The following is a 49,022-nucleotide window of genomic DNA, read 5'->3' as shown; positions in this document are numbered from 1 at the left end:
CCGCACCACACCTGATTTGGCTCGGTCACGGCGAACTGCCTTTCAAGGTAGTTAGGGATAGCAACATGTTCATGACCACCACGTTTATACCGGTGAGTCGGCTGCTGACAGCTGACCAGCCCCAGCTCTTTCATGAGCCTGCCAGCAAGCCAGCGTCCCATCTGGTAGCCTCTCCGGGTTGCCATTGTGGCGATGCTTCTTGCTCCGGCCGAACCGTGGCTGATGCCATGTAGCTCAAGTACCTGACTGCGTAATACAGCCCGTCTGCCGTCTGGTTTTTCAGGACGGTTTTTCCAGTATCTGTAGCTGCTGCGATGAACCCCGAACACATGGCAGAGTGTGACCACAGGATAATGCGCTCTGAGTTTCCCGATTATCGAGAACTGTTCAGGGAGTCTGACATCAAGAGCGCGGTTGTAGATTCAATCTGTCAATGCAACACCCCTTTCAATTATCTCTTTCGGTGTTTTGAACTTCAGTGTCTTTCTCGGTCTGTTGTTTAGCTGAGCAGCAACCAGATCTAGTTCATGTTGAGTATATTGGGCAAGACATGTCTTTTTAGGAAAGTACTGCCGAATTAGCCCATTTGTGTTCTCATTTGTTCCCCGCTGCCAAGGACTCTGAGGATCGCAGAAGTAAACTTTAACGCCGGTGCTGACAGTAAATTCTAGATGTCTGGCCAGTTCCATTCCTCTGTCCCATGTCAGTGATTTTCTGAGTTCTGACGGTAAACTCAGGAATTTGTCGGTAAGAGCCTGATTTACTGAGACAGAATCTTTGCCCCTGAGTCTAAGGATGATCGTATAACGTGATTTTCGGTCTACAAGTGTGGCTATATGAGAGTTTTTTGTACCTGAGACTAAATCGCCCTCCCAATGCCCCAGAGAGCGTCTGTTATCGATATTTCGGGAACGTTCGTGAATTGGTGTTCCGTTCACTATGTTAATCGTACCTCTTTCGCCTTTGCGGGTATGACGCCTGCCATGGCGAAGGCTATGCGACCGTCGCAGATGCTGTATATTCAGGTGGTGTAGCGCTTCACGGCTACGAAAGTACAGCGTTTTATAAATTGTCTCAGGTGATATTCGCAGCGTTTTTTGACGTGGTTTTGTTCGCCTTAACCATCCTGATATTTGCTCTGGAGACCATTTCATCTCCAGCTTTTCCAGAACAAGCTTTCGCAATGGTAAATTTTGATCCAGTAAGCACGGTTTTGGCCTTTTCGCCATTCTGTTGGCTCGGTTATTAGCATCAACAGCTTTGTAATAGCGTCTGCCCCGATTACGCTGAACTTCACGTGAGATCGTCGAAGGACTGCGATTCAGCGCAGTAGCTATCGCACGAATGCTCATTTTGGGTGACAAACCAGCTCGTATCTCCTCGCGCTCAGACAGTGTCAGGTGAGCTACAGCCCGCTTACGCTCATGGGGTTTTATGCCGCCAGTATCCCTTAACATAGTGAAGATCGTTCCGGGTTTTGAACCCAGGATATTCGCTATTTCACTGAAGCCTGTTCCGTTCTTCCATAGTTCAAAAACAGAGGCTTTTTCCTCTGCTGTAAATGTTCGTCTCATTCAAAAAACCTCCGCAACCCCATGTTTTCACATAACTGTTGCGTTGACCAATTGAATCTACAGTAGCCTTTTTTAATATTTCATTCTCCATTTCAATGCGTTGTAGCTTTTTCCTCAGCTCACGTATTTCGATTTGTTCTGGTGTTATCGGAGAGGCTTTTGGTGTTTTGCCCTGACGCTCATCACGCAGTTGTTTGACCCATCTTGTCATTGTGGAAAGGCCAACATCCATAGCTTTGGCGGCATCTGCCACCGTGTAGTTCTGGTCAACAACCAGTTGAGCGGATTCGCGTTTAAACTCTGCGCTGAAATTTCTTTTTTTCATTGGAGCACCTGTGTTGTTCTGAGGTGAGCATATCACCTCTGTTCAGGTGGACAAATTCAGTGTGCCACTTCACTGCCCCAGTTGATGCGATTCAATTGTGTTCCAAACGACTCGCCGCTCGTACGGCTGAGGTCAGTATGACAAAGCACGTCGTAGCTGAACCGGTCGCGAGCAAATATGTTGGTCTTAAGGTTGCGGTTATAGTTCAGCCAGTTGTCCGCAAGTTTCTTGGGGCATAACACCAGAACTGACTTGTTGCGCAGTTCGTAATACTTTACGACGGCAAGTGCGGTGAAGGTTTTGCCCAAGCCCACGCTGTCGGCCAGGATGCAACCGCTGTAGTTTTCAAGTTTGTTGATGATCCCAGTGGCAGCATCTTTCTGGTAATTGAAGAGTTTGTTCCAGATGAGCGTGTCTTGATAGCCCGTGCGGTCATTGGGCAGGACATCCTCGTTGAGGTCGTCCAGAAACTCATTGAAGATGTTATAGAGCATCAGGAAGTAGATACTTTCAGGCGAGTTTTCCTGGTAGACGGATGCAATGTGGTCGCAGATCTGCGCCGTTACATCCTCCAGCTTCTCAGGATCTTGCCAGATCTGGTTAAACAGATTGAGGTAGGTCGCCGTAAACGTCGACTCGTCCATTTTGTTGACGAGGTTTGAAACAGCATTGCCTTGCTGGTAGCCAAGATCGACGGCCGTAAATCCGTGCAGTGGCATGTAGGCAGTCTCTGCGGCGGCGGCCTGAACACAAGCAAACTGCTGCATCGGAGCCTTGCTGCGATTGGACTTGAATGTTGTCTTACGCCGCATCCAGTCCGCACACTCTTTTGCAATTGCGCGCTGGGTCAGTTTGTTGCGCAGCTGAATTTCGAACTCACTACCGTACAGACTACGTTCGCGGTCAGCCTTCGGTATGTGGAATTCTTTGCGTTCCTTACGAATCTTGTCGGTTACTTCATTAGCGGTGAACGTCGGCGAGGTAAAGATGAATTGCAGCTCGTCGATTTTTTCCAGCTCTGCTTTTAGCGCTTCAAACGCGTACATCGAAAAACAGGAGGCGGCGATCTTCAGGCGAGCACCGGGTTTGAGCGTCTGCTTGAGGTCGTCTCCGAGCAGACGATTGATATTGTCGATCAGTTCCATCAAGAGTCAGCCTTTGTAGAGGTGCTATAGCCTGGTGCCAGTAAGGCGTTTTTCACGCCGTAGATCGCGAGATGATCTTTGAGCCATAAACGGTACTCCGGTCCATTTAGGCAATGATTGGGTGAGCAGTCAACACGCCAGCGCTGCAACATATAGCCTGCCACCGCTGCACGAACGTACATCCTAATCGAGCCACCGGTCATCCCGTAGTCCATCTCGATGATTTCGGGGCGTTCAACACGCGGGTGCGGCACGAAATCCAACTCAACGATGCGCGTCCACTGGATATCATTATCCGGTCGTTCGTTGGCCTGCGGAACCTCTTCAAGCAATGTTGGCGCTTCGATGCGGGTGACGACGAAATCCCGAAACTCTCCACTCTTGCGATCAAAGGCCCGGGCGTGCCAGCGCAGGCCGGTATCTACCAAAGCAAAGGGCACAATGATCCGTTCGGACTTTCCGCTGCTCATCGAGTGGTAGCGGATGGCGACGGGGCGCTTGGAGTGGATGGCTCGACAAATCACGGCCAACACATCCATCTTGGGTATGCTCAGGGCTGTGGGGGATTCACAGGGTAGCAACGCCTGCATTGGGCCATTCACGCCATCGCCAAAGCCCAGAGCCAGCGCCGACAGAACACGCTGCGATGCGTGCTCGAACAACGGAGAGAACGCCTGCCCGATACGATAGATCTTGTCGCTACCATCAAAGGTGATGTTATTCGGAGCGATTTCCCGGTACAAAGCCAAATCGCGAGTCGCTCCTGCTGGAGCAACGCCAAAGCGCTCAATCAGATCTGGGCGACCGATCTCACCGAAGAAGTAAAGCCGAAAATCGATGTAGGCCAGCCGTTCGCGCTGGACCTGACTCAAGTCGTCAAGCCGCTTACAAGGGGGACTAGGCATGAATCATCACTATAGGGAAAAATGAAAATTTAATACGGTAATCAATAAAGTGCCATGATTATAATCAAATTGATGATAATCAACATTAATACTTATGTAAAAGCAAGAGATGACGTTTCAAACGTAGACAGTCATCGTATTAGCTGATGTTTCTATAACGTTAGATTAATGCCTAACAACTATAAAACCTTAATGCCCAATGCCCAATGCCCAATGCCCAATGCCCTATCGCCCCTCGGACAATTTGCCCTTATCCACTGGTCTGGCTTGAGGATGAGGGGGGCAGAATAACCTAACGACTTAGGGGCCGGGATCACAGGCGGCAGCTGTTTAACGCTTACCTTAATTCAAATTATTTTCAGATAGATATCATTCTTCTGAACATACCTGACTAACGGTGGAATCTCACGATCCTGCCGTTTTTGTATTATTTTTCAGAGGAGTAGTAATGAACAATTCTGAAGGATTGAAGCCGTTTCAGCAATCGCTCGCTGGTCTGCCACAGTGGGTGTCTGAACGTATATTGCAGCAGATAAATCAGTTAACCCGCTACGAGCCAGTGATCGGCATTATGGGTAAAACCGGTGTTGGGAAGAGCAGTCTGTGCAATGCCCTGTTTGCCGGAGATATATCACCGGTCAGCGATGTGGCTGCATGTACCCGTGAGCCACTGCGCTTTCGCCTGCAAGTCGGCGAGCGCTATATGACGCTGGTGGACCTGCCCGGCGTGGGCGAAAGTGGTGCTCGCGATACCGAGTATGCTGCGATGTACCGCGAACAACTCCCCCGGCTCGACCTGGTTCTGTGGCTGATTAAGGCCGATGACCGGGCGCTGGCGGTGGATGAACATTTTTATCATCAGGTGATTGGAGAGGTATACCGGCATAAGGTGCTGTTTGTTATCAGCCAGTCGGATAAGGCCGAACCCACCAGCGGTGGGGGACCGTTGTCCACGGCGCAGAAGCAGAATATCAGCCGTAAAATCTGTCTGCTGCATGAGCTGTTCCAGCCCGTACATCCGGTGTGTGCCGTGTCGGTCCGTCTTCAGTGGGGACTGCGGGTGATGGCCGAGCGAATGATTAAGTGCCTGCCACGTGAGGCCACCAGCCCGGTGGTGTCGCAACTCCAGTCTTCCTTTCGCACGACGGTAGTCCGGGAACAGGCTCGTAGCGATTTTGGTGAAACCGTCGGGGCCGTACTCGATAGCATCAGTGCCTTTCCCCTGATACCCGCCCCGGTACGGGCTGTCATTCAGGCCGTGCGCACCACGGTGGTGTCAGTGGCCCGCGCCGTCTGGGATTTCTTCTTCTGAGTATTTAACCCATCCCTGTTACTTCCCTGCCCCTGTCGCAGATGCGACGGGGATCCCTTTTATTTGTTTTCCCGTTATGAGGAGTCTGCTTATGGCCCGTCTGGCTTCGCGCTTTGGCGCAGCAAATCTTATCCGTCGCGACCGCCCGTTAACCCGCGAAGAGCTGTTTCGCGTGGTGCCCAGTGTATTCAGTGAGGACAAACACGCATCCCGTAGTGAGCGTTATACCTATATACCCACCATATCCCTGCTGGACAGCCTGCAGCGCGAAGGCTTCCAGCCGTTCTTTGCCTGTCAGACCCGGGTACGCGACCCGGGTCGACGCGAGCACACAAAACACATGCTACGCCTTCGTCGGGAGGGGCAGATTACCGGTAAACAGGTACCAGAAATTATCCTGCTCAACTCCCATGATGGCACCAGTTCGTACCAGATGTTGCCGGGTTTATTTCGTGCGGTTTGTCAGAACGGGCTCGTCTGCGGTGAGTCATTTGGCGAGGTGCGTGTGCCGCACAAAGGCGATGTAGTGAGTCAGGTGATTGAGGGGGCCTATGAAGTGCTGGGCATTTTTGACCGTGTGGAGGAGAAGCGGGATGCGATGCAGTCGTTGCTGTTGCCACCACCTGCGCAGCAGGCACTGGCAAAAGCCGCGCTGACGTACCGCTTTGGTGAGGACCACCAGCCGGTGACTGAGTCGCAGATCCTCTCCCCGCGCCGCTGGCAAGATGAGAGTAGCGACCTGTGGACCACGTACCAGCGTATTCAGGAGAACCTGATTAAGGGTGGGCTCAGTGGCCGTAATGCCAAAGGAGGACGGTCACATACCCGTGCCGTTCGCGGTATCGACGGGGACGTGAAACTTAACCGGGCACTGTGGGTGATGGCGGAAGCGATGCTCACGCAACTGCAGTGACCGTTTAATGTTGCCGCTTTGTTAATATCGGACACCACCTGTCCGCATCGCACCGTGCTGGCGGTCCTCACTCACTGAGGAATGGCCTGTAACCCCCGCTGCCTCTGGCTTTTGCAGAAATGAAAAATAGTTTCTGTGATGTCCATACCCTGTCCGACCCCCTCTTTAAAGTAATCACATCATTTTCAGTCAGTTAACTTTCACGGAGAACGTCTCATGACACAGGCAGAACGCCGCCATGACCGGCTGGCTGTCAGGCTGTCACTGATAATCAGCCGTCTGGTGGCAGGGGAAACACTGAGTGTGCGTAAGCTGGCCGCTGAGTTTGGTGTGTCGGTGCGCACGCTGCGGCGTGATTTTCGTGAGCGGCTGATGTATCTGGACCTGGAGTATCAGTCCGGATATTGCCGCTTACGCACTGCGGGCAGTGAGACGCAGATGGTGCCCGACGTGCTTATCTTTGCCCACCGCAGCGGGATGGCCGGTCTTTTCCCTAGCTTTGACCGTCGTCTGGTAAACGCACTGCTGATGTGCGATGAGTCTCCCTGCGTAATCGCACCCGCCAGTCCGGCTCCTTCGCCATCAGGCGCATTGTCTTTCTGGCGACTGATTCAGGCCATTACCGGGCGCAGGCGGGTGACGCTGATTGCCGAGGGGCAGCGCTGTGAGCGGCTGGCTCCCTGCCGGTTACTTATCCACCAGCAGGCCTGGTATCTGGTGGCAGAGCACGACGGACATATCGCCTTATTCACACTTGATGAAATCCATCTGATTCAGCCTTTGCAGGAGACTTTTCGCCGGAATGACAGTCTGTGCCGCCTGACTGAAGACCCGGTCTTCATTCAGGCCTTACCCCATTTTCGCTTTATCCAGCATTCACTGCTTACGTTTGTTCCGGCTGACAGCCCACCGGAATAGCGCAGGCGTTGTTATCAACCCGGCAACAGGGAGGAGCCCAGTGCCTGTTATTGCCATTATCGCCATTGTTATCATCGTCATCATTCTGAACAAAACTGGAGTGTCCGACAGCCTCACGGCCCTGACACTTGCAACCGTTGCCGCACTACTGACGGGAGGTGGCGCAGCCGGTGCTGCCAGTGTCGCGCTGACGCCGTTCGTCGGCGTGCCGGTGGGTATTTTCGTGGGGATTTATGTCTTTACCAAAGTGGTTCGTCTGATTTCAGGAAAAAATAATGAAACGTAAAACACTACCTCTACTGGCGCTGGTTGCCTCCACTCTGTTTCTGAGCGCTTGCGATGACAGGAGTGATGACCTGAAAGCTATCAGTAAATTTAAGGACCTCACGCCTCCGCGCTTCAGCGATGTGGTGAGCCGTCAGGATGATGTCAGGGAAGAGTGGTCGCAGATTGCTCTTTCTGGTCCCACTATGCAGGTCTTACGTACCCGTCAGTCGCCCGATGGCTGCGAGGGTGGCTGTTACTACTACCTCGTGGATATGGAGGAGAAAACCGTGCAGCCGCTGATGAATGCGCTGTGTATTGCCGACAACATCAGCCTGGAATACCACGAGAAAACGGACCCGCGCACCCGGGAGCGTTTCCTTGAATATTCCCATGACGGCAAACTGATGGGACGGCTGCTGATACCCTCAAATCCTGATAACCGGGAATAAATACAAAGACAAAGGAGACAGAAATGAAAATAAATTCTTTAAGTCGGCTCATGCTCGCTGGCGTGCTGCTTGTCAGCTTCAATGCCTCTGCGGTTTCGGGACTCTGGCAACAGGGGTACGGTCAGGGCAATGCGGAATACAGTGTGACGGATAGCAGCGGAAAGATGTTTACCATCAACTGCACGGAAAATCCGGACCAGAACGGTATTTACCAGCAATCGGTTTTTCTGACCCTCGCAGGGGATAAAACGATCAGCTCGCATGATGACAGTACCGACATCACAGTGGTGATGGGCCCCATAAGCAATACGCCATTCCCTCAACCCTTGGCTGGCGTAACGGGGATAATGCCTGGTTTAGTTTCATCATGGATATCCGTAAGGCCAGGCAGTTCGACGTCTACGTCAATGACCGCAAAGCGGGGACCTTCAGCGTTGACCTGACGAACGCTACGAAGGCACTGCCAACATTAGCAGACTGCACTAACGAGTGACAGTTGTGCTTTCCATCCATAACAACATACCTGACTGCCAGGAGCAGTCAGGGTTTATTTTTTTCATTTTTTATTTCCACCGATTAGTCCAGGCACTTCCGAATAATGAGCGCAGTGGCCAGTTTTAGTTGACTATATAGCAATGATAAAATAATCACGTGTTATGTTGAGATTGTTTATTTAGCGGTTGAGAGAAACTATGGATAAAATTTGTGATAAGTGTGCACACATGATGAGTGCATGTACTTGTGGAACTTGTGAGAACTGTGACGAGAAAGAGTCGGACTGTACCTGCAAAAAATGTAGCCAGTGCAATAACCTTGAGGACTTCTGCTCTTGCAGAATTTGTGAAGAATGTAGTGAAAAAGAAGCAGAGTGCTGCTGTTGAAATGTTAACAATACTGGCTGCAGGAGCTACCTGCCTGCAGCTTCGATTGCCGACGTACCCCGATCCCAGTTGGTTAGCGTATTTCGATTCTTGCAATAATCGCTGGACTCATAGCACGAAGCCGACATACTTACTGGATTGAAGGTCCGCTGTGAGCGAAAAGCGGACGCCCGCATAGCGTAAACAGGCGTCTGATATTTTGATATGGATTGATGACTTAACCCCTTCCCCGCTTCGTCAATGACTTTCTCGTCATTATCTTTGGTAAATGATCCTTTTGCCTTTCCGGTAGAATACTCAGCATTATTTCTGAAGAGCGGCAAAGACGAGTGCCTTGCCATGAGTTCACCATAATTTCATCTGCGCCCGTGCGGCGAACCAGATCCCTGAGCCCGTCACGGACGACCTCCGGTTTGCCCCATACGGATTCACGCAGCTGATAATATTTTGCGGTCAGTTCATCAGCGGTATCACTAGTCATTGCCCGTGAGCGGGTCATGGGGGCCATAACGACGCGGTTTACCAGGTCAGTATCACCGGTCTGAAACTGGGTAAATAATTTTTCCATTTTTATCTCCTTTGCTGGAGGAAATATGATGGTCTCAGCTACGGAATAAAAAAACAGTAGTCTGTTCCGAACTGAGTAGACATAATTTCTACATTTAGTGTTCTCCTGGTATTAAACCGAAATATTTGATTGTAGGCGATGTCTTACGTAGAGATAAAGCCTGCTGCAAAAGTGATGAAGACTCAGTATGTTCTCTTCTAATACAAAGCAGACGCCCATTCTCATGCAGACGCTTTGTTCTTGTCTCGCTAGCAACCAAATCGCTTGCTCCACAACTATGATTGCTTATTAGCGTTTTCATCAAAAAACAAATCAAAATAAATTGATTTTATGAATTCTCTATCGGAGTCTATATGGTCAGCGCGATTTGCATGCTCTAATGTTTCAATTGCCAGAGTGTGCGCGGCATCAGCAAACATCTCAGGCCAACCCGTACTCAGCATAGATAGCCCTTTGAGCACTCTTATCTGAATCTCTCTCATACTGGCACCATCGCGTGCGACAGGTGAGAAAAAGTCTTCCAGGAGATCGTTGTTCTGAAGTGGCGCAACGTGTACTGAAGGATAGGTCACTTCAATTTCATGAGACTTATTCTGCGCGTAAGCAGAAAGTATACGAACACCTCTGCCAATGACATCGATTGCGGTTCCAGGATCGTTCACTGCGGGTGAAAGGGCTCTGCAGGCTATTTCGGCCATGACGCTAAGACAAAATCGGGGATCCTGAGCAAATGAACGCACATCCGAGACAATGATCGTCTCAAGTAAATCGGCGCAGATTGATGACTCCTGGCCCTGACTCAGGTACAAAGCTGGCATGGACGGATGAATGAAACTGCCTGGTTGCGCCACAAGGTATACATGACGAGGATCATTGGCCAGCAGCTTGCTGAGTTTCTCCATATCAATATATTCAACATAGCCAATCTTCTTCGGATAAACTGCAACCGTTCCTTTCGGCTGTTCATAGCTCTCAAGCCATGGATATCCGCCGAGACAGGGATTTCTGGCTCTCGCAATAAATGTTTCGATGGCCGCCTGTTCTACTTTTACTGTTGTCTCACCGACCCTCCCCAGAGAGGTCAAATGCTGTATCCAACGAAGCAATGTGATGAGGATGAGGGCAATGACAACGAGTGTGACAATGAATAAAATGACTCTTCCCCTTTCTCCGTAGGCTCCCATATTGAGGGCAATAATTCCTACCAGACTGAAGAGAAAGGAACCAATGAAGGTGGCCAGTACATTTTGTGTGGTTACGTCTTCCACAACTAAACGCGTTGCTCTGGGAGTAACATTAGTAGTGGCTGAACCGTAGGCTGTGACCATGATACTCAGCGAAAATGTGGTCACTGCCAGCATACTCGATGCCAGTATGTTCAGAATGTTATCAACTGCTTCCGCACCAACCTTCACTGAAACCGACTCAGGAATCATTGATTTAAAAAGAATAGATAAAAGAGCCGTTATTATCGCGACAATTGCGAATAACGTAGCTCTGAACCAGAGTTTCTTAAATGTTTGCTTCAGAATCCATTGCCAGCGTGAAATCATTCTGCATTCCCTCGTATTGCGGTCGGGATAAATAATTGCCGCCCCCTAGGACGGCATTTTGCTATCAACGAACCAGGTGCAGGAAGTGCAGGTGTTTTTCGTACTGGTCCAGTATGTCATTAATCAACTGTTCCTGATTCCAGCCCATCACATCATAATTTTGACCGCCTTCTTTGAGATAAACCTCAGCGCGATAATATCGATGTTGGTCAGTCTGCTGCTCATCATTATCCATTGCGGCGAGCGCGAAGGTGGGTGAGCTATACCCGCGAAGCCTCACTTCATATATAAAATTCAGCTCGTTGCCCAAATCCACTTCAAGACGAATACGATCGTCGGCTGCGTCACTAATGTGGCTTATCGTCCCCTGCTTGTTCAGTTCTTCCTGAACCAGCGTCATGGCAGGCTGGATAATGTCGTCCATAAAACGTTTCACAAGAGATCGTTTCGGCAGATACGCGATATTGCGTAACCTTCTCTGCCAGGGAATTGGGTTACGTGCAGCCGTAGGAGCAATAGTCGCCATGCTCAGGCTTTCACGCTTAGTCAAATCTCGACGCAGGGCTTTTAACAGCCCGTATATGGATATCAGCAAGATCACGGAGAAGGGTAATGCACTTGCTATTGTCACCGTTTGCAGCGCGCTCAGCCCTCCCGCAAGGAGAAGCGCAATTGCAACAACTCCCATGAGCGATGCCCAGAAGATTCGCTGCCAGACGGGTGTGTTTGCCACCCCACCTGATGCCAGAGTATCTACAACCATTGCCCCCGAGTCAGCAGATGTGACAAAGAAGACGATGACCATAGCCATTGCAATAAATGACAGCACGGAGGAGAACGGGAAATGCTCCAGGAAATTGAACAAGGCCAGCGAGACATCCTGTTGGACGGTATTGGCGAGATCGGTCGCCCCCTGGTTCATAATGAGATAGATTGCGCTGTTACCAAACACCGTCATCCACATGAGCGTAAAGCCGGCCGGAACAAACAGCACACCGGTGACAAATTCGCGAATGGTTCGGCCGCGTGAGACCCGTGCGATAAACATCCCCACAAATGGCGACCATGAAAGCCACCATCCCCAGTACAGTAATGTCCAGCCCCCCAGCCAGTTGCTCGACTTAGGTTCATATGCGTAAAGATTGAACGTTTTACTCACCAGTTCCGAAAGATAACCGCCGGTATTTTCCACAAATGACTTCAGCAGAAGCACAGTTGGCCCCAGACACAGGACCAGCGCCAGGAGCAACAACGCGAGGCCCAAATTGAGCTCAGACAGGATACGTATTCCCTTGTCTAGGCCGGTCACCACAGAAATCGTCGCTAACCCCGTGATGGCCACGATCAGAATGACCTGCACCGTTTCATTAATGGGCACCCCGAATAGGTGGTTCAAACCGGCATTCACCTGCAAAACACCGTAACCCAGCGATGTTGCAACGCCAAAGACCGTACCTATAACGGCAAAAATATCAACCGCATGGCCTATAGGTCCGTATATGCGATCGCCAATAATGGGATAGAGTGCAGAACGCAGCGTTAAAGGTAGACCGTGGCGGTAACTGAAAAAGGCCAGAATCAGCGCTACAATGGCATATATTGCCCAGGCATGCAGACCCCAGTGGAAGAAGGTCAGCCGCATTGCTTCCTTCGCTGCCGCAACAGTCTCTGGGGCGCCAACGGGAGGTGAGAGATAATGCATCACCGGTTCAGCAACGCCAAAGAACATCAGGCCGATCCCCATCCCTGCCGAAAAAAGCATCGCAAACCAGGAGTGATAGCTGAAATCAGGTTGCGCATGGTCCGGACCCAGCTTGATATCACCGTAGCGTGAGAGTCCCAGAAACGTGACACTCAATAAAATCAGGGCCACAGCAAGGATGTAGAACCAGCTTGCATTCGTGAAGATTTGTTGCTGAAGTAGTTTGAAATTTTTGTCAGCAACATCCGGGAATGCAGCGGCAAAAGCGACAAGAAGAAAAATTAACAAAGCAGATGTAAAGAATACAGCTTTGTTAATCTGGCTGTGAGACTTCTTTGGGATTGTTTCATTTTCACTCATAATCATTTATTCCATTGATTTAAATCCGTATTGGATAATGCTTACCACCTCTTACAGAGTAGCAAAATTCAACTGACTATGCGGCGTGAATCGAGCACATGGTGTGATGAGTGCCGATACAAATCATCCTATAATCGAAGGAGTTCTTTGTTAATCAGCCTGCCACTTCTTGGGTATTTAATTTGCATATTCTGTACCAGAGCTGGGATATACGTTAAGTGAAGTATATTAGACACGAATTACCAGCTTCTGCTTTTGGCACAAAACGGCCTATCAGCATTATAAAAATATTCAGATATATATCATTCCTCTGAACATACACAACTAACGGCAGAATCTCACGATTCTGCCGCTTTTTTATTATTTTTCAGGGGGGGAGTAATGAATAATTCTGAAGGTTTGAAGTCGTTTCACTAATCGCTTTATGACCTACCGTAGTGGGTATCGGCTGATTGCGCAGCAGGGCCATTAGTTCCTGCCAGTATCACCGGCGTTAACATTGAAGACGACTAGGGCAGGCATGGAACTTTGAACCGGATGCCGGTGAAGGTCTTAACCGCTATACCCGCAAGCCAGGCATCTGTACGGACGTATCCATCTGCTGGCTCCGCATGATTTACCAGCAACATTTAATCTTCCCGAACACTCATTATTACCGCATACGCCAGCCGTCGCCGCTGGCGTTTTTTTATTGACGGAGACATACCCATGACAACAGCGACAAAAAACAACCTCGCATCTGCTGCTAACGAATCCGAATTTGAACTGACCGTAACGCAGATACCCGACGAACAGCGTATCTGCTTCTGGCCGCAGTACTTTGGCTCTATCCCACAATGGATAACGCTGGAACCCCGCATTTTCGCCTGGATGGACCGCTTCTGTGACGAGTACAACAGTGGTATCTGGTCCTTTTACACGCTCAGCAATGGCGGCGCGTTTATGGCCCCTGATGCTGACGTTGACGATAAATGGCATCTGTTCAACGGTATGAACGGCAATGGCGCGGACATGAGTGCTGAAGCCGCAGGCATTGCTGTCTGCCTGATTGAATACAGCCATCACGCCTGCCGTACAGAGTGTGACGCAATGACCGCGCACTATTACCGCCTGCGGGACTATGCCCTGCAGCATTCTGAAGCCCACGCCATTTTGCGTATCATTGACTGACCGGAGGAGCAACGAATGAAACAGCTTTCCTTTTTACCCGGCGAGATAACGCCACAGGACCGGCGTCTCATTCAGCGGGCGCTCAGGGCTCTGGAGCGGCACCTGCATGAGCCTGGGGTAGCCTTCACCTCCACTCATGCCGTCCGGGAGTGGTTGCGGCTGCATATGGCCGCGCTTGAACGGGAAGAGTTCCGGGTGCTGTATCTGAACCAGCAGAACCAGTTGATTGCCCACGAAACCCTGTTTGCCGGTTCTATTAGCAGTACCGAGGTACATCCCCGCGAGGTGGTCAAGCGCGCTCTGTACTTCAACGCGGCAGCGGTAATACTGGCGCATAACCATCCTTCCGGCGAGACGACGCCCAGCCAGGCTGACAAAGCCCTCACGCAGCGACTGGTTCAGGTACTTCAACTGGTGGATATCCGTGTCCCTGACCATCTGATTGTCGGCGGCAGGCAAATCTATTCGTTCGCAGAACACGGTCTGCTGTGAGGTATTACATGAAAATTATCAGTAAACGCCGGGCAATGACGATATACCGCCAGCATCCTGAGTCCCGAATCTTTCGTTTCTGCACCGGCAAATACCAGTGGCACGGTAGCGTCTGCCATTACACCGGCAGGGACGTTCCGGATATCACAGGAGTCCTGGCGGTATACGCCGAACGCCGCCAGGACCGCGAGGGGCCTTATGCCTGCCTGATGAGCATCACCCTGAACTGACAATAAAGAGGTTATCAATGAGCAAAATCACATGGGGTCTGCAGCGTGATATCACGCCACGTCTGGGAGCCCGTCTGGTGCAGGAAGGCAACCGACTGCATTATCTGGCTGACCGGGCCAGCATGACCGGCAAGTTCAGTGACATCGAATACCGGAAGCTGGATGAAACATTCCCGCACTTTATCCGCCAGATGGAATCGATGCTGACCACTGGTGAACTCAGCACCCACCATGCCCACTGCGTTACCCTGTACCACAACGATTTAACCTGCGAAGCCGACACCCTTGGCAGTTGCGGCTACGTATACATCGCCATTTACCCCACTCAGCGTTAATTACCTTCACGAGAGCAAACATGAAAACTTTACCTGCAACAACTCAGCGGGCGGTGAAGCCCTGCCTGTCACCCGTGGCTGTCTGGCAAATGTTACTGACACGTCTGCTGGAACAGCACTATGGTCTGACAATAAACGACACGCCATTCTGCAATGAGGCTGTGATTAAGGAACACATCGATGCCGGTATCACCCTAGCCGATGCCGTGAATTTTCTGGTAGAAAAATACGAGCTGGTTCGTATAGACAGGAAGGGATTTAGCTGGCAGGAACAATCTCCTTATCTCCGGGCTGTAGACATTCTGCGAGCGCGGCAGGCAACTGGCTTGTTGCGGCAAAGCCGTAACAACGTAGTACGATGAACATTGCGTACAACCTTCCCGATTTACATTTCTGAACTTCCTCCCTTGTTTACCTATTGCGTAATGCGCCTGCTACTACCCGGCGGGCGCGTTATCTTTTTACGGACAAACAATCATGCAACCAGAAGTTGAAGTATTAACCGATCATAATGAGCTAATTTGTTCGAGCTTTATTGAACACATTGCCAACACATTAAATTTAGGAGTGGTGTAGACATGGACAACTAAACCTGCAGCCACGGATGTATAGTGAGCGAAGCCCTATCAGGCCTTTTTGGTCAGTAGATAAGATTGATCTTCGTTGATAGAATTTACTTACACCAGCTGTTACATGAAAATAATTTTTTGGTGGGAGAATGATAAGATCTTACGTAAGAATTTGATTTTAATGGTGCCGATAATAGGAGTCGAACCTACGACCTTCGCATTACGAATGCGCTGCTCTACCAACTGAGCTATATCGGCCCTGAAAAGGACGTGTTCACGAGTGCGAATCACGGTGGACAAGGTTAAAACTAACCGGGCGATGCGTCAATGGCCTTTAGAATCAAATGGCTACTTTTGCATCACCCGGCGTTAATTAGGCACGAATCGTATCGTCACCAAAGCCAACCCATTTGTAAGTGGTCAGCGCTTCGAGGCCCATCGGGCCGCGTGCGTGCAGTTTTTGGGTGCTGACGGCCACTTCTGCGCCCAGGCCGAACTGGCCGCCGTCGGTGAAGCGCGTGGAGGCGTTCACGTAGACCGCCGAGGAGTCGACCTCGTTGACGAAGCGGTTGGCGTTGCTCAGGGTGCGCGTCAGGATGGCGTCGGAGTGCTGGGTACCGTGCTCACGGATGTGGGCGATAGCGTCGTCCAGGCCAGCCACAACCTTTACGTTAAGATCCAGCGACAGGAATTCGTTATCGAACTCTTCCGCTTTCACCGCCACAACCTGCGCCGGGCCCGCTTTTAACAGCGCCATGGCGTTGTCTGCCGCGTGCAGCGTCACGCCGCTCTGCGCCATCTGCTTGCTCAGCGCAGGCAGAAAACGTTCCGCGATATTCTGATTCACCAGCAGTGTTTCCACCGTATTACAGGTGCTCGGGCGCTGGGTTTTGGCGTTGACGATGATTTTCAGCGCCGGTTCAATTTCAGCCGTGTCATCCACATAGATATGACACACGCCAATCCCACCGGTGATCACCGGGATCGTCGACTGTTCACGACAAAGCTTGTGTAACCCTGCGCCACCGCGTGGGATCAGCATGTCGATGTATTTATCCATGCGCAGCATTTCGCTGACCAGCGCGCGGTCCGGGTTGTCGATCGCCTGAACGGCGCCCGCCGGTAACCCGCACTCCTGCAACGCTTTTTGGATAACCTTCACCGTGGCGGCGTTGGTGCGATGAGTCTCTTTCCCGCCACGCAGAATCGCCGCATTACCGGTTTTCAGGCACAGGCTGGCAACGTCAACGGTGACGTTCGGGCGCGCTTCATAAATCACGCCAATCACACCGAGCGGCACGCGTCGACGTTCAATGCGCAGGCCGCTGTCGAGCAGCCCGCCGTCAATCACCTGCCCTACCGGATCGGCGAGCGTGCAAACCTGGCGCACATCGCTGGCGATGGCGGAGAGACGCGCCGGAGTGAGCGCTAGCCTGTCGAGCATCGCCTCGCTCAGGCCGTTGGCGCGCGCGTCAGCCAGATCCTGCTGGTTAGCGTCGAGGATCTCTGCGCTAAATGTTTCCAGATAATCAGCAATTTTTTCCAGAGCCTGATTCTTTTCACGGCTCGATAGCTGCGCCAGCTTATAAGAAGCCTGTTTAGCAGCAATGCCCATTTGTTCGAGCATGGTGAACTCCTTAGCGGGTGATCATATCGTCACGATGGACGGCAACCGGGCCGTACTCATAGCCGAGAATAGCATCGATTTGCTGTGAGTGGTGTCCGGCAATAAGGCGCAGCGCGTCGCTGTTATAACGGCTAACACCGTGCGCAATATCCCGCCCTTCAAGGCTGCGAATACGGATCACTTCGCCACGGGAGAAGTTACCGGTCACGTTTTTAATGCCTTTTGGAAGTAATGAACTGCCGCGTTCCAGAATCGCGGAGGTTGCGCCTTCATCGACGGTAATTTCACCCGCCGGCGGTGCGCCGAAGATCCAGCGTTTACGATTCTCAAGCGGCGTGTCCTGCGCGTGGAAGCGCGTTCCGACGGAGACTTCCGCCATCACGTCGCCAATCACGCCCTGGCGGCTGCCTGCGGCGATAATGGTTTCAATACCGGCCCGGCAGGCGACATCAGCGGCCTGCAATTTGGTGCCCATTCCGCCCGTACCGAGGCCAGAAACGCTGTCGCCCGCGACGGCGCGCAGAGCATCATCAATGCCGTGTACATCGGTAATCAGTTTGGCGTCCGGGTTGCTGCGCGGGTCGGCGGTGAAGAGGCCCTGTTGATCGGTCAGCAGCAGCAGTTTGTCGGCACCGGCCAGAATCGCCGCCAGCGCAGACAGATTGTCGTTATCGCCGACTTTAATTTCAGCAGTGGCAACCGCGTCATTCTCGTTAATCACCGGCACGATATTGTTATCGAGCAGCGCGCGCAGGGTATCGCGCGCGTTGAGGAAGCGTTCTCTGTCTTCCATATCCGCGCGGGTCAGCAACATCTGCCCGACGTGAATACCGTAAATAGAGAACAGTTGTTCCCACAGCTGAATGAGGCGGCTCTGGCCGACAGCGGCCAGCAGTTGTTTCGAAGCGATAGTCGCGGGCAGTTCAGGGTAACCCAGATGCTCACGCCCGGCGGCAATTGCTCCTGACGTTACAATGACAATTCGATGCCCGGCCGCGTGAAGCTGAGCACACTGGCGAACCAGTTCAACGATATGCGCGCGATTCAGGCGGCGCGATCCGCCCGTTAAAACACTGGTGCCCAGTTTGACCACCAGCGTCTGACTATCACTCATGATTCTCTGCCGTTAAAAGTGAAAAAATGAAACCAGGTTCACGTTTTATCAGGTGTCAGCCCGCTTGCCAACAGGCAGCGAGGAAAGCGAGGTATTTTATTGCGCGCGATCAGTAAGCTTAACCGCACGTTTTGACGCTTTTATGACAAATTTAATTAACGGCACTTTTTCAGAATAAATCTCACATTGTCATAAATCTTTCATTGAGAAAAGTTACAACCCTTTCTGTTTTTCATGTGGATACATTTTTATAAATTTTGCCTTATTAAAAATCAGGAAAGGAAAATGAAAAAAAGCACTCTGGCATTAATGATGATTAGCGCATTAACCACAACTTCCGCAGTACAGGCGGCAGAGGTGTATAACAAGAATGGCAATAAACTGGATGTGTATGGCAAAGTGAAGGCCATGCATTATATCAGTGATTATGATAGCAAAGATGGCGATCAGACTTATGTGCGTTTTGGTATTAAGGGCGAAACGCAGATTAATGAAGCGTTAACCGGCTATGGCCGTTGGGAGTCTGAATTCTCTGGCAATAAAACCGAAAGTGATTCTACACAAAAAACACGTCTGGCCTTTGCCGGGTTGAAATTGAAAAATTTCGGTTCTTTCGATTATGGTCGTAACCTTGGCGCACTGTATGACGTGGAAGCCTGGACCGATATGTTCCCGGAATTCGGCGGCGACTCTTCCGCGCAAACCGATAACTTCATGACCAAACGCGCCAGCGGCCTGGCGACCTATCGTAATACCGATTTCTTCGGCGTGGTGGATGGTCTTGATATAACCCTGCAATATCAAGGAAAAAACGAAAACCGCGACGTGAAAAAACAAAACGGCGACGGTTTTGGCACTTCACTGGCCTATGACTTTGGCGGCAGCGATTTCGCTATCAGCGGCGCGTACACGTCTTCTGACCGTACGGCGGACCAGCAAAATACAGCACTCGCTCCACGTGGTCAGGGTAATAAAGCTGAAGCCTGGGCTACAGGCCTGAAATATGACGCCAATAATATTTATCTGGCGACCTTCTATTCTGAAACCCGTAACATGACGCCGATTTCGGGTGGCTTTGCTAATAAAGCGCAAAACGTTGAGGTCGTCGCACAGTATCAGTTCGATAACGGCTTCCGCCCATCGCTGGGTTATGTCTTATCTAAAGGCAAAGATATTGAGAACGTCGGAAGTGAAGACCTGGTAAATTATATTGATGTGGGCGCAACTTATTACTTCAACAAGAACATGTCCGCGTTTGTTGATTACCGCATCAACCAGCTGAAAAGCGATAATAAACTTGGTATCAACGATGATGATATCGTCGCGCTGGGGATGACTTACCAGTTCTGATAAAAAAGCCCGCCTAATCAGGTGGGCTCATATTGCTGACAACGTGCGCTTTGTTATTGCCGGATGCGGCGTGAACGCCTTATCCGGCCTACTCTCATCGCGTTAAGCAGATAAACGCATCGGCTCGTCGTCAAAACCGTCTGCTGGTTCCAGTTTCAGGTCTAATGTTGCCAGTAACTCGCGTGCTCGCTCGTGAAACCCGCGTAACGTTTGCTCTACGCGCTCATTAATTTCAGGATCCTTAATCGCCATCGCCTGCCATTTGCCATCTTTATTGAACAGACCAAACTGGTAGCTGTAGGTGAAGCGGTCTTCTTCCGCTTCCATTTCCATCCACCATCCCCAGAATTCACGGCTTTCAGGCGCTGGCTTAACGTTCACACATACAGCAAGGCAATCGAAAAAGAAGCGGTTCTCTTCACACTGCTCTTCACGGATGTAAGGGCCTAGCGCAGTGAGTTTTTTAATCAGTCTGCTTTTCGGGTGTCCACTCGGTAACGTCATTGCGATCTCCTTTGATGATGCAACTGTTTTACCAAATCAATAAAATTTAGCAATCTATTAACCAAATCTATTATTGATCCACCCTGCAATTTCTTTCAGCGCTTTATCAAAATTGCGGTACACCGGGTTAAATGGCACGTTCAGAAGCTTACCCTCTGACGAGGAAGAAACGATAAGCCGCGACTCCTCTTCCGGGCTGAACGGATCGTTGTTCCAGTAACCAGACAGCATCGGCGTGGGGCAACGGCGGCCCAGTAAACCCTGCGTTTTCAGCGAATAACGGTTCAGTTCAATGCGTAGCGCGTCATCGGAGGCATCATGCATGCCCAGACGCGAGGCGAGGACGTCGAGATACATCTCTGGTACCCGGCCCTGACGCAACGGGTCATTCAACAGGCAATGCACGATGGGGCCCAGGCAGGCCACGCCGCGCAGGCGCTGAGATTCGAGATACGCCAGGCGCACCGCCACGTTCGCGCCGAAGCGGAAGCCAAACGCCGCAACGCGCGTATGATCGACCCACGGAATATTGGGCAGTTCTCGCAGCAGGTGCTGATGCAGCTGGCTGGAGTCCTGAGTCAGTTTCCACTTCGATGAGCCACCAATCGACGGCATATCCAGGGTGAGCATGGCAATGCCCAGCGGCGCAAAGTAGTGTTCATATAAGCTGTAGTAATCAATTTGCAGGCCGTCGAGACCGCCGCACATCAGCACCGTCGGGAATGGGCCATCGCCTTTTGGCATGTGCAGGAACGCGCTCACAGGCGAGCCACCAGGAATAGCAATTTCCAGTTCCCGCATCTCCCCTGGCAGACGTTTAGCCGCTTCGGCATAGGCGCGGTTCGCCAGCACCTGCGCCTGTTCTGCAAGATCGTCGCCTTTCAGGTGCGGATAAGCCGCAATACTGTAGAGATTGGAGGCATGCAGCCAGTGACGGCCACTGAGTAGCGGGTCATCTTCCTGCGTCGCTTTTTGCTGCCATTGCATCGCCTGCGTTGACCATTCGTAGATCCAGTTGCCGCCGCGATAGCCGACCACGGTGTCGAGCATGCCTTCGTCGGTGCGCTCGGCCTGGCTCATCACGATGCGCGCCTGCACATCAAGAATTTCCTGCGGCGAGATACCGCGCCAGATCCACATCAGGCGGTTAATCATGCGATACCAGTGCGGGACGGTTTTACCGTCAAGCGCAGACTGCACCGCAGGATCGCTCCCTGGGTTAAATCGACGCACCAGCGTGGAGGTTTCAGGGTGTTTGAAACGCGGTTTGAACAGGGTTTCGCTAAGATTCGCCTCTGACATCGCATGATCTCCATGAATACGAGCTTTGGACTATTGTACCGCGCCAGGCAGTAAAAAAAACAACGCCCGGCATTGCCGGGCGCTGGAATCGCATTTATTGCAGGAATTAACGGCCAGCAATAGGCGGTACGAAGACCACGCCCATATCCCACGGCTGTTCAATCCAGGTATCCTGCGGGATATCAATCACATAATCGTCAACCAGCGGGCGACCTGCCGGTTTAGCGAAGATGGTGACGAAGTGTGCTTTAGGATACATTTCGCGGATAGCCACTGCAGTACCACCGGTATCAACCAGGTCGTCGATCACGATAAAACCTTCACCGTCGCCTTCAGCGCGTTTCAGGACGGTCAGCTCGCGCTGGTTGTCGTGGTCGTAGCTGGAGATGCATACGGTATCAACATGACGAATGCCCAGTTCACGTGCCAGCAGAGCGCCTGGTACCAGACCCCCACGGCTAACGGCAATGATGCCTTTCCACTGTTCAACAGGTAACAGACGGCTTGCCAGTTTGCGGGCGTGAATCTGCAACATGTCCCAGGTGACGACGTATTTTTCGCTCATGTGAAAATATCCCAGCCTGTGTTATACGGCTTAAAAAGTGTTCAAGGGGGAAATAGGTTGCGCGAGATTATAGAGATCTGACGCACTAAAAACCAGCCTTAAGGGCACTCTGCCCCTCTTTTTCCGTGGTTTGTTCTACCAGATAAGGCAGAAAGTGGTATTCTCGACCCTATCTCGCAAGCGCTGCTTGTGGTGTCTGTTTCGCTATTTATTACACTCATTCCAGATGCATAACGCCGTAAGGAGACTCATCGTGTCGGAACTGTCTCAACTCTCCCCACAACCGCTGTGGGATATTTTTGCCAAAATTTGTTCTATTCCTCACCCGTCTTATCACGAAGAGCAACTGGCTGAACACATCATCGGCTGGGCGAAAGAAAAAGGTTTCCATACGGAACGCGACGACGTCGGTAACATTCTGATTCGTAAAGGCGCAACCGCCGGAATGGAAAACCGTAAACCGGTCGTTCTGCAGGCGCACCTCGATATGGTGCCGCAGAAAAATAACGATACCGTCCATGACTTCACTAAAGATCCAATCCAGCCGTATATCGATGGCGAGTGGGTGAAAGCCCGCGGCACCACGCTGGGCGCCGACAACGGTATCGGTATGGCTTCCGCACTGGCGGTACTGGCTGACGATAAAGTAGAACATGGGCCGCTGGAAGTGCTGCTGACCATGACCGAAGAAGCAGGGATGGACGGCGCATTCGGCCTGAAAGCCAACTGGCTGCAAGCAGATATTCTGATTAACACCGACTCTGAAGAAGAGGGTGAAATCTACATGGGTTGCGCGGGCGGTATCGATTTTACCTCCAACCTGCACCTCGATCGCGAAGCCATTCCGGCAGGGTTCCAGAGCTTTAAGCTGACGCTGAAAGGCCTGAAAGGCGGCCACTCCGGCGGCGAAATCCACGTCGGTCTGGGCAACGCCAACAAACTGCTGGTGCGTTTCCTGGCAGGACACGCGGAAGAACTGGATCTGCGTCTGGTCGATTTCAACGGCGGTACGCTGCGTAACGCCATCCCGCGTGAAGCATTCTCTACCGTTGCCGTGGCGGCGGATAAAGTAGAATCGCTGAAGGCACTGGTTGGCCAGTATCAGGATATCCTGAAAAACGAACTGGCTGAGAAAGAGAAGAATCTGACCGTGCTGCTGGAGTCCGTCAGCAACGATAAAGCCGCGCTGACCGCGCAGTCTCGCGATGCTTTCGTTCGCCTGCTGAACGCTACGCCGAACGGTGTGATCCGCAACTCTGACGTGGCAAAAGGCGTGGTTGAAACCTCCCTGAACGTCGGCGTTGTGACCATGACTGACGACAACGTGGAAATCCACTGCCTGATTCGTTCGCTCATCGACACCGGTAAAGAATATGTGGTCAGCATGCTGGATTCACTGGGTAAACTGGCTGGCGCGAAAACCGAAGCCAAAGGCAGCTACCCTGGCTGGCAGCCGGACGCAAACTCTCCGGTGATGCATCTGGTGCGCGAAACCTATCAGCGTCTGTTCAACAAGACGCCGAACATCCAGGTTATCCACGCCGGTCTGGAGTGCGGTCTGTTCAAAAAACCGTATCCGGAAATGGACATGGTTTCTATCGGGCCAACCATTACGGGCCCGCACTCCCCGGATGAGCAGGTTCATATCGAAAGCGTGGGCCATTACTGGACGCTGCTGACTGAACTGCTGAAAGCGATTCCGGCGAAGTAATATCCTGCAAGCCGGGCGGCAATCACTGCCCGGCTTTTTTATACCTCTCGCGCCATCAGGTAATTAATAAACCACTCTCCCCTCGCCTCGACGTTTTGCTCGCGCACCAGTACAAATCCCTGACCTTCAAAGAACGGTTTTGCCGTAATGCTCGCCGCGACGGTCACTTTTCCCGGTAGCATTTTCGCCAGCAATGCCCGTAGCAGTGCCCCGGCAATCCCCCGCCGCGCGTAATCTGGCGAGACAAAAAGCAGGTCGATGTAATGCCCAACGGCGGTGATAAAACCGACAATATTTCCATCCACTTCCGCCACCAGCACGACCGAAGAGGCGAGTTTTTGCCGCCACTGCGCGTCATCCACCTGCCCCCAGGCAGCAATCTGCGTGGCTGAATAGTGCTGACTGGCTGTCTCGCGCACCGCACGCAGGAAAATCTGACATAGCTGCGGCAGCTCATGCGGCTGCCAGGGACGAATGTTCATGATTTCTCGTTCTCTTTAAAAACGCATGCGGAATGCTTCTGCCATTTTGCCAATTTTCTGCATTTGATTATTATCACGCGCCTGCTGATGAGGCTGCGGTTTCAGAATGGCGATCAATAGCCACGCCTGTTCATCAAATGCGCCCTGACAATAGACCAGATGCGCTTCGTCATTCGTTCTGTTGAATTGCCGCAACTGCGGTGGGAAAGGCTTCTCTGCTGACGCCAGGTGAATGTGCGCTACGCTCTCTGATTTAACCAGCGGCCAGGTGTAAGGGCTGTCGTATGCAGCATCACGCCCAAAAATGTCAGGTAATATGCCATCTCGTTTATAGGAGATGAAATCCGCCGTTAGTGCCACAAGTTCCTTCTCGGTAAGCTGGAGGCGAATCAGCTTCGTTTTGAACACCCGCATTCCTATTCCTTAAAGTCATTTAAATCATCATCCGTTACATCATTGAGGTAGCGTTCTGCACGGCGCGTCATTTCCTCCAACCTTGCGGCGCTGGGGCGAAACTGGGCGCTGACATTTTTTACGTCCTGATGCTCAGCGAGTAAATCCATTAACGCCTCAAATACGCTGGCGCTTAACAAATAGCCTGCGGGTTTGTTATTCGACAGAACCGCAACAGGTTGATCGATAAAGTATCTGGACGGGTTTTTTCGTAACTCCGTGATATTGACAGATATTTCCGCGAGAATTCGATGCATACTATTACTCTCCATAAAATAATGCACTTCATAATGTACATTATAGTATACATCACAATCCTAAAACGAGCTGTCTTTCAAGTTGTGGATCCAGCAGCGTAACGTGCAGCCCCACCAGTCGGACACCGCGCCCGGCGCGGCGTTCGTGCCAGCTTTTGTAGGCGGTGGCGATCAGGTCTTCTTTGTTCAGACGCGGCCAGACGTGCTCCTGAGTCGTGAGCTGGAAGTCATTAAATTTGAGTTTCACACCCTGGCGGGCAATCAGCAGGTCGGGTTTGACCTTCGCCAGCCGACGCTCCAGCTCCGGGTAGAGACGTTCAATAATCGCTTCACACGCTGACCAGTCGTGGATGTCTTCCGCCAGCGTACGTTCTACACCGATCGATTTGCGCAGCCGTTCGTTATTGATGGCGCGTTCATCAATGCCCTGACTGCGCTCCCACAGTACGCGGCCAAATTTACCAAAGCTCTTTAACAGCATGGCAAGGTCGCTTTTCTGCACGTCTTCGCAGGTTTTCAGCCCCATGCTTTCGAGCTTCGCGGCGGATACTTTGCCGACGCCGGGGATTTTTTCCAGCGGCAACGTTTTCAGGAACGCGGGAACGTCAGTGGGCGTGAGAACAAACTGGCCGTTGGGTTTATTAAGATCGGAGGCAATTTTGGCGAGAAATTTCACCGGGGCGACACCTGCGGAAGCCGTGAGCTGTAATTCGTTGAAGATAGTCTGCCGAATTTCCTGCGCAATCAGCGTGGCAGAACCGTGGCAGTGCACGCTGTCGCTGACGTCGAGATAGGCTTCATCGAGCGACAAGGGTTCAATCAGCGAAGTATAGCGAGAGAAGATTTCGCGGATGTGCTCAGAGGCTTCTTTGTAGGCGTCAAAACGGCCGGGTAAAAGCGTGAGGTGCGGGCAAAGCTTAAGCGCCATGCCGGTGGGCATGGCGCTACGTACGCCGAATTTACGCGCCGGGTAGTTGGCGGTACTGATGACGCCACGTCGTTCACGGCTGCCACCAATGGCGATGGGGATGTCGCACAGCGCAGGATTATCGCGCATCTCTACCGCTGCGAAGAAGCAGTCCATATCGACGTGGATAATTTTGCGCATACATAGCCCCCGGACGTTACTGGACAAGTATACAGTATAATTAGAGGGCGTGAGAAGAGAGAAAACGGTCTGCATTGCCGGATGGCGGCTACGCCTGATCCGGCCTACTGCTCGAGTGATAGGTAGGCCCGGTAAGCGAAGCGCCACCGGGCATTAATGCACGCAGCTTGCGGGGGTTTACAAAATCCTCTTCTGCTGTTGCAACGCTTCGCGCGCCATGCGCTTTTTGCGCGCATCACAGGGCTCCGGGCAGTCGCAGACTTTTTCCAGCCCGAGCGAGGTAATACCGCCACAGCTGCCCTGGATGCTTTTACGCTTGATGATATACCCCAGTGACATCCCGAGGATCACCAGCGCGAAAATCGCAAACGTCGCCAGAAATACCGTAAGCATCATCAGCCTCCAAAATCATCGAGCATGATGTTTTCATCTTCCACGCCCAGGTCTTTGAGCATTTTGATGACAGCCGCGTTCATCATCGGCGGCCCACACATATAGAACTCACAATCTTCCGGGGCCGGATGGTCGCGCAGATAGTTCTCATACAGAACATTATGGATAAAGCCCGTGTAACCCGTCCAGTTGTCTTCCGGCAGCGCGTCCGAAAGCGCGATGTGGAAGGTGAAGTTCGGGTTGTCACGCGCCAGCTGTTCGAATTCATCCTGATAGAACATTTCACGCAGGGAACGCGCACCGTACCAGAAGCTGATTTTCCGCTTGCTGTGCAGGCGTTTAAGCTGGTCAAAAATGTGCGAGCGCATCGGCGCCATCCCCGCGCCGCCGCCGATAAAGACCATTTCGGCATCCGTGTCTTTAGCAAAGAACTCGCCAAACGGCCCGGAAATCGTCACTTTATCGCCCGCTTTCAGCGACCAGATGTAAGAGGACATAATCCCCGGTGGGGCATCCGGCACGCTTGGCGGCGGCGTGGCAATGCGCACGTTGAGCATGATGATGCCCTTCTCCTCCGGATAGTTCGCCATGGAGTAGGCGCGCACCGTCGGTTCTTTTACCTCAGAAACATAACGGAAAAGATTGAATTTATCCCAGTCGGCACGGTACTCATCAGGCACGTCAAAATCGGCGTAAGCCACTTTATGCGCTGGGCATTCAATCTGAATATAGCCCCCCGCGCGGAACGGTACGACCTCGCCTGCCGGGATCGCCAGCTTCAGCTCTTTGATAAACGTCGCTTTGTTATCGTTAGAGATAACCTCGCATTCCCATTTTTTAACACCAAAGATCTCATCCGGCAGTTCAATTTTCATGTCCTGCTTCACCGCGACCTGACACGCCAGACGGCAGCCCTCTTTGGCTTCGCGTTTGGTGATATGCGCCAGTTCAGTCGGCAGGATGTCACCGCCACCCTCTTTAATTTTGACGCGACACTGGCCACAGGAGCCGCCGCCACCGCACGCGGACGAGACGAAAATCCCGTTGCTGGAGAGCGTATTCAGCAGTTTATCACCCGCTGGCGTACGGATCTGTCGGTCGGCTTCGTTGTTGATTTCAATCACCACATCGCCCGAGTTCACCAGCTTCGATTTGGCAAACAGGATAAGCACCGACAGCGCCAGTACGATCAGGGTGAACATGGCCACGCCAAGTATAATTTCCATTTTCTTCGCCCCTTATAGCTGCACGCCGGAGAACGACATAAAGCCAAGCGCCATCAAACCAGTGGTGATAAAGGTGATCCCTAAGCCCTGCAAACCCGCAGGGACGTTTGAATATTTCATTTTTTCGCGCAGCCCGGCCATGGCGACAATTGCCAGCATCCAGCCAATACCGGAGCCGAAACCGTAGACGATAGATTCGCCAAAGTTATAGTCGCGCTGAACCATAAACGATACGCCACCAAAGATGGCGCAGTTCACGGTAATAAGTGGCAGGAAGATCCCCAACGCGGTATACAGCGCCGGGAAGTATTTATCGAGGATCATCTCCAGAATTTGCACCAGTGCCGCTATCACGCCAATAAAGGTGATGAAACTCAGGAAACTGAGATCCACGCCATCCATCAACGCCCCATCGCGCAGTACCAGATTGTAGACGAGGTTGTTCGCCGGAACGGAAATGCCCAGCACCAGCGTAACGGCAACGCCAAGGCCAAACGCGGTCGAGACTTTTTTCGATACCGCAAGGAACGTACACATGCCGAGGAAGAACGCCAGCGCCATGTTTTCAATAAAGACGGCACGGACAAAGAGGCTAATATAGTGAGCCATCGGTTACTCCTTCTCCTGCTGTTCTGGCTTCCAGGTGCGAAGCGCCCAGATAAGCAGGCCGATGATGAAAAAGGCGCTCGGTGCCAGCAGGAACAGGCCGTTTGGCTGATACCAACCTCCGTTTTGCACCGTTTGCAAAATAGTGATGCCAAACAGTTTGCCACTGCCGATAAGCTCGCGCAGGAAGCCAACAATCATCAGAATCGCGCCATATCCCAGGCCGTTACCGATGCCGTCCATAAAGCTCGCCAGCGGCGGCGCTTTCATGGCGTACGCTTCCGCGCGCCCCATCACGATGCAGTTGGTGATGATCAGGCCGACGAAGACCGAGAGCTGTTTTGAGATCTCATAAGCGAAGGCGCGCAGCAGCTGATCGACGACGATCACCAGCGAAGCGATGATCGCCATCTGCACGATGATGCGCACACTGTTTGGAATATGGTGGCGGATCATCGAGATAAACATGCTGGAAAACGCCGTGACCAGCGTCACCGCAATCGTCATCACGAATGCGGTTTCCAGTTTAGTGGTCACCGCCAGCGCCGAGCAGACGCCGAGGACCTGAAGCGCTATCGGGTTGTTGGCAATCAACGGCCCCACCAGTACGCGCTTCACTTCTTTCATATCGCCCTGTTCAGCCATTATTCAGCACTCCTTCACGAACCTGTTTCAGGAACGGGCCAAAACCGAGGTCGCCCATCCAGAAATCAAAACTATGCTGTACGCCATTAGCGGTTAACGTGGCGCCGGAAAGGCCATCCACCGCGTATTCATCACCCTGACGGGCCCCGCCTTTCACCACTTTCAGCGCCGGTTTGCCGCTGTCATCGACCACTTTTTTACCGATAAACTGCGCGCGCCAGTTCGGGTTTTCGATTTCACCACCCAGCCCCGGGGTTTCGCCCTGGTCATAATAGGTGATGCCTTTGACCGTGCGGCCATCTGTATCCAGCGCGACAAACGCGTACATCATCGACCACAGCCCGTTGCCGTAAACCGGCAGCACAATTTCTTGTACCTTTTGTTGGGCGTCTTTAACCAGATAGATTTCAACCACGTTGCTGCGACGCTTAATGCCCGCCGGATCATCATGGGCATCGAGCTGGATGCTTTGCTCCGGATCTTTTAGCGCCAGCGCCTGGTTGAATGACGCCGGGTCGCTGTCGAGCAGGTTGCCAGTTTTCAAATCCAGCAGGCGCGGGGTGATGCGTTCACTAAAAATATCGGCCACATCGTCCGTCGACATGCCTTGCTGCATCAGCCCGGCGACGGCGAGAATATTGCGCTGTTTATCGAGCGCGCGCTGTTCCTGCTGGCGGGATTTCAATCCTACCGCCGAACCCGCCACCACGATTGAACAGACCAGGCAGAGCACCAGCACCACCAGCAGCGTTTTGCCGATGCTATCGTTACTTTTCACTTCAGCCACGCGACTTCCTCCGCTTAATGTTGGCCTGCACCACCAGGTAGTCAAACAGCGGCGCAAAGAGGTTGGCGAACAGAATCGCCAGCATCATTCCTTCCGGATAAGCCGGGTTTACCACGCGAATAAGTACGCACATCACGCCAATCAACGCGCCATAGCACCACTTCCCTTTATCGGTAAATGACGCCGAGACGGGATCAGTCGCCATAAACATCATGCCAAACGCGAAACCGCCGAGCACCAAATGCCAGTACCACGGCATGGCAAACATCGGGTTAGTGTCGGAACCCACAACGTTAAACAGCGTGGCGCTGGCGATCATGCCGAGCATCACCCCGGCGACAATGCGCCAGGAGGCCACACGCCCGTAGATGATGATGGCTCCGCCGAGCAAAATCATCAGCGTCGAGACTTCACCAATTGAACCGGGAATGTTGCCGAGGAAGGCGTCCATCCACGTTACCGGCTGCCCGGTCGCCACGTTGACCAACGTTTCCCCGCCGTGGCTTGCCCACTGGGAAAGCGGCGTCGCGCCAGAGAAACCGTCCGCCGCCGTCCACACCAGGTCGCCGGAGATTTGCGCCGGGTAGGCAAAGAACAGGAACGCGCGCCCGGCCAGTGCCGGGTTGAGGAAGTTGCGCCCGGTGCCGCCGAAGATCTCTTTGGCGATCACCACGCCGAAAGAGATGCCCAGCGCCGCCTGCCAGAGTGGCATGGTGGGCGGGACGATCAGCGCAAACAGAATGGATGTGACAAAGAAGCCTTCGTTGACTTCATGCTTGCGAATAATTGCGAACAGCACTTCCCAGAAACCACCGACCAGGAATACGGTAGCGTAGATCGGTACAAAGAAGACCGCGCCCAGCGTCATCATGCTGAGCCAGCCGGCGTCTGGTGCGAAACTTACGCCCAACGCCTGCGCCAGGCTGTAGTGCCAGTTTGCAGCAATCACCTGCTGAAGCTGTTCCGCGCCATACAGTTTATGCAGCGCCGGGATGGTTTGCAGACCGACGCTGTACATTCCCCAGAACATTGCCGGGAAGACCGCAAACCAGACCAGAATCATCATGCGTTTGAGGTCGATGGCGTCGCGTACGTGCGCCGCGCCTTTCGTTACCTGCCCCGGCGTATACAGCAGCGTCGCTGCCGCCTCGTACAGGGGATAATATTTTTCCAGCTTGCCGCCGTGGGTGAAGTGCGGCTCAAGTTTTTCGACCAGATGCTTCAGGCCCATCACTTATCCTTCCTGCTCAATTTGGGTTAACACGCTGCGCAGCACCGGGCCATATTCATATTTCCCAGGACAGACGTAGGTACAAAGCGCCAGGTCTTCTTCATCCAGCTCCAGGCAGCCCAGCGCCTGCGCGCTGTCGGAATCGCCCGCCAGCAGGTCACGCAGCAGCATCGTCGGCAAAATATCCAGCGGCATGACGCGCTCATAGTTGCCAATCGGCACCATCGCGCGTGCGCCGCCGTGGGTATCGGTGGAGAGGTTAAAGAGTTTGCGCTTCAGGAAGTGACCGAGCGTAGTACGGGTGATGGAAAATTTGTCGCGGCCTGGCGCAACCCAGCCAAGCAGCTCTTTTTCGCGCCCTTCTTTCAGCACGCTCACCTGCAAATGAAAACGCCCCAGGAATGCCTGCGGGCCAACTGCCTGGCTGCCGTTGAGTACGGAACCGGATAACACGCGGTTCTCGCCTTCCAGCAGTTCGCCCTGCGTGAGTTCCTCCAGCGAGGCGCCCAGACGCGTACGCAGCAGGCGCGGCTGTTTCACCTGCGGCCCGCCGAGCGCTATCACACGCTCCACCCACAACTCACCATCGAGGAAGAGTTTGCCAATAGCGATTACGTCCTGATAGTTCAGGTGCCAGACCTGTTTTTCGAGGCTTACCGGCTCAAGGAAGTGAATGTGCGTACCCACTAACCCCGCGGGATGCGGCCCGGTAAACTGATTAAACGTCACCTGCCCACACGGATGGCCGCCGAGCTTGCCGCCGCTCGCCTGGCAGACGTGCACTTTACCGTCGGTGAGGCGCGTGAGCAGCGTCAGGCCCGCGTCGAATGCTTCACGCTGGGCAAGAATGATCGGCTGCGGATCGGCGGCCAGAGGATTGGTGTCCATCGCGGTGACAAAAATCGCTGCTGGCTGCGTGCCCGGCACTGGCGATTTGCTGAAAGGACGGGTACGCATTGCAGTCCATAAACCGGACTCAATCAGTTGTGCTTCAACGGTTTCGCGCGGCAGCGTTGCCAACTCATCGGCGGCAAAATGGGGAAATGTAACGGCGTCATCGCCGTCGATATCAATGATGACGGACTGAAGTACACGGCGCTCACCGCGATGAATGGCGCTGACGATGCCGCTGGCTGGCGCAGTGAAGCGCACGCCGGGGATTTTTTTATCGTCGAAAAGCAGTTGCCCTTTCAGTACGCGATCGCCTTCCTGCACGGCCATTGACGGACGCAGGCCGACATAATCGTCGCCTTTTACCGCGACGCGCGTCACCGGGACATTATCGATGCGTTGTTGTTCGGGTACGCCCGCAAGGGGAATATCGAGACCCTTTGTTATTTTAATCATACTGTTAGCAGGTATCCGTTAAGGCCAGCGTTGTGATTAACGATACATAAAGAAAGGAGTGACGGTATTAACCCCGAATCATTCCATGATGGGCGATGAGGAGAGAAACGCATCCTTTCTTACACTTCCACCACCTGAGGGTGTCTGTCAGACGTTGAGGAACGAATCAGACAGGATAGCCATATAGAAAAGGCATATTTTCCCCAGAATGATAACGTTAATGAATCTTAACACTATATTACCGCGCCCGGCAGCAGTTCCGCTGAATTCGGCGCTAAAATGCGAGCTATTACGCAAAGCATCGATATTTTTGCCTGAGCGCGCATCGCTTACCAGGCGTGGTTTGGGTACGCAATCTGTTGATATTGAGGCGTGTTATGCGCTGTTTTTAGCGGGAGGATGAAAACTTAAATGTAAACTCCATAATCCCCCTCTTGCGAAAAAATGCTGTGATGCTAATGTGAGCGTCTCTAAAGACAGATAACTCTGATTTTGTCTCTCTCTTGCCTTCCTGGCATGTGGTTTTTGTTTATCAAGGAACACGTAGTATGCGCAAAATCGCATTTTTCATTGCGATGCTTCTCATGCCGTGCATGTCATTTGCCGGGTTGCTGAGCAGCAACAGCCCGATGACGCCGGTCAGTAAAGAATATAAGCAACAGTTAATGGGTTCACCGGTTTACGTTCAGATCTTCAAAGAAGAACGCGCACTTGACCTGTACGTCAAAATGGGCGAGACATATCAACTCCTTGATAGCTACCGCATCTGTAATTACTCCGGCGGCCTGGGCCCGAAACGTCGCCAGGGTGACTTCAAAAGTCCGGAAGGGTTTTACTCCGTACAGCGCAGCCAGCTCAAACCGGACAGCCGCTTCTACAAAGCCATTAACATCGGTTTCCCTAATGCTTATGACCGCGCACACGGTTATGAAGGGAAATATTTAATGATCCACGGCGCATGCGTGTCGGTGGGTTGCTACGCGATGACCGATTCCGGTATTGATGAGATTTTCCAGTTTGTGACTGGGGCGTTAGTCTTCGGCCAGCAGAGCGTGCAGGTGAGCATTTATCCGTTCCGCATGAACGATGCCAATATGGAACGTCATAAATACTCAACCTATAAAGATTTCTGGCAGCAGCTGAAGCCGGGGTATGACTACTTCCAGCAGACGCATAAGCCGCCTATCGTTTCTGTGGTTGACGGGCGCTATGTCGTCAGCAAGCCGCTGAGCCACGAAGTGGTACAGCCGCAGCTGGCATCAAATTACACGCTCCCCGAGGCAAAATAATCGCCATTCGCCTGGCATAATCTTTTGCCAGGTTTCGTTCCCCGTCAGCGGCTGGGTCGCAATCACTGTGACCACGTCGTTGGCGGTCGTCTCCTGCTGAAAATCAATTTCCACGTCCTGATCCAACAGTGTCGCTACACCAAATGGCGCCCGCCGGGTGATCCAAAACAGGTTGGTGGAGCAGAACGCCATCACATAGCGTCCATCGGACAATAGCATGTTGAATACGCCCTTTTCGCGCAATTGTGCGGCGAGCGTCGCAATGTATTTAAATACTGCAGGCATATTGCCCGGCGTGCGCGGATAGCGTTCGGTGAGCTTGTGCAGCAGCCAGCAAAAAGCTTTTTCACTGTCGGTTTCGCCGACCGGGCGGAAGTTGCCGGTTTCCAGCGATTTATAACCGTCAAGTTGGCCGTTGTGGGCGTAGGTCCAGTTGCGTCCCCACAGCTCTCGGGTAAACGGATGGGTGTTTTCCAGCGCCACGTTGCCACGATTAGCCTGACGGATATGCGCCACCACCGAACAGGATTTTATCGGATATTCCTGCACCAGTTTGGCAATCGGTGACTGGTAGCTTGGGTGGGGATCTTTGAATGTGCGACACCCTTTGCCTTCGTAAAAGGTGATTCCCCAGCCATCTTTATGCGGGCCGGTGCCGCCACCGCGCTGAACCAGCCCGGTAAAACTGAAGCAGATATCGGTTGGCACATTTGCGCTCATCCCGAGCAGTTCACACATTCTACACCCCCACCGCTAATCGGGGCCGAAGCCCCGTCGTTCTTACGCTTTAACCATCTCTTTTTCGATCAGCATAATCAGGATATGGATCACTTTAATGTGAATTTCCTGAACGCGATCGGCATAGCCAAAGTGCGGCACGCGAATTTCGATATCCGCAGAGCCCGCCATTTTGCCGCCGTCTTTACCGGTCAGGGTGATCACTTTCATCCCCTGCGCACGCGCTGCTTCAATCGCTTTGATCACGTTACCGGAGTTGCCTGACGTGGAGATCCCCAGCAGGACGTCACCTGCGCGGCCAACGGATTCGACGTAACGAGAGAAGACATATTCATAACCGAAATCATTGCTCACGCATGAGAGGTGGCTGACATCGGAAATCGCAATCGCCGGATAGCCCGGACGGTTCTCGCGATAGCGGCCCGTTAGCTCTTCAGCAAAGTGCATCGCGTCACAGTGGGAACCACCGTTACCGCAAGATAACACTTTACCACCCGCTTTGAAGCTGTCGGCCAGCAGCACCGCTGCACGCTGAATCGCGTGGATATTGGCTTCATCTTTCAGGAAGTTAGCCAGCGTTTCTGCCGCTTCGTTCAGTTCGTTACGAATAAGATCCTGGTACATGAGGATAATCCTTCAGTATGGGTGAAATAACTTTTTCACAGTGTACCGGATAGCATCAGCAGCGAGAAGCTAAAGCCCACCACTTCCCGATGGCTTTTGATTTTTGGTGCCTATGAAAGCGGCAACAATGTGAGCTGAGTTGTAATTATTTTGTAATCACATTGCTAAAAGAAATGACATCAACTAGAACAATACTATCACAAGTGGTCAGACCTCCTACAAGACAGGGAGCATTTCTCTATGATGATTTTGAGTATTGTTGCAACCATTGCTTTACTCGGTGTGCTCTTCTATCACCGCGTCAGCTTAACGCTGAGCAGCCTGATATTACTGGCCTGGACCGCTGCACTCGGCGCCGCAGGGCTGTGGAATATCTGGCTGCTGGTGCCGCTGGCAATTATTCTGGTGCCGTTCAACGTACCTTCCATGCGCCGCGCGATGATCTCTGCGCCGGTGTTCCGCACCTTCTGTAAGGTGATGCCGCCGATGTCGCGCACGGAGAAAGAAGCGATTGATGCCGGTACCACCTGGTGGGAAGGCGACCTGTTCCGCGGTAACCCGGACTGGAAAAAGCTGCATAACTATCCGCAGCCACGCCTGACAGCGGAAGAACAAGCGTTTATCGACGGCCCGGTAGAAGAAGCCTGCCGTATGGCAAACGACTTCGAAATTACCCATGAAATGGCGGATCTGCCACCGGAACTGTGGGCGTATCTGAAAGAGCATCGCTTCTTCGCGATGATCATCAAGAAAGAGTACGGTGGGCTGGAGTTCTCCGCTTATGCTCAGGCGCGTGTGCTGCAAAAACTTTCCGGCGTGTCGGGGATTCTGGCGATCACCGTTGGCGTACCGAACTCATTAGGGCCGGGGGAGCTGTTACAGCATTATGGTACTGAAGAGCAGAAAAACCACTATCTGCCGCGCCTGGCGCGTGGGCAAGAGATCCCTTGCTTTGCACTGACCAGCCCGGAAGCGGGTTCCGATGCGGGCGCCATTCCGGATACCGGCGTCGTCTGCATGGGCGAATGGCAGGGCGAGCAGGTGTTGGGGATGCGCCTGACCTGGAACAAACGCTACATTACGCTGGCACCTATCGCCACCGTGCTGGGGCTGGCATTTAAACTCACCGACCCTGATAAACTGCTGGGCGGCGAAGAGAATCTGGGCATCACCTGTGCGTTGATTCCGACCAGCACGCCGGGCGTGGAAATTGGCCGTCGCCACTTCCCGCTGAACGTACCGTTCCAGAACGGCCCGACCCGTGGTCAGGATATCTTCGTCCCTATCGACTACATCATTGGCGGCCCGAAAATGGCCGGACAGGGCTGGCGTATGCTGGTTGAGTGTCTGTCGGTTGGCCGTGGGATCACCCTGCCGTCAAACTCGACGGGCGGCGTGAAATCGGTGGCGCTGGCGACCGGGGCGTATGCGCATATCCGCCGTCAGTTCAAAGTCTCCATTGGTAAAATGGAAGGGATCGAAGAGCCGCTGGCGCGCATTGGCGGCAACGCCTACGTAATGGATGCGGCTGCATCGTTAATTACCTACGGCATTATGCTCGGCGAAAAACCGGCGGTGCTGTCAGCGATTGTGAAATATCACTGTACCCACCGTGGTCAGCAGTCAATTATTGATGCAATGGATATCGCGGGTGGTAAAGGTATTATGCTCGGCGAAGGCAACTTCCTCGCCCGTGCTTACCAGGGCGCGCCGATTGCTATCACCGTTGAAGGCGCGAACATCCTGACACGTAGCATGATGATCTTCGGTCAGGGCGCGATTCGCTGCCATCCGTATGTGCTGGACGAAATGGCCGCCGCGCAGAACAAAGACGTGAAAGCGTTTGATAACCTGCTGTTTAAACACATCGGCCATGTGGGCAGTAATAAAGTGCGTAGCTTCTGGCTTGGCCTGACGCGCGGCTTAACCAGCGCCACGCCGACGCATGACCAGACGCGTCGCTACTATCAGCATCTGAACCGTTTGAGCGCCAACCTCGCGCTGCTCTCTGACGTGTCAATGGCGGTACTTGGCGGCAGCCTGAAACGCCGCGAACGTATCTCCGCACGTCTGGGTGATGTGCTGAGTCAGCTCTATCTCGCCTCTGCGGTACTGAAACGCTATGACGATGAAGGGCGTAACGAAGCCGATTTACCGCTGGTTCACTGGGGCGTGCAGGATGCGCTGTATCAGGCAGAGCAGGCGATAGATGATTTGCTGAAAAACTTCCCGAACCGCTTTGTGGCCGGTGCGCTGAGCGTGGTTATTTTCCCGACCGGTCGCCATTATCATGCGCCGTCGGATAAGCTGGACCATCAGGTGGCGAAGATCCTGCAAACGCCATGTGCCACGCGCTCCCGTATTGGCCGTGGTCAGTATCTGACGCCGAGCGAACATAACCCGGTCGGTTTGCTGGAAGAAGCGTTAATTGATGTGATGGCGGCAGATCCTATCCACCAGCGGATCTGCAAAGAGATTGGCAAAAACCTGCCGTTTACCCGTCTGGATGAACTGGCGCGTAACGCACTGGCGAAAGGGCTTATCGATCAGGAAGAAGCCAATATTCTGATTAAGGCTGAAGAGAGCCGTCTGCGCAGTATTAACGTGGATGATTTCGACGCTGACGCGCTGGCGACCAAACCGGTAAAGTTGCCGGAGAAAGTCCGCAAGATTGAAGCAGCGTGATGTAAAAACGGGGCGAAAGCCCCGTTTTGTTATCTGTTGAACCTTAGGCCCTGTAAGCGCAGCGCCACCGGGCAATGTTTTCCAGGCTCAAACTAACCGATTATTTAAAATTAAACCCATCCGGGTGATTTTCCAGGCTGCCAGTCAACGCCGCAAACAGCACCGTTTTGCCGTCAATAGACAGCGCATCATTCACATTCAACCAGGTTAATTTTTCCTGCGACGTTTTTTCATCAACGGTCGAGAACAGGCCGGTCATCTGCTTAGACTTTTCAGACCACAGCACCGCCACACGTTCGGTCCCGCAATCATGCGGCTTACATGCGCTCATCACCTGATAAGATTCATCACCCAGCGTAACGGTTTGCGCAGGGGTATACGTCCCCCCTTTCACCACCCATGCCGGCAGCTTATGCCCTTTCACCATCTGGTTGAACGCCGCTTTGGTCGATTCACCTTTTGCCAGGCTGCTGATCGTCAAGTCTTCCTGCGCCATAGCGCTGGTTGCAAAGACCAGCGCAGCGACAGCGGTTATTGCCTTATACATCATTCCTCCCGGGCTTATCCTGCCCTTGTTGTTCATCCCCTTAAGAGTGAGCGGCAAGCTAGCCAAATGCAAATCAGATATTTCCAATAACCGCTTTTTTTATCGAAATATTCCGCAGAACGGCAACAGCCTGATAAGGTGTTAAAGTTATAAAAGCCCCCTGCAATAAAGGAGTTGACCGCCGTGCCTGGTTTGAAAATTACACTTTTGCAGCAACCGCTGGTGTGGATGGATGGCCCTGCCAACCTGCGCCATTTCGATCGTCAACTGGAAGAGATCAGCGGGCGCGATGTCATTGTCCTGCCGGAGATGTTTACCACCGGTTTTGCGATGGAAGCCGCGAAACAATCACCTTCTCAGGAGGAAGTGATTTCGTGGATGCAGAAGCAGGCAGAATGTACCAACGCCCTGATTGCAGGCAGCGCGGCGCTACAAACCGATCGCGGCCCGGTGAACCGCTTTTTACTGGTCGAACCGCAAGGTGATGTGCACTTTTACGATAAGCGCCATCTGTTTCGCATGGCAGATGAGCATCATCACTATGAAGCGGGCAACGAGCGCGTGGTGTTTGAATGGCGCGGCTGGCGCATTCTGCCGCTGGTGTGTTACGACCTGCGCTTCCCGGTGTGGTCGCGCAATCGCGACGATTACGACCTCGCTCTGTACGTCGCCAACTGGCCCGCGCCACGTTCCCTGCACTGGCAGGCGCTGCTGGTCGCCCGCGCGATTGAGAATCAGGCATATGTAGCAGGCTGTAACCGTGTCGGCACCGATGGCAACGGGCACCACTACCGTGGCGACAGCCGGGTGATTAACCCACAGGGCGAGATTATCGCCACCGCCGATGCGCATCAGGCAACGCGTATTGATGCCGAGTTGTCGATGACGGCATTAGAGGAATACAGAGAGAAGTTTCCGGCATGGCGGGATGCGGATGAGTTTAGGTTGGGGTGAGGAAAACTATCCTTTATTCCAGAAATGACAAAGGCCTGAATCATTGCTGATTCAGGCCTTTTGAATAGTGGCGGAACGGACGGGACTCGAACCCGCGACCCCCTGCGTGACAGGCAGGTATTCTAACCGACTGAACTACCGCTCCGCTGTGTTCCCTTGGGAACGAGGCGAATATTACGGGTTAGCCTCGGAATCGTCAACGCTTTTTATGACGTTTTAAATCGTTTGCTGCAAAAATCGCCCACATGACTATTTTCACAGCAAAAACAGGCGTTTTACGCCCGCCAGAGGCAGCTTCCGCCCTTCTTTTGCACCAGATCGAGACGGGACTCGTGCGCCACCAGCTCTTCGTCAGAGGCAAAAACAACACGCAGTTTGCTTCCAGCACGGGTAACGCGCTGAATCCCGACATCGCCTGCCTGCTGCTGCCCCTCGCCTTCCATCGAAAAAGCCATTGATGTCTGGCCGCCGGTCATCAGCAGATAAACATCTGCCAGGATTTGGGCATCGAGTAATGCTCCATGCAGAGTACGCTTGCTGTTATCGATTTCGTAACGTGAACATAAGGCATCGAGGCTGTTACGCTTGCCGGGGAACATTTTCCTCGCCAGCGCCAGACTATCGGTCACCTTACAGAACGTATTGGTCTTCGGAATGCCGCGATTCAGCTTGCCAAACTCGTAGTCCATAAAGCCGATATCGAACGATGCGTTATGGATGACCAGTTCAGCCCCGCGGATGTAATCCATAAACTCGTCGGCAATCTCGCCAAAGGTCGGCTTATCCAGCAGGAACTCATCGGCAATCCCGTGAACGCCGAACGCTTCCGGGTCCACCAGCCGATCGGGTTTGAGATAAAAGTGGAAATTGTTTCCGGTCAGACGACGGTTAATCACCTCGACGGCACCGATCTCGATGATCTTGTGCCCTTCGTAGTGCGCCCCGATCTGGTTCATACCGGTGGTTTCCGTATCGAGGACGATCTGTCGTGTAATTGCAGTGCTCATATCGGTCATTTATGTCAGACTTGTCGTTTACGTGTCGATTTCAATACAGGAAGTCTACCAGAGATGCTTAAACAGGTAGAAATTTTCACCGATGGTTCGTGCCTCGGTAATCCAGGGCCTGGCGGCTATGGCGCCATTTTACGCTATCGTCAGAAGGAGAAAACCTTCAGCGAAGGCTATTATCTGACAACCAACAACCGCATGGAACTGATGGCAGCAATTGTCGCACTCGAGGCGCTGAAAGAACACTGTGAAGTGGTATTAAGCACCGACAGCCAGTACGTACGTCAGGGGATCACTCAGTGGATCCACAACTGGAAGAAGCGCGGCTGGAAAACCGCAGATAAAAAACCTGTTAAGAATGTCGATCTGTGGAAACGTCTTGATGCGGCGCTGGGTCAGCACGAAATTCGCTGGATGTGGGTAAAAGGTCATGCCGGGCATCCGGAGAACGAACGTTGTGATGAGCTGGCGCGCGCGGCGGCATCATCACCGACTCAGGAAGATATCGGATATCAGCCAGAGGTTTAAGCGTTTGGCTTTTTATATTGCCGGGTCGCACCCACAGCCTGTGGAATGCGGCCTTTCGCTTTATTCTGCTTCATCGGGTTTAGCGTCAAGGGAATCGTTCGTTTACGCGCCACAATATATTGCACGCAACCTAATGCCGGCAGATGCGTACTTAACAGTTTTCCGCCCTGCTTCGTCCAGGGCAAAACCTGTACCCTTCCCTGATGCAGTACTTCAAAATTAAGCAATGCCAGCCAATCCAGTTGACGCGTGAGGGTAAACATGCGGCTGTTGTACGGGATTTTATTGCGCAACACCGGGACAAGCTTGCGTAATCCGACCAGGCTGATGGGGTTGAAGCTGGTGATGATCAGCCAGCCGTCGTCAATCAGCACGCGGTCTGCTTCCCGCAGCATGCGGTGAGGATCAGAACACCAGGGAAGCGTATGTGCCAGCAGGCAGGCATCGACCGACTTCTCGGCAAAGGGTAATTGCAGTGGGTCGGCTTTTACCTGAATCGGTTTACCCTCCAGCGAGACGTTAACCTGATGCGAGATAGCGCAGGCTTCCGTATTAATTTCTGCGCTCAGGTTCCCAATTTTAAGCAAATGAAAACCATAGAGTTTCGTAAGCCAGGGTTTCAGTTGACGCTCCAGCGCCTCGCGATAATACTCACCCCAGGGCATTTCAGCCCAATGACCGGGCGCTGCGACTGTTTGAGGTATCCTTGCCGGTTTCATCACAACCTTCCGTTCGTTTTAAGAGGTATTTTATGAATCTTAACAGTATTCCCGCATTTCAGGACAACTACATCTGGGTTCTGAGCGACGACGCAGGCCGCTGCCTGATTGTCGATCCCGGCGAGGCCGCACCGGTTCTGCGTGCAATAAAAGAAAACAACTGGCAGCCGGAAGCGATTTTCCTGACTCATCACCATGCCGACCATGTGGGCGGCGTGGCCGAATTGCGTCAGCATTTTCCACATATTGAGGTCTATGGCCCTGCCGAAACGCAAAATAAGGGAACCACTAAAGTGGTCGCAGAGGGTGACAATGTGTCCGTTCTCGGACATGAATTTTGTATTATCGCCACGCCAGGTCACACTTTAGGACATATCTGTTTCTTTAACATGCCTTATCTGTTTTGTGGCGACACTATGTTCTCTGGCGGCTGCGGACGGCTTTTTGAAGGTACAGCAAGCCAGATGTATCAATCACTTAAAAAAATAAGTGCACTCCCTGACGACACGTTAATTTGTTGTGCACATGAGTACACATTATCAAATATGAAGTTTGCCGTGAGTATCCTACCGCATGATTTGTTCATAAATGAATACTATCGAGAAGTTAAGGAGTTACGTGCTAAAAATCAAAAGACACTCCCCGTTACTCTGAAAAATGAACGCCGAAATAATATTTTTTTGAGAACTGATGATGTTGATTTTATTAATGAAATTTTAAAAGAAACAAAATTGCTACAACCTTCTGAGCGTTTTGCATGGTTAAGGGCAAAGAAAGACAACTTCTGATACTTCACGGTTGCGTTTTGAAAAGTTCGCCGTTATGATCGGTCGTCTTTTAAGCAACTATTGACACACACATGAAGGCAAAAGCGATATTACTCGCCTCTGTCCTGCTCGTGGGGTGCCAGGCGTCAAAGCACGATGGCAATATCCAACAGCACGCACAGAGCCTTTCTGCGGCTAGTCAAGGAGAAGCGGGTAAGTTTGCAAGTCAGGCGCGGTGGATGGACGATGGGACATTCTACGCGCAGGATCAGGACTTGTGGGCTTCCATTGGCGACGAGCTAAAGATGGGAATTCCGGAAAATACCCGGATTCGCGAACAGAAACAGAAGTATTTAAGCAATAAGAGCTATCTCCACGATGTAACTTTACGGGCAGAGCCGTATATGTACTGGATAGCCGGGCAAGTTAAGAAACGTAACATGCCTATGGAACTGGTATTACTACCCATAGTGGAGAGCGCTTTTGACCCGCACGCAACGTCTGGCGCCAATGCTGCAGGCATTTGGCAGATCATTCCGAGCACAGGGCGCAATTACGGTCTGAAACAGACCCGCAGTTATGACGCACGTCGCGATGTTGTTGCCTCCACAACAGCAGCGCTGGATATGATGCAGCGTCTTAACAAGATGTTTGACGGCGACTGGTTATTAACCGTGGCGGCGTACAACAGCGGTGAAGGCCGTGTAATGAAGGCAATGAAAGCGAACAAAGCGCGTGGTAAACCCACCGATTTCTGGTCGCTGCCGCTGCCTCAGGAAACCAAGCTTTACGTACCGAAAATGCTGGCTTTGAGCGATATTCTCAAAAACAGTAAACGTTACGGTGTGCGACTGCCAACACCAGATGAAAGCCGTGCACTGGCGCGAGTACGTCTCGATAGCCCTGTTGAAATGAAACAACTGGCCGATATGGCGGGTATTTCAGTCAACAAGCTGAAGACGTTCAACGCGGGCGTAAAAGGCTCCACGCTGGGCGCAAGTGGCCCGAAGTATGTGATGGTGCCACAGAAGCATGCTGACCAGCTGCGTGAATCGCTGGCATCAGGTGATATTGCCGCAGTCCAGCCAACGCTGGTTGCTGACAATACGCCATTGCAGAGCCGCAGCTATAAAGTGCGCTCAGGTGACACCCTGTCAGGTATCGCATCACGTCTCGGCGTGTCTGCGAGCGACCTGAAGCAGTGGAATAACCTGCGCGGCAATAATCTGAAGATTGGTCAGAGCTTAACGGTTGGCGCAGGTAACAGCGCAGCGCAGCTTGCTAAAAACAGCGATAGCATTACCTATCGCGTGCGTAAAGGCGACTCGCTGTCCAGTATTGCTAAACGTCACGGCGTGAACATCAAAGATGTGATGCGCTGGAACGATGATACTGACAACCTGAAACCTGGCGATCAGCTAACGTTGTTTGTGAAAAACAACGACCGTCCGGATTCCTGATCGGCAACTAAGCAAAAAGGCACCGTTTCCGGTGCCTTTTTTGTTTCTAGCGTGCTTTATGCGCTTCAAACATGATGGTATCGCTGGTAAAGGAGCCATCCTCCTGTAATGCAAACCACGTTTTCACCTCCGCAGACGCACTCTCCTGATAGACCCGTATCGCCTCGCACAGCGTTGCAGGCGTGCGCATACGCTCAACCCACGCAGCGAAATTCAGCGGCAATCTGTCGGTAATCAGGTTATCCACCGCCAGCCCGGCTTCTGCCGCCAGCGCCAGCCACTCGCCGCTGGAGTAGTTACGAACGTGCGAGGTGTCGCGCAACGCTTCAACCGTTTGCAGCCAGATATCGCGTACCGGATGACCCGGTGACATCACATCCATAATAATCAGCGTACCGCCCGGCTTCAGCACTCGCTTCACTTCCCGCAGGGCCTGACCCACGTCGTGCCAGTGGTGCGCCGAATAGCGGCTCATCACCACATCAAAACTCGCCGCTTCAAAAGGCAGCGATTCGGCATAGCCCTGACGGGTAGAGACGTTATCCAGCCCCTTCTCCGTTGCCGCCTGAGCGACCACCGCCAGCATTTGGCTGGATAAATCATAAGCCGTGACCTGCGCGACTTCACCCGCTGCGACAAAACTGGCGTGCCCGGCACCGCAGCCTAAATCCAGCAAGTGAGCTTCGGGGAAATCCGCCAGACGGGTTTTCAGGCGTTGCAGATCCCGGCCAGAGGCATGTACCGCACTGGTTAAATAGGCCTTCGCCTGAGAGCCAAACTGCTTTTCAACGTTGTCATGGTGGGAATGTGTTGTCATTGTGCTGTCCTTGGTTGTGTTTGAAATTACGGGCAGCGCTGAAGGATCAGGTCTGCCCATGGCAGACCTGACGCACCTCTATTTGACAGGTATGCCGGGACTGAATTCGACGAGTAGCGGGTTATGATCGGAAGCACGCGTCACCAGAACCGATGCGTCGTGCACGTTTAAACCACGATAGAAGACAAAATCGAGCGGGCGACCAAACGCGCGTCGACGCTGATCATCGGAAAAACGCACCTCGCGCAGCGACATTTCGCGAGCAAAGCGATAGAGCGCATTCATGCGCGGGCGGCTCCAGGCATTAAAATCACCGGCCATAATCACCGGGCCACTGTGGTGCGCAATCTGATCGCCAATGGGCAGCAGTTGTTTACTGTAGACATCGACGCCGAGGCTGAAATTCACCGCATGGATATTGACCACCATCAGCAGACGTGAATCAGGAAGTGGGTAAACAGTCACTAACGCAGATTTTGCCAGGCGCAAAATAGGTTCGCGCTCGCGCAGCGGGCAGCAATAGACCGGTTGCGCAGAAGAGAGCGTCATCACACCAGAGGGATGCTGTGGCAGGACGAATGCAGGAACCTGATCCGCGGCTAAATAGTTGGTGGTGGCAAACTTTACCAGCTCAGGCGTGGTTTGCGCTTCCTGAAGCAGCATCAGGTGGGCATCTTTGCCAAAATTTTTCAGCACCGACAACCATTCAGCTCGCTGCTGCTTAAAGATATTCCACACCAGAACGCGAATATTTTCTTCAGTACTTAACGGGGTGCCCGCGGGCAGTGCCTGCCCCATACCTGCATACATCCCAGGCGGAGGCAAAATTCGCTCCGCAGGTTGACCGGCGATGTAACGCATAGCATAGGTATTTTTTCGCACTTTCTTTTTTTGACCTCAATAAACAAAGAACCAACCTGTTTCCAGGGTGGTTCTTCAGTTATAGGGATTTTTGCTTACAGTTTCAACGCCAATCGCGATAAAGCTGTGTGAACTTCTGTAAGCAAGTGCTTACTCGTTTTGTATTAGCCTAATACTACGCGAGGCGTCTTATCCAGGCGACCGCTCAGGCCAATCAGCAACAGAGCAACCAGAACAATCACAGCGCCAATCCACGGGGTTTGCGCCAGGCCATAATGCTCTACCGTTTGGCCGCCGATAATAGAACCCAATGCGATGCCAATGTTAAAGGCGGCGATGTTAAGCCCGGAAGCCACATCAACCGCTGAAGGCGTATACTCCTCCGCTTTCTGTACCACATAGACCTGCAGACCCGGAACGTTACCGAAAGCAAATATCCCCATCACCAGCACCGTCGCCAGCGCGGCATACTGCATCGAGGCGGTGAACTGGAACACCAGCAGCAAAACCATCAGTGCAGCAAAAATGAATTTCAGCGCCGGCACCGCACCATGTTTGTCCGCCAGTTTACCGCCCCAGATATTGCCGATTGCCACAGAAACCCCGTATCCCAGCAAGATCCAACTCACCGCACCTGGAGTAAAACCGGCCAGGTTTTGCATCATCGGCGCAAGGAAAGTGAACGCCGTAAATACGCCACCGTAGCCAAGCGCGGTTACCGCATAAATCATCAGTAAACGCGGATGTGTCAGCACCTTAACCTGTTCGCGCAGGCTGGCTGGCGCACGGCTGGGAATGTTATTCGGCACCAGAATCGCACTGGCGATTAAGGCAATCACGCCCAGCATGGAGACCGCGAGGAACGTTTCACGCCAGCCGAAGTGCTGACCGATAAACGTGCCTAACGGTACACCGGTCACCAGCGCGACGGTCAGCCCGCCAAACATAATAGCAATCGCGGAAGCAGCTTTCTCTTTCGGCACCAGGCTGGTGGCGATTGTGGAGCCAATTGAGAAGAATACGCCATGCGCCAGGCCCGTCATCAGGCGAGCCAACACTAACGTGGCATAGCCCGGAGCCTGCCAGGCCAGCAGGTTACCCAACGTAAACAGCACCATCAGCCCCAGCAACAACTGTTTGCGCGGCAGTTTACCGGTGAGTGCAGTCAGAACCGGTGCGCCAATGGCGACACCTAATGCATAGATAGAAACCAGCAGGCCGGCGGACGGCAGAGAGATAGATAGCTGGTCAGCAATGGTTGGCACCAGTCCAACAATCACAAATTCCGTTGTGCCTATCGCAAAGGCACTGATAGTCAACGCAAGTAACGCCAGAGGCATAATTTACTCCACATCATTCAGTATTAAGATGACACGAAGTATGCCGGGATGTTTTAATAACAAAAACCATCAAAATATCAATTGAATTTTGCATCAGGTGCAACAATGAAAGCAACCTCAGAAGAAATCGCCATTTTCGTTGCCGTCGTCGAAAGCGGTAGCTTCAGCCGTGCGGCGGAGCAGCTTGGCCAGGCTAACTCAGCTGTCAGCCGTGCCGTAAAAAAACTCGAATCTAAGCTGGGTGTCAGCCTGCTCAACCGGACGACGCGCCAGCTTAGCCTGACAGAAGAAGGCGAACGCTATTTCCGCCGTGTACAGGTAATTCTTCAGGAGATGGCCGCGGCTGAGGATGAAGTCATGGAGACGCGCCGCGTACCGCGCGGAGTGCTGCGTGTGGATGCCGCGACGCCCGTGACGCTCAATTTTCTGACGCCGCTGATTAAGCCCTTTCGCGAACGCTATCCGGAAATCACACTTTCGCTGGTCTCCTCGGAGACATTTATCAATCTGATTGAGAGAAAGGTCGATGTGGCCATTCGCGCGGGGGCGTTAAGCGATTCCAGCCTGCGCGCCAGGCCGCTATTTACTAGCTATCGTAAGATAGTCGCCTCACCGGACTACATTGCGCGTTACGGTAAACCTGAAACCGTCGCCGACCTTAAGGATCATCTTTGTTTAGGCTTTACCGAGCCGGTAACGCTCAATACCTGGCCAGTCTCCTGTTGCGATGGCCAGTTGCATGAAATTACCAGCGGACTGTCGTCCAATAGCGGAGAAACCATTAAACAACTCTGCCTGAACGGGAATGGAATTGCGTGTCTGTCGGATTATATGATTACAAAGGAACTGGAGCGGGGAGAATTCGTGGAGCTACTCGCCGAACAACGGGTGCCGGTCGAAATGCCGTTTAGCGCAGTGTATTACAGTGATAAAGCGGTGAGTCCGCGTATCCGGGCATTCATTGATTTCCTGAGTGAACATGCGGGCAGTTTTGCTACCCGCACACAGGAGAGTTAATCCCAGTCAGGTGCCAGGCCTTCCGGACTCACCAGGCGATCGTTGCAATCCAGGGCGGCGATCGCTTTTTTGTCTTCGGCATCCAGTTGCAGTTTCAACGCCAGCAGGTTACTTGCCAGGTTTTCACGTTTAGTAGAAGAAGGGATAACCGAGTAACCCTCACCCATCGCCCATGCCAGAATCACCTGTGCTGGCGTAGCATTATGTTTGGTGGCAATACGCACAATGGTTTCATCTTTCAGCGCTTTGCCATAAGCCAGCGTCATGTAAGAGGTGATGTGAATGCCGTGCTCACTCGCCCAGTCCACCACTTTTCGGTTTTGCAGGTACGGGGAAAGCTCAATCTGATTGGTCGCGATATTCTCAGCACCCACCGCGCTTATTGCCTGCTCCATCAATGGAATAGTGAAATTCGAGATACCGATTTCACGCGTCAGCCCCTGTTTTTTAGCTTCCAGCAGCGCATGCATGAACTCTTCGACGGATACCGCATCGTTCGGAGATGGCCAGTGAACCAGTGTTAAATCGACATAATCCGAGCGCAGCTTTTTCAGGCTCTCTTTGAGGCTTGGGATCAGCTTCTCTTTGCTCAGATTTTCAGTCCAGATCTTGGTGGTGATAAAGATCTCTTCACGCGGTACGTTGCTTTCAGCAATCGCCTGACCCACAGCGGCTTCGTTATCGTAGATTTGTGCGGTATCAACGGCGCGATAACCCAATTCCAACGCGGTTTTTACCGAAGCAATGACCACGTCATCTTTCAGACGGAAAGTACCAAGACCAAATGCAGGTATAGACATAGTGTTCCTCTTAAATCCTTTGTTTTGATAGTAAAGAGGATTATGGCGATACGGATGGAGGAGAAAAAGAGTGGATGATGCAGAGGATTTTTGCTCAGAACGCAATAATCAATCAGGAGACGAAAAAAAGCCCTGAGCGTTAACTCAGGGCTTCTTAATAAGTGGCGGAACGGACGGGACTCGAACCCGCGACCCCCTGCGTGACAGGCAGGTATTCTAACCGACTGAACTACCGCTCCACCGAATTTCTTTGTCACTATGACTGATTTTTATCAGTCGTACTTCTTAATTTGATGCCTGGCAGTTCCCTACTCTCGCATGGGGAGACCCCACACTACCATCGGCGCTACGGCGTTTCACTTCTGAGTTCGGCATGGGGTCAGGTGGGACCACCGCGCTAGTGCCGCCAGGCAAATTCTGTTGTATTAACCCGCTTACGCCGGTTAATTTAATCTGTTATCAAGCTTACTTCTCGATGTCTCTTCGCCAA

49 protein-coding genes, 3 tRNA genes, 1 rRNA gene and 5 pseudogenes are annotated in these 49,022 nt (G+C 52.6%); 21 read left to right on the top strand and 37 right to left on the bottom strand.

Going from position 1 to position 49,022, the window contains the following annotated elements; all coding sequences use genetic code 11:
• The 5 genes and pseudogenes from F0Q32_RS23690 to F0Q32_RS23665 form a co-directional block, all read right to left on the bottom strand.
• Nucleotides 1-413 (bottom strand): annotated as a pseudogene (locus F0Q32_RS23690) (IS3 family transposase); the annotation flags it as partial.
• A gap of 9 nt (nt 414-422) precedes the next feature.
• Nucleotides 423-1,574 (bottom strand): IS30-like element IS30 family transposase, encoded by a 1,152-nt coding sequence (locus F0Q32_RS23685; RefSeq protein WP_003029596.1) that lies wholly within the window; start codon nt 1,572-1,574, stop codon nt 423-425.
• A gap of 67 nt (nt 1,575-1,641) precedes the next feature.
• Nucleotides 1,642-1,899 (bottom strand): annotated as a pseudogene (locus F0Q32_RS23675) (IS3 family transposase); the annotation flags it as partial.
• Nucleotides 1,900-1,955: 56 nt separating this feature from the next.
• Nucleotides 1,956-3,044: an SNF2-related protein gene (locus tag F0Q32_RS23670; RefSeq protein ID WP_003029602.1), complete on the bottom strand. Its 1,089-nt coding sequence runs from the start codon at nt 3,042-3,044 to the stop codon at nt 1,956-1,958.
• Nucleotides 3,044-3,949 carry a YafY family protein gene (locus tag F0Q32_RS23665; RefSeq protein WP_032933065.1) on the bottom strand — a complete coding sequence of 302 codons (906 nt, stop codon included), beginning with the start codon at nt 3,947-3,949 and terminating at the stop codon, nt 3,044-3,046. Before F0Q32_RS23665 ends, F0Q32_RS23670 begins: the two co-directional genes overlap by 1 nt.
• A 448-nt stretch (nt 3,950-4,397) precedes the next feature.
• On the opposite strand from F0Q32_RS23665, the gene F0Q32_RS23660 reads away from it, so the two are divergent.
• From F0Q32_RS23660 to yfjT, 6 genes and pseudogenes are all read left to right on the top strand, one after another.
• Entirely contained in the window at nt 4,398-5,261 is an 864-nt protein-coding gene (locus tag F0Q32_RS23660; RefSeq protein ID WP_003029608.1) for a GTPase family protein, read from the top strand.
• 91 nt (nt 5,262-5,352) lie between these two features.
• Nucleotides 5,353-6,174: a DUF932 domain-containing protein gene (locus F0Q32_RS23655; RefSeq protein WP_003029610.1), complete on the top strand. Its 822-nt coding sequence runs from the start codon at nt 5,353-5,355 to the stop codon at nt 6,172-6,174.
• Nucleotides 6,175-6,390: 216 nt separating this feature from the next.
• A complete protein-coding gene (locus tag F0Q32_RS23650) occupies nt 6,391-7,092 on the top strand; it encodes a WYL domain-containing protein (RefSeq protein ID WP_149464942.1) in 702 nt (233 codons plus the stop codon).
• Nucleotides 7,093-7,132: 40 nt separating this feature from the next.
• Nucleotides 7,133-7,378, top strand: a complete 246-nt coding sequence (ypjK, locus tag F0Q32_RS23645) for a protein YpjK (protein ID WP_003029614.1) — start codon at nt 7,133-7,135, stop codon at nt 7,376-7,378.
• Complete coding sequence (locus F0Q32_RS23640; protein ID WP_003029616.1) at nt 7,368-7,808, top strand: YfjS/YafY family lipoprotein; 441 nt, start codon at nt 7,368-7,370, stop codon at nt 7,806-7,808. The genes ypjK and F0Q32_RS23640 overlap by 11 nt, the downstream gene beginning before the upstream one ends.
• Before the next feature lie 23 nt (nt 7,809-7,831).
• Nucleotides 7,832-8,301, top strand: a pseudogene (yfjT, locus tag F0Q32_RS23635) (protein YfjT).
• Nucleotides 8,302-9,113: 812 nt separating this feature from the next.
• On the opposite strand, the pseudogene F0Q32_RS26885 reads toward yfjT, so the two are convergent.
• The 3 genes and pseudogenes from F0Q32_RS26885 to F0Q32_RS23615 form a co-directional block, all read right to left on the bottom strand.
• Nucleotides 9,114-9,257 (bottom strand): annotated as a pseudogene (locus F0Q32_RS26885) (morphinone reductase); the annotation flags it as partial.
• Between the two features lie 275 nt (nt 9,258-9,532).
• Nucleotides 9,533-10,810, bottom strand: coding sequence for a DUF2254 domain-containing protein (locus F0Q32_RS23625; protein WP_149464941.1), 1,278 nt, complete (start codon nt 10,808-10,810; stop codon nt 9,533-9,535).
• Between the two features lie 64 nt (nt 10,811-10,874).
• Complete coding sequence (locus F0Q32_RS23615) at nt 10,875-12,872, bottom strand: choline BCCT transporter BetT (protein ID WP_016245729.1); 1,998 nt, start codon at nt 12,870-12,872, stop codon at nt 10,875-10,877.
• A 503-nt stretch (nt 12,873-13,375) separates the two neighbouring features.
• On the opposite strand from F0Q32_RS23615, the pseudogene F0Q32_RS26880 reads away from it, so the two are divergent.
• The 6 genes and pseudogenes from F0Q32_RS26880 to ykfI form a co-directional block, all read left to right on the top strand.
• Nucleotides 13,376-13,468 (top strand): annotated as a pseudogene (locus F0Q32_RS26880) (DUF905 family protein); the annotation flags it as partial.
• 112 nt (nt 13,469-13,580) lie between these two features.
• Entirely contained in the window at nt 13,581-14,042 is a 462-nt protein-coding gene (locus F0Q32_RS23605) for an antirestriction protein (RefSeq protein ID WP_003031344.1), read from the top strand.
• Between the two features lie 15 nt (nt 14,043-14,057).
• A complete protein-coding gene (locus F0Q32_RS23600) occupies nt 14,058-14,534 on the top strand; it encodes a RadC family protein (RefSeq protein ID WP_003031345.1) in 477 nt (158 codons plus the stop codon).
• A gap of 8 nt (nt 14,535-14,542) precedes the next feature.
• Nucleotides 14,543-14,764, top strand: a complete 222-nt coding sequence (locus F0Q32_RS23595) for a DUF987 domain-containing protein (protein ID WP_003031346.1) — start codon at nt 14,543-14,545, stop codon at nt 14,762-14,764.
• A gap of 17 nt (nt 14,765-14,781) precedes the next feature.
• On the top strand, nt 14,782-15,099 hold the full coding sequence (locus tag F0Q32_RS23590) for a type IV toxin-antitoxin system YeeU family antitoxin (protein WP_003031347.1): 318 nt from the start codon (nt 14,782-14,784) through the stop codon (nt 15,097-15,099).
• A gap of 20 nt (nt 15,100-15,119) precedes the next feature.
• Nucleotides 15,120-15,461, top strand: coding sequence for a type IV toxin-antitoxin system toxin YkfI (gene ykfI / locus F0Q32_RS23585; protein WP_003031349.1), 342 nt, complete (start codon nt 15,120-15,122; stop codon nt 15,459-15,461).
• A 389-nt stretch (nt 15,462-15,850) separates the two neighbouring features.
• Here the strand turns inward: ykfI and F0Q32_RS23580 are convergent.
• The 3 genes from F0Q32_RS23580 to proB all read right to left on the bottom strand — a co-directional run bounded on the left by F0Q32_RS23580 (nt 15,851) and on the right by proB (nt 18,409).
• A tRNA-Thr gene (locus F0Q32_RS23580) sits at nt 15,851-15,926 on the bottom strand.
• Nucleotides 15,927-16,041: 115 nt separating this feature from the next.
• Nucleotides 16,042-17,295, bottom strand: coding sequence for a glutamate-5-semialdehyde dehydrogenase (gene proA / locus F0Q32_RS23575; protein ID WP_149464940.1), 1,254 nt, complete (start codon nt 17,293-17,295; stop codon nt 16,042-16,044).
• Nucleotides 17,296-17,305: 10 nt separating this feature from the next.
• Nucleotides 17,306-18,409: a glutamate 5-kinase gene (gene proB / locus F0Q32_RS23570; RefSeq protein WP_107193098.1), complete on the bottom strand. Its 1,104-nt coding sequence runs from the start codon at nt 18,407-18,409 to the stop codon at nt 17,306-17,308.
• A gap of 285 nt (nt 18,410-18,694) precedes the next feature.
• Here proB and phoE point away from each other — a divergent pair, with 285 nt between their 5' ends.
• Nucleotides 18,695-19,759: a phosphoporin PhoE gene (gene phoE, locus F0Q32_RS23565; RefSeq protein WP_149464939.1), complete on the top strand. Its 1,065-nt coding sequence runs from the start codon at nt 18,695-18,697 to the stop codon at nt 19,757-19,759.
• 102 nt (nt 19,760-19,861) lie between these two features.
• On the opposite strand, the gene crl is transcribed toward phoE, so the two are convergent.
• The 3 genes from crl to gpt all read right to left on the bottom strand — a co-directional run bounded on the left by crl (nt 19,862) and on the right by gpt (nt 22,130).
• Nucleotides 19,862-20,263, bottom strand: coding sequence for a sigma factor-binding protein Crl (gene crl, locus F0Q32_RS23560; RefSeq protein ID WP_149464938.1), 402 nt, complete (start codon nt 20,261-20,263; stop codon nt 19,862-19,864).
• A 57-nt stretch (nt 20,264-20,320) separates the two neighbouring features.
• Nucleotides 20,321-21,565, bottom strand: a complete 1,245-nt coding sequence (frsA, locus tag F0Q32_RS23555; protein WP_149464937.1) for an esterase FrsA — start codon at nt 21,563-21,565, stop codon at nt 20,321-20,323.
• A 106-nt stretch (nt 21,566-21,671) separates the two neighbouring features.
• Nucleotides 21,672-22,130: a xanthine phosphoribosyltransferase gene (gene gpt, locus F0Q32_RS23550; protein WP_015965764.1), complete on the bottom strand. Its 459-nt coding sequence runs from the start codon at nt 22,128-22,130 to the stop codon at nt 21,672-21,674.
• Between the two features lie 253 nt (nt 22,131-22,383).
• Between gpt and pepD the strand changes: the two genes are divergently transcribed.
• A complete protein-coding gene (gene pepD, locus F0Q32_RS23545) occupies nt 22,384-23,841 on the top strand; it encodes a cytosol nonspecific dipeptidase (RefSeq protein WP_149464936.1) in 1,458 nt (485 codons plus the stop codon).
• Between the two features lie 38 nt (nt 23,842-23,879).
• Here the strand turns inward: pepD and F0Q32_RS23540 are convergent, their stop codons facing one another.
• The 11 genes from F0Q32_RS23540 to F0Q32_RS23490 form a co-directional block, all read right to left on the bottom strand.
• Nucleotides 23,880-24,323, bottom strand: coding sequence for a GNAT family N-acetyltransferase (locus F0Q32_RS23540; RefSeq protein ID WP_149464935.1), 444 nt, complete (start codon nt 24,321-24,323; stop codon nt 23,880-23,882).
• A 15-nt stretch (nt 24,324-24,338) separates the two neighbouring features.
• Nucleotides 24,339-24,737: a type II toxin-antitoxin system YafO family toxin gene (locus tag F0Q32_RS23535; RefSeq protein ID WP_149464934.1), complete on the bottom strand. Its 399-nt coding sequence runs from the start codon at nt 24,735-24,737 to the stop codon at nt 24,339-24,341.
• Nucleotides 24,738-24,739: 2 nt separating this feature from the next.
• Nucleotides 24,740-25,033, bottom strand: a complete 294-nt coding sequence (gene yafN / locus F0Q32_RS23530; protein WP_149464933.1) for a type I toxin-antitoxin system antitoxin YafN — start codon at nt 25,031-25,033, stop codon at nt 24,740-24,742.
• A gap of 52 nt (nt 25,034-25,085) precedes the next feature.
• A complete protein-coding gene (gene dinB, locus F0Q32_RS23525; protein WP_149464932.1) occupies nt 25,086-26,141 on the bottom strand; it encodes a DNA polymerase IV in 1,056 nt (351 codons plus the stop codon).
• Between the two features lie 177 nt (nt 26,142-26,318).
• Nucleotides 26,319-26,534 carry a (Na+)-NQR maturation NqrM gene (gene nqrM, locus F0Q32_RS23520; RefSeq protein WP_188016906.1) on the bottom strand — a complete coding sequence of 72 codons (216 nt, stop codon included), beginning with the start codon at nt 26,532-26,534 and terminating at the stop codon, nt 26,319-26,321.
• Nucleotides 26,535-26,536: 2 nt separating this feature from the next.
• Nucleotides 26,537-27,760 (bottom strand): NADH:ubiquinone reductase (Na(+)-transporting) subunit F, encoded by a 1,224-nt coding sequence (gene nqrF / locus F0Q32_RS23515; protein WP_149464930.1) that lies wholly within the window; start codon nt 27,758-27,760, stop codon nt 26,537-26,539.
• A gap of 12 nt (nt 27,761-27,772) precedes the next feature.
• Nucleotides 27,773-28,369, bottom strand: a complete 597-nt coding sequence (gene nqrE / locus F0Q32_RS23510; protein ID WP_015965771.1) for an NADH:ubiquinone reductase (Na(+)-transporting) subunit E — start codon at nt 28,367-28,369, stop codon at nt 27,773-27,775.
• A 3-nt stretch (nt 28,370-28,372) separates the two neighbouring features.
• Nucleotides 28,373-29,011 carry an NADH:ubiquinone reductase (Na(+)-transporting) subunit D gene (locus F0Q32_RS23505; RefSeq protein ID WP_015965772.1) on the bottom strand — a complete coding sequence of 213 codons (639 nt, stop codon included), beginning with the start codon at nt 29,009-29,011 and terminating at the stop codon, nt 28,373-28,375.
• The gene (locus F0Q32_RS23500; RefSeq protein ID WP_149464929.1) at nt 29,004-29,798 is read right to left on the bottom strand and encodes a Na(+)-translocating NADH-quinone reductase subunit C; all 795 of its coding nucleotides are present in this window, start codon (nt 29,796-29,798) and stop codon (nt 29,004-29,006) included. Before F0Q32_RS23500 ends, F0Q32_RS23505 begins: the two co-directional genes overlap by 8 nt.
• Nucleotides 29,791-31,029, bottom strand: a complete 1,239-nt coding sequence (locus F0Q32_RS23495; RefSeq protein WP_149464928.1) for an NADH:ubiquinone reductase (Na(+)-transporting) subunit B — start codon at nt 31,027-31,029, stop codon at nt 29,791-29,793. The genes F0Q32_RS23500 and F0Q32_RS23495 overlap by 8 nt, the downstream gene beginning before the upstream one ends.
• Before the next feature lie 3 nt (nt 31,030-31,032).
• Nucleotides 31,033-32,376, bottom strand: a complete 1,344-nt coding sequence (locus tag F0Q32_RS23490) for a Na(+)-translocating NADH-quinone reductase subunit A (RefSeq protein ID WP_149464927.1) — start codon at nt 32,374-32,376, stop codon at nt 31,033-31,035.
• 548 nt (nt 32,377-32,924) lie between these two features.
• On the opposite strand from F0Q32_RS23490, the gene dpaA reads away from it, so the two are divergent.
• On the top strand, nt 32,925-33,665 hold the full coding sequence (gene dpaA / locus F0Q32_RS23480) for a peptidoglycan meso-diaminopimelic acid protein amidase (RefSeq protein WP_149464925.1): 741 nt from the start codon (nt 32,925-32,927) through the stop codon (nt 33,663-33,665).
• On the opposite strand, the gene F0Q32_RS23475 is transcribed toward dpaA, so the two are convergent.
• Together F0Q32_RS23475 and lpcA are read right to left on the bottom strand one after the other, a co-directional pair.
• On the bottom strand, nt 33,636-34,403 hold the full coding sequence (locus F0Q32_RS23475; RefSeq protein ID WP_149464924.1) for a class II glutamine amidotransferase: 768 nt from the start codon (nt 34,401-34,403) through the stop codon (nt 33,636-33,638). The genes dpaA and F0Q32_RS23475 overlap by 30 nt on opposite strands.
• Nucleotides 34,404-34,445: 42 nt before the next feature.
• On the bottom strand, nt 34,446-35,027 hold the full coding sequence (gene lpcA, locus F0Q32_RS23470) for a D-sedoheptulose 7-phosphate isomerase (protein ID WP_015965778.1): 582 nt from the start codon (nt 35,025-35,027) through the stop codon (nt 34,446-34,448).
• Nucleotides 35,028-35,267: 240 nt separating this feature from the next.
• On the opposite strand from lpcA, the gene fadE reads away from it, so the two are divergent.
• Entirely contained in the window at nt 35,268-37,712 is a 2,445-nt protein-coding gene (gene fadE / locus F0Q32_RS23465) for an acyl-CoA dehydrogenase FadE (RefSeq protein ID WP_149464923.1), read from the top strand.
• Between the two features lie 100 nt (nt 37,713-37,812).
• Here the strand turns inward: fadE and ivy are convergent, their stop codons facing one another.
• Nucleotides 37,813-38,259, bottom strand: a complete 447-nt coding sequence (ivy, locus tag F0Q32_RS23460) for an Ivy family C-type lysozyme inhibitor (RefSeq protein WP_223145812.1) — start codon at nt 38,257-38,259, stop codon at nt 37,813-37,815.
• Between the two features lie 183 nt (nt 38,260-38,442).
• Here ivy and F0Q32_RS23455 point away from each other — a divergent pair, with 183 nt between their 5' ends.
• Nucleotides 38,443-39,213: an amidohydrolase gene (locus tag F0Q32_RS23455; RefSeq protein WP_149464921.1), complete on the top strand. Its 771-nt coding sequence runs from the start codon at nt 38,443-38,445 to the stop codon at nt 39,211-39,213.
• 68 nt (nt 39,214-39,281) lie between these two features.
• Here the strand turns inward: F0Q32_RS23455 and F0Q32_RS23450 are convergent.
• Nucleotides 39,282-39,358, bottom strand: a tRNA-Asp gene (locus tag F0Q32_RS23450).
• A 130-nt stretch (nt 39,359-39,488) separates the two neighbouring features.
• Nucleotides 39,489-40,220 carry a DNA polymerase III subunit epsilon gene (gene dnaQ / locus F0Q32_RS23445; protein ID WP_149464920.1) on the bottom strand — a complete coding sequence of 244 codons (732 nt, stop codon included), beginning with the start codon at nt 40,218-40,220 and terminating at the stop codon, nt 39,489-39,491.
• A gap of 63 nt (nt 40,221-40,283) precedes the next feature.
• On the opposite strand from dnaQ, the gene rnhA reads away from it, so the two are divergent.
• Nucleotides 40,284-40,751, top strand: coding sequence for a ribonuclease HI (gene rnhA / locus F0Q32_RS23440; protein WP_149464919.1), 468 nt, complete (start codon nt 40,284-40,286; stop codon nt 40,749-40,751).
• Here rnhA and F0Q32_RS23435 read toward each other — a convergent pair.
• The gene (locus tag F0Q32_RS23435; protein ID WP_149464918.1) at nt 40,748-41,470 is read right to left on the bottom strand and encodes a class I SAM-dependent methyltransferase; all 723 of its coding nucleotides are present in this window, start codon (nt 41,468-41,470) and stop codon (nt 40,748-40,750) included. The two genes, rnhA and F0Q32_RS23435, sit on opposite strands and share 4 nt — an antisense overlap.
• Nucleotides 41,471-41,502: 32 nt before the next feature.
• Here F0Q32_RS23435 and gloB point away from each other — a divergent pair, with 32 nt between their 5' ends.
• Both gloB and mltD read left to right on the top strand, forming a co-directional pair.
• Nucleotides 41,503-42,258, top strand: a complete 756-nt coding sequence (gene gloB / locus F0Q32_RS23430) for a hydroxyacylglutathione hydrolase (protein WP_149464917.1) — start codon at nt 41,503-41,505, stop codon at nt 42,256-42,258.
• A 71-nt stretch (nt 42,259-42,329) separates the two neighbouring features.
• Nucleotides 42,330-43,697 (top strand): murein transglycosylase D, encoded by a 1,368-nt coding sequence (mltD, locus tag F0Q32_RS23425; RefSeq protein WP_149464916.1) that lies wholly within the window; start codon nt 42,330-42,332, stop codon nt 43,695-43,697.
• 46 nt (nt 43,698-43,743) lie between these two features.
• Here the strand turns inward: mltD and F0Q32_RS23420 are convergent, their stop codons facing one another.
• The 3 genes from F0Q32_RS23420 to F0Q32_RS23410 form a co-directional block, all read right to left on the bottom strand.
• A complete protein-coding gene (locus F0Q32_RS23420; RefSeq protein ID WP_149464915.1) occupies nt 43,744-44,514 on the bottom strand; it encodes a class I SAM-dependent methyltransferase in 771 nt (256 codons plus the stop codon).
• A 78-nt stretch (nt 44,515-44,592) separates the two neighbouring features.
• Nucleotides 44,593-45,396 (bottom strand): endonuclease/exonuclease/phosphatase family protein, encoded by an 804-nt coding sequence (locus tag F0Q32_RS23415; RefSeq protein WP_041686313.1) that lies wholly within the window; start codon nt 45,394-45,396, stop codon nt 44,593-44,595.
• Between the two features lie 143 nt (nt 45,397-45,539).
• Nucleotides 45,540-46,715 (bottom strand): MFS transporter, encoded by a 1,176-nt coding sequence (locus tag F0Q32_RS23410; RefSeq protein ID WP_149464914.1) that lies wholly within the window; start codon nt 46,713-46,715, stop codon nt 45,540-45,542.
• Between the two features lie 105 nt (nt 46,716-46,820).
• Here F0Q32_RS23410 and yafC point away from each other — a divergent pair, with 105 nt between their 5' ends.
• Nucleotides 46,821-47,732 carry a DNA-binding transcriptional regulator YafC gene (yafC, locus tag F0Q32_RS23405; RefSeq protein WP_149464913.1) on the top strand — a complete coding sequence of 304 codons (912 nt, stop codon included), beginning with the start codon at nt 46,821-46,823 and terminating at the stop codon, nt 47,730-47,732.
• Here yafC and dkgB read toward each other — a convergent pair.
• The 3 genes from dkgB to rrf form a co-directional block, all read right to left on the bottom strand.
• Nucleotides 47,729-48,532: a 2,5-didehydrogluconate reductase DkgB gene (gene dkgB / locus F0Q32_RS23400; RefSeq protein WP_149464912.1), complete on the bottom strand. Its 804-nt coding sequence runs from the start codon at nt 48,530-48,532 to the stop codon at nt 47,729-47,731. The genes yafC and dkgB overlap by 4 nt on opposite strands.
• 162 nt (nt 48,533-48,694) lie before the next feature.
• Nucleotides 48,695-48,771, bottom strand: a tRNA-Asp gene (locus F0Q32_RS23395).
• Between the two features lie 56 nt (nt 48,772-48,827).
• Nucleotides 48,828-48,943: ribosomal RNA gene (gene rrf, locus F0Q32_RS23390) — 5S ribosomal RNA — on the bottom strand.
• Nucleotides 48,944-49,022: the final 79 nt, after the last annotated feature.

Source organism: Pseudocitrobacter sp. 73 (assembly GCF_008369545.1).
Lineage (GTDB): Bacteria > Pseudomonadota > Gammaproteobacteria > Enterobacterales > Enterobacteriaceae > Pseudocitrobacter > Pseudocitrobacter vendiensis.
This window is presented reverse-complemented; position numbering and strand designations above follow the sequence as displayed.

Bases quoted from the DNA above. Each gene is read 5' to 3' on its own strand.
- fadE (WP_149464923.1), top strand. From the start codon at position 35,268: ATGATGATTTTGAGTATTGTTGCAACCATTGCTTTACTCGGTGTGCTC.
- F0Q32_RS23615 (WP_016245729.1), bottom strand. From the start codon at position 12,872: ATGAGTGAAAATGAAACAATCCCAAAGAAGTCTCACAGCCAGATTAAC.
- crl (WP_149464938.1), bottom strand. From the start codon at position 20,263: ATGACGTTACCGAGTGGACACCCGAAAAGCAGACTGATTAAAAAACTC.
- lpcA (WP_015965778.1), bottom strand. From the start codon at position 35,027: ATGTACCAGGATCTTATTCGTAACGAACTGAACGAAGCGGCAGAAACG.
- F0Q32_RS23625 (WP_149464941.1), bottom strand. From the start codon at position 10,810: ATGATTTCACGCTGGCAATGGATTCTGAAGCAAACATTTAAGAAACTC.
- dpaA (WP_149464925.1), top strand. From the start codon at position 32,925: ATGCGCAAAATCGCATTTTTCATTGCGATGCTTCTCATGCCGTGCATG.
- dinB (WP_149464932.1), bottom strand. From the start codon at position 26,141: ATGCGCAAAATTATCCACGTCGATATGGACTGCTTCTTCGCAGCGGTA.
- F0Q32_RS23590 (WP_003031347.1), top strand. From the start codon at position 14,782: ATGAGCAAAATCACATGGGGTCTGCAGCGTGATATCACGCCACGTCTG.
- F0Q32_RS23650 (WP_149464942.1), top strand. From the start codon at position 6,391: ATGACACAGGCAGAACGCCGCCATGACCGGCTGGCTGTCAGGCTGTCA.
- ivy (WP_223145812.1), bottom strand. From the start codon at position 38,259: ATGTATAAGGCAATAACCGCTGTCGCTGCGCTGGTCTTTGCAACCAGC.
- gloB (WP_149464917.1), top strand. From the start codon at position 41,503: ATGAATCTTAACAGTATTCCCGCATTTCAGGACAACTACATCTGGGTT.
- F0Q32_RS23600 (WP_003031345.1), top strand. From the start codon at position 14,058: ATGAAACAGCTTTCCTTTTTACCCGGCGAGATAACGCCACAGGACCGG.
- proA (WP_149464940.1), bottom strand. From the start codon at position 17,295: ATGCTCGAACAAATGGGCATTGCTGCTAAACAGGCTTCTTATAAGCTG.
- F0Q32_RS23490 (WP_149464927.1), bottom strand. From the start codon at position 32,376: ATGATTAAAATAACAAAGGGTCTCGATATTCCCCTTGCGGGCGTACCC.
- F0Q32_RS23535 (WP_149464934.1), bottom strand. From the start codon at position 24,737: ATGCGGGTGTTCAAAACGAAGCTGATTCGCCTCCAGCTTACCGAGAAG.
- F0Q32_RS23420 (WP_149464915.1), bottom strand. From the start codon at position 44,514: ATGACAACACATTCCCACCATGACAACGTTGAAAAGCAGTTTGGCTCT.
- rnhA (WP_149464919.1), top strand. From the start codon at position 40,284: ATGCTTAAACAGGTAGAAATTTTCACCGATGGTTCGTGCCTCGGTAAT.
- F0Q32_RS23665 (WP_032933065.1), bottom strand. From the start codon at position 3,949: ATGCCTAGTCCCCCTTGTAAGCGGCTTGACGACTTGAGTCAGGTCCAG.
- F0Q32_RS23640 (WP_003029616.1), top strand. From the start codon at position 7,368: ATGAAACGTAAAACACTACCTCTACTGGCGCTGGTTGCCTCCACTCTG.
- dkgB (WP_149464912.1), bottom strand. From the start codon at position 48,532: ATGTCTATACCTGCATTTGGTCTTGGTACTTTCCGTCTGAAAGATGAC.
- nqrF (WP_149464930.1), bottom strand. From the start codon at position 27,760: ATGGAAATTATACTTGGCGTGGCCATGTTCACCCTGATCGTACTGGCG.
- F0Q32_RS23435 (WP_149464918.1), bottom strand. From the start codon at position 41,470: ATGAAACCGGCAAGGATACCTCAAACAGTCGCAGCGCCCGGTCATTGG.
- F0Q32_RS23660 (WP_003029608.1), top strand. From the start codon at position 4,398: ATGAACAATTCTGAAGGATTGAAGCCGTTTCAGCAATCGCTCGCTGGT.
- F0Q32_RS23475 (WP_149464924.1), bottom strand. From the start codon at position 34,403: ATGTGTGAACTGCTCGGGATGAGCGCAAATGTGCCAACCGATATCTGC.
- yafN (WP_149464933.1), bottom strand. From the start codon at position 25,033: ATGCATCGAATTCTCGCGGAAATATCTGTCAATATCACGGAGTTACGA.
- nqrE (WP_015965771.1), bottom strand. From the start codon at position 28,369: ATGGCTCACTATATTAGCCTCTTTGTCCGTGCCGTCTTTATTGAAAAC.
- dnaQ (WP_149464920.1), bottom strand. From the start codon at position 40,220: ATGAGCACTGCAATTACACGACAGATCGTCCTCGATACGGAAACCACC.
- F0Q32_RS23595 (WP_003031346.1), top strand. From the start codon at position 14,543: ATGAAAATTATCAGTAAACGCCGGGCAATGACGATATACCGCCAGCAT.
- proB (WP_107193098.1), bottom strand. From the start codon at position 18,409: ATGAGTGATAGTCAGACGCTGGTGGTCAAACTGGGCACCAGTGTTTTA.
- F0Q32_RS23605 (WP_003031344.1), top strand. From the start codon at position 13,581: ATGACAACAGCGACAAAAAACAACCTCGCATCTGCTGCTAACGAATCC.
- F0Q32_RS23410 (WP_149464914.1), bottom strand. From the start codon at position 46,715: ATGCCTCTGGCGTTACTTGCGTTGACTATCAGTGCCTTTGCGATAGGC.
- phoE (WP_149464939.1), top strand. From the start codon at position 18,695: ATGAAAAAAAGCACTCTGGCATTAATGATGATTAGCGCATTAACCACA.
- nqrM (WP_188016906.1), bottom strand. From the start codon at position 26,534: ATGCTTACGGTATTTCTGGCGACGTTTGCGATTTTCGCGCTGGTGATC.
- F0Q32_RS23670 (WP_003029602.1), bottom strand. From the start codon at position 3,044: ATGGAACTGATCGACAATATCAATCGTCTGCTCGGAGACGACCTCAAG.
- F0Q32_RS23540 (WP_149464935.1), bottom strand. From the start codon at position 24,323: ATGAACATTCGTCCCTGGCAGCCGCATGAGCTGCCGCAGCTATGTCAG.
- F0Q32_RS23685 (WP_003029596.1), bottom strand. From the start codon at position 1,574: ATGAGACGAACATTTACAGCAGAGGAAAAAGCCTCTGTTTTTGAACTA.
- frsA (WP_149464937.1), bottom strand. From the start codon at position 21,565: ATGTCAGAGGCGAATCTTAGCGAAACCCTGTTCAAACCGCGTTTCAAA.
- yafC (WP_149464913.1), top strand. From the start codon at position 46,821: ATGAAAGCAACCTCAGAAGAAATCGCCATTTTCGTTGCCGTCGTCGAA.
- F0Q32_RS23655 (WP_003029610.1), top strand. From the start codon at position 5,353: ATGGCCCGTCTGGCTTCGCGCTTTGGCGCAGCAAATCTTATCCGTCGC.
- F0Q32_RS23505 (WP_015965772.1), bottom strand. From the start codon at position 29,011: ATGGCTGAACAGGGCGATATGAAAGAAGTGAAGCGCGTACTGGTGGGG.
- gpt (WP_015965764.1), bottom strand. From the start codon at position 22,130: ATGAGCGAAAAATACGTCGTCACCTGGGACATGTTGCAGATTCACGCC.
- mltD (WP_149464916.1), top strand. From the start codon at position 42,330: ATGAAGGCAAAAGCGATATTACTCGCCTCTGTCCTGCTCGTGGGGTGC.
- ykfI (WP_003031349.1), top strand. From the start codon at position 15,120: ATGAAAACTTTACCTGCAACAACTCAGCGGGCGGTGAAGCCCTGCCTG.
- F0Q32_RS23495 (WP_149464928.1), bottom strand. From the start codon at position 31,029: ATGGGCCTGAAGCATCTGGTCGAAAAACTTGAGCCGCACTTCACCCAC.